Source organism: Agrobacterium sp. BT-220-3, assembly GCF_025910175.1.
Lineage (GTDB): Bacteria > Pseudomonadota > Alphaproteobacteria > Rhizobiales > Rhizobiaceae > Agrobacterium > Agrobacterium oryzihabitans.
In genome coordinates, this window is the sequence record NZ_JAPAIX010000004.1 from 170,886 (window position 1) to 228,556 (window position 57,671).

Genomic DNA, 57,671 nt, shown 5'->3' on the forward strand with positions numbered 1-57,671 from the left:
CCGGATTGCGGTGCAGGTGGTGGCGGATCGCCACCACATCGGGCATGTGATTGGCAAAGGATGCGATGTCTGCGGTCTGTCTCGTCATTTTCGAAGTCCCGGTTTTCGCCGCTTTTTTCCGGCGTCTTTCAGCAAGGACATAGCAGCATATGGCGTTGCAGGTAAGGGGTGTTGCAGCACCCGAAATGCCCTGAAATTCAGCGCTTGCATCGTGCCGCGACAGGTGGCATGGAACTATTGACGTCCTGGGGCATTAGCTCCTTTCGGATGTGGCGCGGGTCTTCTTGTCCCTGTGTTGCCCTTCAGGTTGTCAACGGGGGACTATCGGGCGTTGCGCGAACAATTTTCGCCGTCGAGGAGGGAGCGAAATCCGGTCGGAACGGCGTTGCCGTGCCGCAGGACAAAGTTTTCCTGTCGCCCAAAATCTCCCTTTCAGACCGATCCCCGGCTTTGCAGACATCTCGGAATGATTGCGCCGCGGGACATCGCGCCTGCGGATATGCGCCGTCTGACGATCCGCTCCGCAAGGCGGGCAGTCCGGTTCACCGAAGGTTCAGGATAAGTCATAAATATAGCGTGGCCCGATTTCGTGCGTGTTCCCGCCACGGACGAAAATGACGGTCAAGTCGAACAAGTATCCCTAAAGTTCAGAATACGAGCCCGATGTCATTTCATATTACCCCGACCGCCGCCGCCCGTGATTCCGAGACGAAGCAGATCGATCATAATGATTCGATCCGCGCGTCCTATATGACGGTCGAGGAACTGCATGATGCGGGCGCCGCGCTTTCCCGTGACGGTGCCGACAGCCTTCCAGGCTTCATGGAGTTCGATTTCTTCGAGCGTCATCGCGAGAACGAAAAGGAAATCCTCAGGGTCTATCGCACGACGGCGGTCGACGCAGAAAATGGCGCGACGATTACGCCCGCTGCGGAATGGCTGCTCGACAATCACTACGTCATCGAAGAGGCGATCCAGGAAGTCCGCCGCGATTTCCCGCGCAAATTCTATCGCCAGCTGCCGACCATGACGGTTGGCGGCGTGACGATCCCGCGGGTGATGGCGCTCGGCTGGCTTTATGTCGCCCATACCCACAGCACGGTTTCGCGCGAGAACATGACGGCGCTGGTGGATGGCTACCAGACCTCGAAGACGCTGCAGATCGGCGAATTGTGGGCGCTGCCGTCGATCATTCGTTTTGTCCTCATCGAAAATCTTCGCCGCATCTCCATCCGTGTGGAGCGCTCGCGCCGCATGCGCCAGAAGGCGAACGAGGTCGTTGACGAGATCATTCGTCTCAACGATGCGGAAGCCTCCGCAGCCCTTCTGAAGCAGGTCGATACGCTGGTCGACGACCCGACTTTCGCAACGCAGTTCCTCTATCGCCTGAGAAACGGCTCGCAGACATCTGGTTTTGCGGTGGCCTGGCTCGAAGAGCGCCTGCATGCCGCCGGCACCGACGCCGAAAACGTCATGATGTCGGAACATAATCGCCTGGCCTCCGGCAATGTGACGATGGGCAATATCGTCAAGAGCCTGCGCGAAATCGACGATACGGAATGGTCGGTATGGTTCGAGGAAGTCAGCCATATCGACAAGGTCCTGCGTGAGGAAACCGACTACGAGGTTCTCGATTTCGGTTCCCGCAACACCTATCGCAACACGATCGAGCTTCTGGCGCGTCGTTCCCCCAAGACCGAAGTGGAAGTTGCGCGCGCCGCCGTTGAAATGGCGCGATCCGATATGCCTGCGGAGGCGGCTGAAAACCAGCGCGTCAATGTTGGCTCCGTGCTTGTCGGCCAGCGCCGGTTTGAGCTTGAAAAGGCGCTGGGTTACCGGCCGCTGGTGTCGCAGCATATCGTCCGCTCAATGCGCAAGTTCAACTGGCTCGCGATCGCGGCACCGGTGCTTATGATCACTGCGCTGGTCATGCTGGCGGTGGGCTGGTTCCTGGCGGAAGCGGGCATGCCGTGGTATGTGGTGACCGCTTTCCTGCTGATGTTCGCACTGCCTGCCTCGGAAGGCGCGACCGGCCTCTTCAACACGCTCGTCACATTCTTCGTGAAACCGTTCCGCCTCGTCGGATACGAGTTCAAAAACGGTATTCCGCAGGATGCCCGCACATTGGTCGCCGTGCCCTGCATGCTGACCAGCCGCGACAGCGTCGACGAGATGATGCGCAATATCGAGGTGCATTATCTCGCCAATCCGCATGGCGAGATCTATTTCTCGCTGGTGAGCGACTGGCGCGATGCGCAATACGAACAGTCCGACGACGATCTCGAGATTCTCGACTATGCCAAGCGCGAGCTTGCGGCGCTGAACAGCCGTTACGCTTTTGACGGCAAGACGCGTTTTTACCTGCTGCACCGCCGCCGCATCTACAATCCGGCTGAGGGCTGCTGGATGGGTTGGGAGCGCAAGCGTGGCAAGCTGCATGAGTTGAACATGCTGCTGCGCGGGGACAAGGACACGACGTTCCTCAGCGGCGCGAACATCGTACCGGCGGACGTCAAATACGTCATGACTCTGGATGCCGATACGCGCCTGATGCGCGATGCGGTGACCAAGCTCGTCGGCAAGATGCATCACCCGATCAACCGTCCGGTTATCGATCCGCAATCCGGCCGTGTCGTCGAAGGTTACGGCCTGTTGCAGCCGCGCGTCACGCCCTCGCTCACGACCGGCAAGGATGCATCCGTCTTCCAGCGCGTCTTCTCGATCAACCGCGGTATCGATCCTTACGTCTTTACGGTTTCCGACGTTTATCAGGACCTGACGTCCGAGGGCACTTTCACCGGCAAGGGCCTTTATGACGTTGATGCCTTCGAGGCGGCCCTGAAGGGCCGTATCGAGGAAAACTCCGTTCTCAGCCACGATCTGCTCGAAGGCTCGTTTGCGCGTTGCGCGCTGGTGACCGATGTGGAGCTGGTCGAGGATTTCCCGACCCGCTACGAGGTGGAAGTCTCGCGCCAGCATCGCTGGGCCCGTGGCGACTGGCAGCTGCTGCCCTATATTCTCGACCGTGCCCGTGGCGTCACCGCCATCGGCCGCTGGAAAATGGTCGACAATCTGCGTCGTTCGCTGACGCCGATCGCCTGGTTCTTCGCTTCGATCCTCGGCTGGTATTTCATGGATCCGCTCGGCGCCTTGATCTGGCAGATCCTGCTGATCTTCTCGCTGTTCGTCGCGCCCACGCTTTCCCTGCTTTCCGGCCTTGTGCCGCGTTCCACCGACATCGTACCGCAGGCGCATTTCCACACTATCTGGTCGGAAATCCGCGCCACCAATGCGCAAGTCGCGTTGCGCATCGTCTTCATCGCCGATTCCGCCTGCATGATGACCGATGCGATTGCCCGTTCGCTTTACCGTCTGCTCGTCAGCCACAAGCTGATGCTGGAATGGCGTACCGCCGCCAGCATGCAGTCCAGCGCGCAGGGCGGCATCACCTATTATTTCCGTCAGATGTGGCATGCGCCCGTCGTTGCCATGCTTGGCCTTTTGTTTGCGGCGCTGCCCGGCGACAACGCCTTCCTGATCGGCATTCCCTTCACGCTGCTCTGGGTCCTGTCGCCTGCCGTTGCCTGGTATGTCAGCCAGTCTGCCGAAACCGAGGACCGGCTGTTTGTTTCGGAACATGTCTCCTTCGAGCTTCGCAAAATCGCACGTCGCACGTGGCGTTATTACGAGGCCTTCGTGACGCCGCAGGAAAATCACCTGCCGCCTGACAACTTCCAGGAAACGCCGGAGCCGATCGTCGCTTCGCGTACCTCGCCCACCAATATCGGCGTCTATCTCCTGTCCGTCATTTCGGCGCGCCAGTTCGGCTGGATCAGCTTTGCCGATACTCTGGAGCGGATCGAGAATACGATCCAGACCGTTGAAAAGATGGAGAAACATCGTGGCCATCTCTACAACTGGTATCATACCGACACCTTGCAGACGCTTGGACCCCGCTATGTTTCGGCGGTGGACAGCGGCAATCTCGCCGGCCACCTGATTGCGGTTTCGTCCGCCTGCCGCGATTGGGCGGAAGCACCCTCTGCCCATCTTCAGGGCAATCTGGACGGCATTGGTGATGTCGCCGGCATTCTGCGCGAAACGCTGAAGGCGCTGCCCGACGACCGCAAGAACCTGCGTCCGCTGCATCGTCGCCTTGAGGAGCGCATCATCGGCTTCTCGAACGCTCTGGCCTCGGTCAAGCGCGAGCATGAATTTGCTTCCATCCGCGTTATCAATCTCGCGGTGCTGGCACGCGACATCCAGAAGCTTGCAACCAATGTCGACCATGAGGTGAAGTCCACGCAGAGCGCGGAAGTGACCCGCTGGGCGCAGTTGCTCGTGGAATCCTGCGAGGCGCATATTTCCGACAGCGCCATCGACCTCACCAATATGGAGCCGCTGCGCCAGCGTCTCGCATCGCTGCGCGACCGCAGCCGCAACCTCGCCTTCTCGATGGATTTCACGTTCCTTTACCGCAAGGATCGCCGTCTTCTGTCAATTGGCTACCGCGTCGAAAGCAAGGAGCTGGATGAGGCCTGCTACGACCTTCTCGCCTCCGAATGCCGCCTGACCAGCCTCTTCGCCATCGCCAAGGGCGATCTGCCGACCGAGCACTGGTACCGTCTCGGCCGTCAGGTCGTGCCGATCGGCGCGCAGGGCGCGCTGGTCTCCTGGTCCGGCTCGATGTTCGAATATCTGATGCCGCCGCTCGTCATGCAGGAGCGTCAGGGTGGCATTCTCAACCAGACCAACAATCTGATCGTCAAGGAACAGATGAATCACGGTCGCCGTCTTGGCACGCCGTGGGGCATTTCCGAAGCGGCGTTCAACGCCCGCGATCACAATATGAATTACCAGTACACCAACTTCGGCGTGCCGACGCTCGGTCTGAAACGCGGCCTTGGCCAGAATGCGGTGATCGCGCCTTACGCGTCGATCCTCGCCAGCCAGTACGATCCTGACGGTGCGTTGGAAAACCTCGACAAGCTGCGCAAGCTTGGCGCACTCGGCCAGTATGGTTTCCACGATGCGGTGGATTTCACGCCGACACGCGTACCTGACGGCAAGGTCTGCGCGGTGGTCTACAATTATTATGCCCACCACCATGGCATGTCGATTGCGGCCGTCGCCAACGTCGCCTTTGACGGCGTGCTGCGCGAACTCTTCCATTCAGACCCGGTGATCGAGGCCGCCGAACTGCTGCTGCAGGAAAAGGCACCGCGCGAAGTGCCTGTCATGAGCGCCAAATACGAGCCGGAGACCCCTGGCAAGGAGCAGGCCGACCTGCTGCGCGCGGAAGTGCGCTCCATTGCCGATCCGGCCGTGCGCGACCGCGAAGTGGTGTTCCTCTCGAATGGCCATTATTCGACGATGCTCACCTCGACGGGTGCGGGTTATTCGAAGTGGAACGGCCAGGCGATTTCCCGCTGGAAAGCCGATCCGACCGAGGACCGCTGGGGCACCTTCATCTTCCTGCGCGACACCACCAACGGACAGTGGTGGAGTGCGACGGCAGAGCCGCGCGTCATCGAAGGTGAAAAGACCAAGACGATCTTCACCGACGACAAGGCCGAGTTCCACAAGACCACAGGCGATCTGCAGAGCGTGGTCGAATGCATCGTTGCCACCGAGCATGATGCCGAAGGCCGCCGCGTCACCCTGCTCAATGTCGGTTCCGAGGATCGTTACATTGAAGTAACCTCCTATATGGAGCCGGTCATTGCTTCGGAGGACGATGACAACGCCCATCCGCTGTTCTCGCGCATGTTCGTGCAGACGGAGATCGGCCGGCGCGGCGATGTCATCCGCGCCTGGCGCAACCGCCGCAGCCCGAACGAGCCCGGCACCGTCATCGCGCATCTTGCCGCCGACAATGCCGGCCCGTCGCGCCCGACGGAATTCGAGACGGATCGCGCCAAGTTCATCGGCCGTGGCCGGTCGCTTGGCGAGGCAGCGGCTTTCGATGCCGGCGCCACGCTGTCCAGCACTGATGGCTTCACGCTCGATCCCATCCTGTCGCTGCGCCGCACCGTGCGCGTGCCGGCCGGCAAGAAAGTGAGCGTGATCTTCTGGACGATTGCCGCGCCGAGCCGCGAGGAAGTCGACAAGGCGATCGACCGTTACCGCCATCCGGACGCTTTCGCACATGAACTCGTGCATGCCTGGACGCGTACGCAGGTGCAGATGCGCCATGTGGGCGTGACCTCTCAGCAGGCGGCAGCCTTCCAGCATCTCGGCCGTTATCTGACCTATCCCGACATGCATCTGCGTGCCGATTCGGAAACGCTGAAAACGGGCCTCGCTTCGCAGCGGGCGCTTTGGCCGCTTGCCATTTCGGGCGATTTCCCGATCTTCAGCCTGCGCATCAACGACGATATGGATATGGATATCGCCCGCGAAGCGCTGAGCGCGCATGAATATCTTCGTTCGCGCGGCGTGATCTTCGATCTTGTCATCGTCAACGAACGGGCTGCGTCCTACGCACAGGACATGCAGCATGCGCTCGATCACATTTCCGAGGCGCAGCGCCGTATCAATCCCGCCGATGGCGGTCGTCCGCACGTCTTCTCGGTGCGCCGTGACCTGATGGATGAAGAGACCTGGAGCGCGCTTCTGGCGGCTTCCCGCGTCGTTCTGCACGTGCGTAACGGCAAGATCGTTGACCAGATCAACCGCGCAGTATCGCTGTTTGCGGCCCACCGTGGCCCCGACGCCGCGCAAGCGCGTCTGCCTGTGCCGGCTTTCCCCATTGCGGAACCGGTCGAGGATGCGGGCGATCTCGATTTCTGGAACGGTTTCGGCGGTTTCGCCAAAAGCGGCCAGGAATATGTCGTGCGCCTGCATGGCGGGCAGTCCACACCGCACCCGTGGATCAACGTCATCTCGAACGAGAATTTCGGCTTCCATATTTCGGCCGAAGGCGCCGGTTTCAGCTGGAGCCGCAATTCGCGCGACTATCAGCTGACGCCCTGGAGCAACGATCCGGTCATCAACCGGCCGGGTGAGGCTTTCTATGTCGCCGATGTGGAAACAGGGAAGCTCTATACGCCCTGTGCCGCGCTGTCGCGCGATCCGGAAGCCATGTTCGAAACCCGCCATGGTCTCGGCTACTCCGTGCTGACAGGCGTTGCGGATACGCTTGAAGTTGAGGTGACACAGACCGTTGACCGCGAAAAACCGGTCAAGTTCTCGCAGGTCATCGTTCGCAACAAGGGCTCGAAGAGCCGCCGCCTGAAGGTCTATGCCTATGTGGAATGGGTACTCGGCAATAACGGCCAGAAGTCCGCGCCGTTCATCCTGAGCAGACATGATGCGGGCAGCAATGCGATCTTTGCTTCGAATCCCTACAGCATCGATTACAGCGCCCGCACCTCGTTCCTCACGCTCGATAGCGAGGCAAGCGGTTTCACCACCAGCCGCCGGGAATTCATCGGCCGCTTCGGTACGCCGCAGGCCCCGCAGGGCATCGTGTCCGGTGCCGCACTCAGCGGCAGCACCGAGGTGGATGGTGATCCCTGCGCCGCCTTGATGCAGGAAATCCACCTGAAGCCGGGCGAAGAACGGCACATGACCTTCATTCTCGGCGATGCCGACAATGCGGAGGAGGCCGAAGCGCTGGTGAAGGACGTTCGCCAGGCGGATTTCGAGTCGGTGCTGGATGAAAGCAAGGCGTTCTGGACGGGCTTTACCGGCCAGTTGCAGGTTTCCACGCCGGATGCCGGCTTCAACCATATGGTCAACAGCTGGCTGCCCTATCAGGCACTGGCATGCCGTATCCTGGCGCGTACCGCCTTTTACCAGTCGAGCGGTGCCTTCGGTTTCCGTGACCAGCTTCAGGATACGCTCGCCTTCCTGCTTTATCAGCCGGATCTCGCCCGCAAGCAGATTCTGCGTGCGGCAGGCCGTCAGTTTGCAGAAGGTGACGTGCAGCATTGGTGGCTGCCTTTGACCGGTGCCGGCGTGCGCACGACCATCTCGGACGACGTTGTCTGGCTCGCTTATGCGATCAACCAGTATGTTTCCGCTACGGGCGATAGTGCCATTCTCGACGAAAGCATCCCCTTCATTAAGGGGCCGGCATTGATGCCGGGTCAGCACGATGCCTTCTTCCAGCCGGAGACGAGCGACAGATCCGCAAGCCTTTACGAACATGCGGCGCTGGCTCTCGATCTTGCCATCCATCGCACCGGAGAAAATGGCCTGCCGTTGATCCTCGGCGGTGACTGGAACGACGGCATGAACCGCGTCGGCGTTGGCGGAAAGGGCACCAGTGTCTGGCTCGGCTGGTTCTTGGCCGGGGCCTTGCGCGATTTCATCGAGATCGCCGAAAAGCGCGGTGATACTGACCGCGTCGGCAGATGGGCGTCGCACCGGGAAAAGCTGCGCAAGGCGCTGGAAACGGCGGGTTGGGACGGCAGCTATTACCGTCGCGGCTACTTCGATGACGGCACGCCACTCGGTTCCGCGGAAAGCGAGGAGTGCTGGATCGATTCACTCGGCCAGAGCTGGAGCGTTCTCTCCGGCGAGGGCGAGGAAGGCCGCTCGCGGCAGGCGATGGATGCCGTCATGGAGCATCTGGTCGATGAGCAGACGGGCATCATCCGCCTGTTCACGCCGCCCTTCTCGCGTGCGCCGCATGATCCGGGTTACATCAAGGGATATCCGCCGGGTGTACGTGAAAACGGCGGACAATATACCCATGCGGCGACCTGGGTGGTGCTTGCCCTTGCACGACAGGGCCGCGCCCAGGAGGCTTGGAACTGCTTCAAGCTGCTCAACCCGGTTAATCATGCCCTTGATGCGGCATCGTCTGAAACCTATAGGGTCGAACCCTATGTGGTGACAGCGGATGTTTATGGTGAGGGTGCCTATGCGGGTCGTGGTGGCTGGAGCTGGTATACGGGTTCGGCCGGCTGGCTCTATCGGGCTGCGATCGAGGGTATTCTCGGTATCACCCGAACCAACGGCAAGCTTCATATTGCGCCTTCGCTGCCGGAGGACTGGAGCGGTTTCTCGGTGAAGATCACGCTCGACGGGAAGGCAAAGGACATTGTCGTCAGCCGCAAGGCCGGTGCGGCGGAAGTCTCCGTATCCGTCGACGGCAAGCCGCTCTCGGCAGGTGATCGGGTGATCCCGTTCGACTGAGACGACCGGTTCTCCGTTCGCTTTTAAAGCCAGGCTCCTGCGGTGACGCAGGGGCCTGAATTTTTATGGGATCTGTCCGCTGCAGACCCACCTCCGTCATTCCGGCTCAGGGCCGGAATGACGGAGGTGGGTCTGCAGCGGCACCGATAATCGGGTCAGTAATCTTCTAACGGCTTTCGCAACAGGGGTTTCATACATGTTGTGTGAGTGTGCGTGAAACCGGTCCGAAGGTTTAGGCGGTTATTCGCCCGATTTAAGATCGTACTCGTTGCGTCGCGGAACGCACGAAGCGAACAAAGAAAAAGGGCGGAACATTGTGTCCGCCCTTTCTGTATTCCTTGCGCTATGAAGCCTTAGGAAGCTATCGCCTTTGGCCGGGGCTGGCCTTCGTCTTCGGTCAGCAGGCCGCTGGTGCGCAGCAGCGAGGTGAAGCGTCCGCCGCGCTGGCTGAGTTCGTCGAAAGTGCCCTTTTCGATGATCCGGCCCTGATCGAGGAACAGCACCTGATCGGCATCACGCACCGTGGAAAGGCGGTGGGCGATGATGAAGGTCGTGCGGTTCATTCTGAGCGCATCCACGGCGGCTTTAACGCGCGCTTCCGTTTCCACGTCCAGCGCACTGGTCGCCTCGTCGAGAACCAGAATGGGGGCATTCTTCAGGATGGCGCGGGCAATGGCGATGCGCTGGCGTTCGCCGCCGGACAGGCGGTTGCCGCGCTCGCCCACCTGCGTCAGGTAGCCATTGATACGGCTGTCGATGAAATCCGTCGCCGCTGCTGCTGCCGCTGCCTCCACCACTTCCGCATCCGTGGCCGATTCGCGGCCAAGGCGGATGTTTTCGCGGATGGAGCGGTTCAAGAGGCCGGCGTCCTGGAATACGGTGGCGATGGAGTTGCGAAGCGAGTTCTTCGTCACGGTCGAAATATCGGTTCCATCGATCAGAATCTGGCCGGAATCCGGATCGTAGACACGCTGCAGCAGGTTGATGAGCGTCGTCTTGCCGGCACCCGTCGGTCCGACGATAGCGATCGTCTGTCCGGCCTTGGCCGTGAACGAGATGTCGTGAACACCCTGCTTGGTGTTGGCGAAACCGAAATTGATGTTACGGAATTCCACGGTGCCGGAGACATTCGACAATTCGCGGGCATCACCCGGCTCTTCCCGTTCCTTGACGGAATCCTCCAGCACGAAGAAATCCTCGAGCTTGGCGCGCGCCTCGAAAATCTGCGTCACGAATTGGCGCATCTGATCGAGCCTGCCGATGAGAAGATTGGCAAAACCGATGAAGGCGATGACGTCGCCGACGCGCAATTCGCCGTTTTTCACCAGCACGGTGCCGATGACGAGGATGATCATCATCGAAACCGTCGAGGCCGTGCGGTTCAGCGCACTGGCGAAAGCCCACCAGTCAAGCACTGGATATTGCGCGCTCAGCAGTTTTTCGGTGAAGGATTTCAGCGCTTTCGTTTCGGCCTCGATGCGGTTGTAGCTGTGCAGCACCGACACGTTGCTGATGGAATCGCTGACATGGGCAAAAACGCTGTGATAGTGCTCCTCGACCGAAGCCTGGCCGTCCTTGGTGCGGCCCATCACCCACTTGCCGATGAACCAGTAGACGATACCGAGGCCGATCAGGACGAAGCTGAGGCGCAGATCCATGGCCATGGCTGTCGGAATAAGCAGCACGAGCGCCACGAAGGTTGCCAGATGCGTGCGCATGAATTCGAGCCAGAGGCCGAACAGCGTTTCGCTGGCGCGCAGCAGTGTGTGCAGCGCATTGGAGGTACCGCGCTGATGGTGCCAGGACAGCGGCATCGAGATGATGCGCCCGAAGGCTTCCGTCAGCAGCGTCGCACGGCGGCCATGCGCCAGCCGGTCGGCCTCGCGGGCAACGGCGACATAGGCAACGGTGTTGAAGACGCCAAAGCCCGCCCACAGGATGAGGATGGACGTGACACCGGTGCCGGAAGAGATGGCGTCGATGATCCGTCCGAACAGCACGGGTTCGGCAATGGTTATCGCTGCAAGAATGACGTTGGCGATGACGACGACCGTGACACGCCATTTATGTACGGTCAGATAGCGCAGAGCGCGTGTGTAAACCTGAAACAAAGTCAAATTTTCAATCCAGTCCGGCGTCTTTTTCGAGCGGTTGATTGTTCGGTCTCAAGGCAATCCTTTTTTAGCAAGGTTGCATGAGACGGCGAAATTTGTGTAATTATCGCTCTTTCTGTCTGAATGGCGGCTTAACAAACTGACCGCGCGTGCGAACCGAAAAAAAACCGAACCCGATATTTCCAGAGGCGTCGTCACAAGATTTTGCATGTTCGTTTCAGGGATTGCTAACGATGACATGATCAATCTCATCCGACCGGCGCCCGAGTAACATGACGTCATCGCGGGACCATGTCCTTCGGTCATTCCTTTCAAGTCAAGCTCCGGGCCATGTGTCTTTAATGCACGATATCCTTCACTTCATCTCTGCGTGTTACCAGGCGGGAAGCGCCGAGCGCGTTCGCTCTGAATTCGCAACGCTTATTCGCGAATATGGTTTCGAATATTTCCTCGTCAGCAGGCGAATGACCGGGGAGCTTGCCTCCACCGGCCAGATTCTCGCGCAACATCTCCCCGAAGGCTGGATCGAGGTCTACAGGGCCAAGAAATACAATCTCGTCGATCCCGTCCGCAAGGTGATCGGCATGGTGCATAAGCCGTTTCAATGGAAAGAGGCTCTCGAAGGCCTGCCCCGCGCCATGCATCGGAAAAGGGCAAGCGTGTTTTTTAACGATGCCGGCCGCTATGGCCTGCAGGGCGGTTATGCCTTTCCCGTGCATGGGCGCGCCGGATTTATCGGCGCGGTGTTCATTGGTGGTCAGGACAGGCAATTGCCCTCGCTCCAGGTCGAACTGCTGGATGCGGCCACGCGTGCGGTATTCTGGCGCCTGCTCGATCTTTCCGGTCAGGCTCACGGCCTCAACAATTCCCCGGATGTTTCCGCTCTCGAGTTGACGAAACGGGAAATGGAGGTGCTGACGCTGATGGCTGATGGCATGACCTCGACCGAAATCGGACGCCAGCTATCGATCTCCAACCATACGGTCGACTGGTATATCAACGGAATCCAGCGCCGGTTCAGCGCCAAGAACCGGCAGCATACAGTCGCGCTCGCTTTTCGCCACGGCCTGCTGAGCTAGCGGCGACAGGACGGTTCTCTCCCGAATTGCCCTTTCCAAGACCGGGTTTTGCTGCTTAATTCCGCAGTGCAGCAGAAATTTTGTTTTGGCGTGTGGGGAGACCGTCTTGAAAATATCGAAAATACTTGTTGCCAACCGATCCGAAATTGCGATCCGCGTTTTCCGGGCAGCGAATGAGCTGGGGATAAAAACCGTCGCGATCTGGGCGGAAGAGGACAAGCTGTCTTTGCACCGCTTCAAGGCGGATGAAAGTTATCAGGTCGGCAGAGGCCCTCATCTTGCCAAGGATATGGGACCGATCGAAAGTTATCTTTCGATCGAGGAGGTTATCCGCGTCGCCAAGCTTTCGGGAGCCGACGCGATCCATCCCGGCTATGGCCTTCTGTCCGAAAGTCCTGAATTCGTAGAGGCCTGCAACAAGGCGGGTATCACCTTCATAGGACCGACGGCGGATACGATGCGCCAGCTCGGCAACAAGGTCGCCGCCCGCAATCTTGCCATTTCGGTTGATGTACCCGTTGTTCCCGCCACCGATCCGCTGCCGGACGATATTGCGCAAGTCGAGCGCATGGCCGAAGAAATCGGTTATCCCGTCATGCTGAAGGCCTCCTGGGGCGGCGGCGGTCGCGGCATGCGCGCCATCCGCAAGAAGGAAGACCTGGCGCGTGAGGTGACAGAGGCCAAGCGTGAGGCGAAGGCTGCATTCGGCAAGGACGAGGTCTATCTCGAAAAACTGGTCGAGCGCGCCCGCCACGTCGAGAGCCAGGTTCTCGGCGATACACACGGCAATGTCGTGCATCTGTTCGAGCGCGATTGTTCTATTCAGCGCCGCAATCAAAAAGTGGTCGAGCGTGCACCCGCACCTTACCTCAGCGAAGCGCAGCGCCAGGAACTGGCAGCCTATTCCCTCAGGATCGCAGCCGCTACCAATTATATCGGCGCAGGTACGGTCGAGTATCTGATGGATGCCGATACCGGCAAGTTCTACTTCATCGAGGTCAATCCGCGTATTCAGGTGGAACATACCGTCACCGAAGTCGTGACCGGCATCGATATCGTCAAGGCGCAGATCCATATTCTGGAAGGTGCCGCAATCGGCACGCCGGAATCGGGCGTGCCAAAGCAGGAAGATATTCGCCTCAACGGGCATGCGCTGCAGTGCCGCATCACCACGGAAGATCCTGAACACAACTTCATTCCGGATTATGGCCGTATCACCGCTTATCGCTCGGCGTCCGGCTTCGGCATTCGTCTGGATGGCGGCACGTCCTATTCGGGAGCGATCATTACCCGCTATTACGATCCGCTGCTGGTCAAGGTAACGGCCTGGGCGCCGCAGCCGGACGAAGCGATCAGCCGCATGGACCGCGCGCTGCGCGAATTCCGTATCCGCGGCGTAGCGACCAACCTGACCTTCCTCGAAGCCATCATCGGCCATCCGAGTTTCCTCAACAACACCTATACGACCCGCTTCATCGATTCGACGCCGGAACTGTTCGCGCAGGTCAAGCGTCAGGACCGCGCTACCAAGCTGCTGACCTATCTTGCGGATGTTACGGTGAACGGCCATCCGGAAACCAAGGGCCGCGTCAGGCCGCCGTCGAATGCGGCGCAGCCAGTCGTGCCCTATATCGACGCGCCGACGCCGGATGGTACGAAGCAGTTGCTCGACCGGCTGGGACCGAAGGGTTTTTCCGACTGGATGCGCAATGAAAAGCGGGTGCTGGTGACCGATACGACGATGCGCGACGGCCATCAGTCGCTGCTGGCCACGCGCATGCGCACGCACGACATTGCCGGTGTGGCGAGCGTTTACGCCAAGGCGTTGCCGCAGCTTCTGTCGCTGGAATGCTGGGGTGGTGCAACCTTCGACGTTTCCATGCGCTTCCTGACCGAAGACCCGTGGGAGCGCCTGGCGCTGATCCGCGAGGGTGCGCCGAACCTGCTTCTGCAAATGCTTCTGCGCGGTGCGAACGGCGTCGGATACAAGAACTATCCCGACAATGTCGTGAAATATTTCGTCCGCCAGGCCGCAAGGGGCGGTATCGACCTGTTCCGTGTGTTCGACTGCCTCAACTGGGTGGAGAATATGCGTGTCTCGATGGACGCAATCGCCGAGGAGAACAAGCTCTGCGAAGCAGCCATCTGCTATACCGGTGATATCCTCAATTCGGCACGCCCGAAATACGACCTGAAATATTACACCAATCTCGCCGCTGAGCTGGAACGTGCAGGCGCCAATATCATCGCCGTCAAGGATATGGCAGGGCTTCTGAAGCCTGCCGCTGCCAGGGTGCTGTTCAAGGCGCTGCGGGAGGCGACCAGCCTGCCGATCCATTTCCACACCCATGACACATCCGGCATTGCGGCTGCGACCGTGCTTGCCGCCGTCGATGCGGGCGTGGATGCGGTGGATGCCGCCATGGACGCGCTTTCTGGCAATACCTCCCAGCCCTGCCTTGGCTCCATCGTCGAGGCGCTGGCCGGGTCGGAGCGGGATACGGGTCTTGATCCCGAATGGATCCGTCGCATCTCCTTCTACTGGGAGGCGGCGCGCAACCAGTACGCGGCTTTCGAAAGCGACCTCAAAGGACCGGCCTCGGAAGTCTATCTGCATGAAATGCCGGGCGGCCAGTTCACTAACCTCAAGGAGCAGGCCCGTTCGCTTGGCCTGGAGAGCCGCTGGCACGAGGTGGCGCAGGCCTATGCCGATGCCAACCGCATGTTCGGCGATATCGTCAAGGTAACGCCGTCTTCCAAGGTCGTCGGCGATATGGCGCTGATGATGGTGAGCCAGGATCTGACGGTTGCCGATGTCGAGAACCCTGATCGTGAAGTGTCATTCCCGGACTCGGTGGTTTCGATGCTGAAGGGCGATCTCGGACAGTCGCCGGGCGGCTGGCCGGAAGCCTTGCAGAAAAAGGCGCTGAAGGGTGAAGCCCCTTACACCGTGCGTCCCGGTTCGCTGCTGCCGGATGCCGACCTCGATGCGGAAAGAAAGGCGATCGAAACCAAGCTCGAGCGCTCCGTGAACGACTTCGAATTCGCGTCCTATATGATGTACCCGAAGGTGTTCACAGATTTTGCGCTCACTGCCGAGACCTATGGTCCGGTCTCGGTCCTGCCCACTCATGCTTATTTCTACGGCATGGAGGATGGGGAGGAGCTGTTTGCCGATATCGAACGCGGCAAGACGCTGGTCATCGTCAATCAGGCCTCATCCGGCACGGATGACAAGGGCATGGTGACGGTGTTCTTCGAGATCAACGGCCAGCCGCGCCGCATCAAGGTGCCGGACCGCGCCCATGGCGCATCGGGTTCTGCGGTCCGCCGCAAGGCTGAACCCGGCAATGCGTCGCATATCGGCGCGCCGATGCCGGGCGTGATCAGCCGCGTCTTCATCAATCAGGGTCAGGAGGTCAAGGCCGGTGACGTGCTCCTGTCCATCGAGGCCATGAAGATGGAAACAGCGCTTCACGCCGAACGTGACGGCAAAATCGCCGAGGTTCTGGTGCGCCCCGGTGACCAGATCGACGCGAAGGACCTGCTGATCTCCTACGCCGAATGATGCGCTAACGCGTGACCTTTTATCTGTCGGTATAGACGCCCGCCCTTTGGCGGGCGTTTTGCTGTTGCGCCTTTGCTAAAACTCAATTATGCATGTTCGTGCACGTTTATTCCTGTTTATGCATGAGTCCCTATGAACGATCATTTTGTCAGCGAGCGGCAGGCGCTCATCCTTGCGCAGTTGCGGCAAAGCGGCCGTGTGCTGGCGCAGGATCTGGCGCAGAACTTCGGCGTTTCCGAAGACACGGTCCGCCGGGATCTGCGCGAGATGGCGGCACGTGGCGAATGCCTGCGGGTTTATGGCGGGGCTTTGCTTTCCGATAGCACGACGGTGCCGCTGAAGACGCGTATTGCCGAGGATGCCGACCGCAAGGCTTCGCTGGCGCGCGCAGCCATTCCACTTCTCGAGCCGGGCATGGTCGTTTTCATCGATGCTGGCTCCACCAATCTGGCCATCGCCAGAGCGATCCCCGCCGGTCTTAACTTGACCGTGGTGACGAATACGCCGGCCATCGCTGCCGAACTCACGGGGCGGGCCGATATCGATCTGGTGCTGATCGGCGGCAAGGTCGATCCGGCCGTTGGCGCTGCGATCGACGCCATGGCTTTGCGGCAACTTGAATTGATGCGGCCCGATCTCTGTATTCTCGGCGTTTGCGGCGTCGCGGACGAGACCGGCCTTTCGGCGGATGTTTTCGAGGATGCCGTGTTCAAGCGGCTCGCCTGCAGCGCCAGCCAGCGGATTGTCGCCGCCGTTACCACGGAAAAGCTTGGCCACAGAGCGGCTTTTCACGTGCATGATTTTTCCCCGCCCCTTTCCCTGGTGCTCGAACATGATGCCGACCCGGCACTGATCGAGGCGCTGTCGGCAAGAGGTGTACAGCTTCATTGCGGCGATGATGACGCCGTTCGATTTTCCCATGGTCAAGTCTGAAGGATATTGCCGATGAACGGCCCCACGACATTTTCGCCAACGGTGAAGCGCTCATCCTATCTGACGCGCCACAGGCTTGGTGTGTCCCTGCTGTTTTTGATGAACGGTTTCATGATGGGGTCCTGGGCCCCGAAGATTCCGGAGTTTGCGGCGCGTTTATCCCTAAGCGAAAGTGCGCTCGGCCTGATCATTCTGGTCTTTGGCATCGGTTCGCTCGTTTTCATGCCGATCGCTGGTTCCCAGATCGCCCGTTTCGGATCGCGCACGGTCAGTCTCGTGACGGCAGCGATCTTCCTGCCGACACTGCTTTTCATCTCCTGGGCAGGCACGATCTGGGCGGGAGTGATTGCGGTTTTCCTGTTTGGCGGTCTGACGGGAGCGATGGATGTGGCCATGAACGCCAATGCCGTGGCGGTCGAGCGTGACATGCGCCGCGCCATCATGTCGTCGTGTCATGCCTTCTGGAGCCTCGGCGGCCTGATCGGTGCCGGTCTTGGCGGTTACCTCATCACGGCAATCGGCGTTCAGGGTCACGCGATTGCACTGACAATTATCGCCCTTGTCCTGCTGGTCATTGCATGGCCGCGCGTTCTTGCGGATCGTCCCCATGCGGAAGAGGAGCGCCCGAAGGGCGGCCTGCCGATGACACCCCTGCCGTGGATCATCGGCCTGATGGCGTTGTTTTCGATGATCCCGGAAGGTGCGATCCTCGATTGGGGTGCTCTTTATCTGCGCAACGAACTCGGTGCTTCCGTCTCGCAGTCCGGTTTCGCCTTCGCTGCATTTTCCATGACCATGGCGATCATGCGTTTTGCCGGCGATCTGGTGCGCGACAGGTTCGGGGCCGTCCGGACCCTGCGTTTCTGCTCGGTCATGTCGATCACCGGTCTTCTGATTGCCGGTCTTGCGGGAAATTCCACTTTCGTGATTATCGGTTTCGCCATTGCCGGTATCGGTATTTCCAACATGGTTCCGATCGCCTTTTCGGCAGCGGGCAACATGCCCGGGCTGGCACCCGGCATCGGCCTGTCAGTCGTCACCACCATGGGTTATTCCGGCATTCTGGTAGCGCCCTCGGCCATCGGCTTCATTGCCGAACATACCGGCCTTGCCAGCGTCTTTCTCGCTCTGCCGTTGCTGCATGTGGTGGTTTTGCTGCTTTCGCGGCTTGCCCGGCACGCGGATGGTGCGGGCAAGGAATAGGCGTCTCGAATTTTGCCATGATTGCGGTAAAGTAGAAGCTCTTACGCGTTGGGTGTTGACAAGGAGGCCCCCTTGTTTCACCTCAATTGCCAGACCTTGCCGCAAGCTCCAGAGACCGCCATGACGTCACACGCCGATTACGACCCAAAGCCCCGCCGCGCATCCGTCGCCGTCGACGTGGGCGGCGTCATCGTCGGGGGCGGCGCGCCTGTCGTCGTGCAATCCATGACCAATACCGACACGGCGGATATTGACGCCACCGTGCAGCAGGTGGCGGCGCTTTTCCAGGCTGGTTCGGAAATGGTGCGCATCACCGTTGACCGGGACGAGAGCGCCGCAGCCGTGCCGAAAATCCGCGAGCGGCTGCTGCGTCTTGGCATGGATGTGCCGTTGATCGGTGATTTCCATTATATCGGCCATAAGCTTCTGGCGGATCATCCGGCCTGTGCGGAAGCTCTGGCGAAGTATCGCATCAATCCCGGCAATGTCGGCTTCAAGGACAAGAAGGACAAGCAGTTCGGCGAAATCGTCGAAATGGCCATCCGCTACGACAAGCCGGTTCGCATCGGTGTGAACTGGGGATCGCTTGACCAGGAATTGCTGACGACGCTGATGGACAAGAACAAGGAGGAGGGTTTTCCGCTCTCCGCCCGTCAGGTCACCCGTGAGGCCATCGTCCAGTCGGCGCTGATCTCCGCCGAGCTTGCCGAAGAGATCGGCCTGCCGCGCAATCGCATCATCCTTTCTGCGAAGGTTAGCCAGGTGCAGGACCTGATCGCGGTTTATTCGATGCTGTCGGAGCGGTCCAACCACGCCCTGCATCTCGGTCTTACCGAAGCGGGCATGGGTTCCAAGGGCATCGTCGCCTCTTCTGCCGCCATGGGTTACGTGCTGCAGCACGGCATTGGCGACACGATCCGCGTCTCGCTGACACCGGAGCCGAATGGCGACCGCACCCGCGAGGTGCAGGTGGCGCAGGAATTGCTGCAGGTCATGGGTTTTCGCCAGTTCATTCCGGTCGTTGCGGCATGTCCCGGCTGCGGGCGCACCACGTCCACCGTCTTCCAGGAACTTGCCCAGAACATTCAGAACGACATTCGCAAGAATATGCCGCTCTGGCGTGAGAAATATCCCGGCGTCGAGGCGCTCAATGTTGCCGTCATGGGCTGCATCGTGAATGGCCCCGGCGAAAGCAAACATGCCGATATCGGCATTTCGCTGCCCGGAACCGGCGAGAGCCCCGCCGCTCCAGTCTTCATTGACGGCGAAAAGGCCCTTACCCTGCGTGGGCCCAATATCGCCGCCGATTTTGAAGCGCTTGTGATCGATTACATCGAAAAGCGTTTTGGCCGGAAAGATGCGGCGGAGTAAAGAGTACCGTGAAACCGGAATTCCACTGTCATACCTCCTGAACCCTTCGGAGCATCAAACTACATGATCAAGAAAATTGCGATCGTTGCCCTTTGCGCGACCTATCTTTCCTCCTGCACCACCACCGACCCCTATACGGGCGAGCAGAAGATGTCGAACACGGCGGGCGGCGCCGGCATCGGCGCTGTCGTCGGTGCTCTCGGTGGTCTGGCTGTCGGCGGTTCGCCGACGGGTCGCCGTAACGCAGCCCTCATCGGTGCCGGTATCGGTGCGCTTGCCGGTGGCGCCATCGGTAATTACATGGATGGTCAGGAAGCCGAACTGCGCGCCCAGCTTCAGGGCACGGGCGTTTCGGTTAGCCGCCGTGGCGACAGCATCGTTCTCAACATGCCGTCGAACATCACCTTCGCGACGGATCAGGATCAGGTCATTCCGCCGTTCTATCAGACGCTTGATTCCGTTGGCATCGTGCTGAACAAGTTCAACCGCACGCTGATCGACATCAACGGCCATACCGATTCCACCGGCAGCCCCGGCTACAATCAGGGCCTCTCGGAGCGTCGTGCCGCCTCGGTTGCCAATTATCTTGGCGCGCGCGGTGTCGACCAACGCCGCATTTCGACGCTTGGCTTCGGTCCGTCGCAGCCGATCGCTTCGAATGCAACGCCGGATGGCCGCGCCCAGAACCGTCGCGTCGAAGTGCTGATTTCGCCGCTCAAGGGATAAAGCGCACTTAGCTTTCCTACCGTCACCCCGGACTAGATCCGGGGGCCAGCGCGATCAAGTCCTTGATCGCGAAAGACTCCCGTCACGACGCAGACGCGCCGTGGCTGGATGCCGAATCTAGTCCGGCATGACGGAAGACGCTACGAGAACCTTGTCAGCTTTTTCGCTCGGCGATGAATCTTGCGGCCGCGATGAGAATCGCGGCCTTTTCGCCATAGGGGGCCAGGAGTTCACCGGCTTCCGCCACCAGTTCCTGAAGTTTGCCGCGCGCCCAGTCCTCACCGCGCAGCGCCACCAGCGTTCCCTTGCCGCGTGCGGCGTCCTTGCCGGTTGCCTTGCCCATGGTGGCGGCATCGGCCGTCAGGTCGAGGAGATCGTCGGCAAGCTGGAAGGCGAGGCCGATCTTTTCACCGAAGAGGCGCAGTCTTTGCCTTTCGGAAATATCGCTGCCGGCGATGATCGCGCCGGCTTCGCAGGCGAAACGCAGCAGCGCACCGGTTTTCATAGCCTGCAATGTAACAATGCCTGCTTCGTCCGGAGCCTTCTTTTCCGCAGCGAGATCGAGCGCCTGACCGCCGGCCATCCCGCCGATACCCGCTGCGCGGGCGAGCGACAGCACGAGCGCGGCCTTGCGATCTGCCGAAAGCGGATTTTCGTCCGACGCGATGACGTCGAAGGCGAGCGTCAGCAGGCTGTCGCCGGCGAGAATGGCGGTTGCCTCGTCGAATTTGCGATGCACGGTCGGCTGGCCGCGACGCAGATCGTCATCATCCATGGCTGGAAGATCGTCATGCACCAGCGAATAACAATGGAGGCATTCGAGTGCAGCACCGACATAAAGGGCAGCATCGGCATCTCCGCCCAAAAGGGCAGCGCTTTCAATGACGAGGAAAGGCCGCAGACGTTTGCCGCCGTTCAGCACACCATGACGCATGGCGTCGAGCAGGTTTTGCGGGCGCGTAATCTCATCCGCGCGCGCCTCTGCGGACAGCAGGCGACCAAGCAGGGATTCGGTCTTTGCCGCGTTATCGCGCAGCCGTGTTTCGAAATTCGTCATCTGAGCGTCCATGTCGCGCTCTTTGGCATGCCGCGCGGGGTCAGGCAACCTTTTCGTGATTCCTGAGGTCAACTGTTTGACCGGACTCGCCTTGAAGCCGGCAATGGAATATGAAAGGCTTCGATTGGTGCGGGGCTTTGACGAATATTGAGCAGTACGCCTGAAAGCGACGCAGATTACGCCGTGCTGGCGGAAGACCGGAGCAGTCCGAAGGTGGATTTTCGCACGTTGGCAAAGCGTATCTTCTTGACCTTGCTGGCATTGCTGATCCTGCCCTATCTGCTGATCCCGGTTTATGCGCTGCCTTTCATCCGGCCGGTCTCGACGCTGATGCTTGCCGATCTGGTGACCCTGCAGGGTTATGACCGGCGCTGGGTGCCTCTTGAGGATATTTCACCGCGCCTCGTTCAATCCGTGATGATGTCCGAGGACGGGCAATTCTGTTTCCATGGCGGCGTTGACTGGAACCAGATGCAGTCCGTCGTCAGCAATGCGCTCGACGGCGCCTCCACCCGCGGTGCCAGCACCATTCCGATGCAGACAGCCAAGAACCTGTTTTTATGGAACGGCCGTTCTTTCCTGCGCAAGGGGCTGGAACTGCCGCTGGCGATTGCGGCCGATTTCGTCTGGTCGAAAAAGCGGATGATGGAAATTTATCTCAACGTTGCCGAATGGGGGCCTGGCATTTACGGCATTGAGGCGGCGGCGCAACATCATTTCAAGGTGCCGGCTGCAAAGCTTAGTTCCCGTCAGGCAGCGCTGCTCGCCGTTTCCCTGCCCAATCCCATCGACCGTGTCGCCGGCAAGCCGGGTCGTGGCCTGCAAAGACTTGCCGGCCTTATAGAACGACGCGCCCGGGCCTCCGGGGCTTATGTCGGCTGCGTGCTGGACTGACGCCAGCCCGCTGCCTCAGCCCTTCTTGAAAATATAATCGGTTTCCTGACGCAGCGTTTCGCCCGGCCGAAGGATCGCGTGCGGAAAATCGGGGTGATTAACGGCGTCCGGCCATATCTGCGTTTCCAGACAAAAACCGGCAAAGGGGCCGTAGTGGCGGCCATCGAGACCCGCAACGGGAACGTTCAGCTTGAAGGCCGAATAGAATTGCACGCCGGGTTCGGTGGTGTGAACCTCAAGGGCGATATCGGAGGCGGGCGAATAGGCGCGGGCAACCTTACGCTTGGCGCGACGCTCTGGTGAAAGGCAAAAATTGTGGTCGTAGAGAACCTGCTCGCCATTCTCCTTGCGCCGCATCGGCGTCGGGTGTCGCAGGTCGAAGACGGTGCCCTCGACGGAGCGTATTTCGCCGGTCGGTATCTGTTTGTCGTTGGTCGGCAGGTAAAAGTCGGCGGCGATGCTGATCTCGTGCCCAAGTGCGGTATCCGCACCATCGAGATTGAAATAGGAGTGCTGGCAGACATTGGCGATGGTCGGCTTGTCAGTCACCGTTTCATAGACCACCGAAAGCACGCCGCCGTCGCGGATCGTATAGGTGGCGGTAACAGTGCAATTGCCGGGATAACCGGCGCGGCCATCGGGATCGATGATCTGCAGAACCGCATGGCTTTCGCCATGTTCCATCAGCATCCAGTTGCGTTTGCCCATGCCGTCGCTGCCGCCATGCAGGTGGCTGACGCCTTTTTCGTTCAGTTCCAGCTGGTATTCGTGCCCGTCGATCGAGAATTTGCCATCACCGATACGGTTGGCATTCCGGCCGGGGGTGGCGCCGAAATAGGACGAATATTTGTAGTCCTCGAATGTATCGAAGCCGAGGACGAGCGGCGGCTGGTGGCCCTCAAGGCGCAGATCCTGAATGACCGCTCCCCAGGTGATAACCTTGGCCGTCAAGCCGCCCTTCGAGATGGTGACGCGCTCGACCTTTTCGCCGGTTGCCGTGAAACCGAAATTCTCCCGTGCCGCCGCGTCGCTCATGGCGTCCTTCTCCCGATATCTTTGAATTGCCGGCGGACGTTGCGTCATTTTCCGGCAATTCGCAATCCCGCAATTTACGCGGCGATTTCCCCGATGGATTCGAGATCGTAGGGCGTCGTCTGGTATATCTCGTTGATCCAGTTGCCGAAAAACAGATGGGCGTGGCTGCGCCAGCGGTTGAGCGGGGCTAGTTCCGGATCATTGTGCGGAAAATAATCATGCGGCAGCTTGATGGGCACGCCGGCATTCGCATCGCGGAAATATTCATCCGAAAGCGAGGTGGAATCATATTCGACGTGGTTGAACATGTAGAGGCGGTTGCCGGCTTTCTCATGCACCAGACACACGCCCATTTCCTCTGACTCCATCAGGATTTCGAGCTCGGGATGTTTTTCGATGTCAGTGCGGCGCACTTCCGTCCAGCGTGAGACCGGAACCTGGAAATCGTCGGAAAAGCCGTTCAGATAGATCGATGAAGGGCAGAGATTGCGGTGACGATAAACACCGAAAGCCTTTTCCTTCAGTTCGTATTTCGGCACACCGTGGAAATGGTAGATGGCGGCCATCGCGCCCCAGCAGACGTTCAGCGTCGAATGGACATTGGTTTGCGTCCAGTCGAAAATCTTTTGCATCTCGTTCCAGTAGGTCACATCTTCATAGTCCAGCATTTCGATGGGCGCGCCGGTGATGATGAAGCCGTCGAACTTGCGGTGGCGCACTTCCTCCCAGGTCTCGTAGAAGGACAGAAGGTGCTCTTCCGGCGTATTCTTGGCGCGATGGCCGCCGATGCGGATCAGTGAAAACTCCACCTGCAGCGGCGAAGCACCGACGAGGCGCGCCATCTGCACTTCCGTCTTGATCTTGTTCGGCATGAGATTGAGAAGCCCGATCTGGAGCGGGCGGATATCCTGCCGGATGGCCGCCGTTTCGGTCATGACCCGCACACCCTCATGAACGAGGGTTTCGTAAGCGGGAAGCGTATCGGGAATCTTGATCGGCATGTCGAACTCTCTTTTCGGATGACGTAAAGAACGTTGCGAAAACAAAAAAACCGGCAGCGAAATCGCAGCCGGTCCCAGGAAATTGCCTTTTTCCTCGACCCTTTAGCGACTTCTTTAAAGTGGCTGCAAGCCGGTCGGCAAATCACCACTGAGGCGTTTCATAATCCTGAAGCCGACGAAAATCAATATCGGCTGATTTCGTCGGGTTTCTGCCTTTCCATTTTTGCCTGAGGTGCGATAAGGCAGGGCATGGATAGAGAACGCTTCACCATTCTGCTTGGCGGCGATGTGACGGTTACCGACCGCCTGAGGCTGGCGGTTGCGAACAGCCGTGTGATCGCGGCCGATGGCGGCATGCGCCATGCTGCACCGCTTGATCTTACGCCAGAGCTCTGGGTGGGAGATTTCGATTCCGCCAGCACGGAGCTGCTCAGCTCCTGGCCAGATGTGGAGCGCCAACCTTACCCGGCCGCAAAGGCCGTGACCGATGGCGAGATCGCAGTCTCGGAGGCTCTCGCCCGCGGCGCGGGTTCGCTGGTGCTCGTTGGTGCACTCGGCGGGGCGAGAAGCGACCATGCGCTTCAGCATTTTCTTTACGCGGTGGCGCTTGCTGAGCGTGGTCTAGACGTTACGCTGACCTCCGGCGAAGAGGAGGCTCGCCCGCTTCTTGCCGGTTCCCTGGATATCGATCTGCCGCCCGCTTCGCTGTTTTCCGTTGCCGGGCTCACCGCTCTTACGGGGCTTGATATCGGCAATGTGCGTTATCCGCTCAAGGATTTCTCGCTTGCTTTCGGCTCCTCCCGCACTATTTCCAATGTCGCGAATGGCGGGCTCGTGCATTTCTCGCTGAAAAGCGGCAAAGCCATCGTGCTCGCCCGCCCTTATGATCTGACCGGAGCCTGACGCCTTGGCACCCCCAATTTTGAAACTCGATGACATCAAGCTGACTTTCGGCGTGACCCCGCTGCTCGATGGCGCCAATCTTCAGGTGGAGCCGGGCGACCGCATCTGCCTTGTCGGGCGAAACGGTTCCGGCAAGTCGACCCTGATGAAGATCGCCGCAGGTCTCGTCGAAGCGCAGTCGGGCGAGGTTTTCCGTCACCCCTCCGCCACCATCCGTTATCTGGAACAGGCACCGGATTTCGCCGGTTACGACACCGTGCAGGCCTATGCCGAGGCGGGGCTCGGGCCGGGAGACGATGCCTATCGTGTCACTTATCTTCTCGAGCATCTCGGCCTGACCGGACAGGAACATCCGGAAAGCCTTTCCGGCGGCGAAGCGCGTCGCGCGGCCCTTGCCCGCGTCATGGCGCCCGAGCCCGATATTCTGATGCTGGACGAGCCGACCAACCATCTGGACCTGCCCACCATCGAATGGCTTGAAGGCGAATTGCAGCAGACGCGCAGCGCGTTGGTGCTGATTTCGCACGATAGGCGTTTTCTGGAGAAGGTCTCCACCTCGACCGTGTGGCTCGATCGCGGCCAGTCGTGCCGTCTCAATCGCGGCTTTGCGCATTTCGAGGAATGGCGTGACAAGGTGCTGGAAGAGGAAGAACTGGAGCAGCACAAGCTCGGTAAGGCCATCGAGCGCGAAGAACACTGGATGCGTTATGGCGTGACTGCCAGACGCAAGCGCAACATGCGCCGCGTGGGCGAGCTTCAGGCCATGCGCGCGGAATATCGCGGTCACAAGGGACCGCAGGGCGCGGTGCAGGCGACGGCCGCTGACGTGCGGGAATCCGGCAAGCTGGTCATCGAGGCCGAAGCCATCACCAAGTCTTACGGCGAGCGCGTGATCATCGCGCCGTTTTCACTACGCGTCCATCGCGGCGATTGCATCGGTCTTGTCGGTCCGAACGGCGCGGGCAAGACGACACTTCTGAAGATGCTGACCGGTCAGCTTGAGCCCGATAGCGGCACGGTGAAGCTCGGCACCAATCTGGAGATTGCGACGCTCGACCAGAAGCGTGAGGACCTCAATCCAAACGATACGCTCGCGCATTACCTGACTGACGGGCGCGGCGATAATCTGCTGGTCAACGGCGAACTGAAACATGTGACGGGCTACATGAAGGACTTCCTGTTCCAGCCGGAACAGGCCCGCACGCCGATCCGCAACCTTTCCGGTGGTGAGCGCGCCCGTCTTATTCTGGCGCGCATTCTGGCAAAGCCGACCAATCTGCTCATCCTCGACGAGCCGACCAACGATCTCGATATTGAAACGCTCGATCTGTTGCAGGAAATCGTTGCGGGTTTTTCCGGCACGGTCATCCTCGTCAGCCACGATCGCGATTTCCTCGACCGCACCGTTACTTCCACCATTGCGCCCGCCAATCCGGACCAGCCGGATGGACGCTGGATCGAATATGCCGGTGGCTATTCGGACATGATGGCGCAGCGAAAGGGTGCGGCGGAAGAAAAACGCAAGGCGGAGAAGCAGGAAAGGGCGAAGGCCGCACCTTCCGCTTCCGCGTCGCAGGACCCTTCAAAGGCCAAGGCCAAGCTTTCCTTCAAGCAGAAATTCGCGCTCGAAAATCTTCCCAAGGAGATGGAAAAGGCGCAGGGCGAAATCGCAAAACGCGAGCAGCGCATGGCCGATCCCAATCTCTTTGCCAAGGATCCGGCTGCCTTCAACACGCTGGCGCAGGAAATGACGAAGCTGCGCGAAAAGCTCGAAGCCATGGAAGAGGAATGGCTGGAGCTGGAGATGCTGCGCGAGGAAATTGAGGGGTGACTGCGGTCGCGATTTCTTGACTAAGGTCTCATCCGCCTTTGACAGGGAGGCGGAATTGCCGTTTCCTGTGCGGGTTCGGAGGAGTTCAGAAAATGCGCATGATCTTCGTCAATCTGCCGGTCAAGAATATCGAGACATCCAGAAGCTTCTTCACGGCTCTCGGTTTCAGCTTCAATCCGGAATATTCGGATGACCGCACGCTCTGCATGATCGTTGAGGAGAACATCTTCGTGATGCTTCTCCAGGAAGAGCGTTTTCGTGATTTCATCAATGGCGATATCGCCGATGCGACGCGCAGCACCGAGGTGCTGACCTGTCTGACGGCGGGAAGCCGCGAGGAAATCGACCGGATGATCGCAACGGCGCTTGCCTCCGGTGGCAGCGACTGGAAACCCGTGCAGGATCACGGCTTCATGTATGCCGGCAGCTTTCAGGATCCGGACGGTCACGTCTGGGAACTGGTCCATATGACGGCGCAGGGCTGACGGCAGCCATCTTGCCAATCAGAGACGGCGGGACTACATCATCATCATGATCTAACGGGGTGTCTTTTGTGCTTGCGTGCAAAAGGCTGAGAGGCTTGCCAACCCGAAGAACCTGATCCGGTTCATACCGGCGGAGGGATTAGACGGCTTCAAGGCAAGCGGCTATTTCCCTTTTTGTTATGAGGAGATACCCGTGCGCCGTCGTCTTTTCCCGAGTTTTCTCGTTGCCGCTTCGCTGTTTCTGCCCGGTCCTGCCGCTGCGCAGGATAAACAGGAACTGACCGTCTACACCTATGAAAGCTTCGTTTCCGAATGGGGTCCCGGCCCCAAGGTGAAGGAAGCCTTCGAGAAGGTCTGCGGATGCACGCTCAATTTCGTTGGCGTGGCGGATGGTGTTGCGCTTCTCAACCGTCTGAAGCTTGAAGGCGCAGGGTCCAAGGCGGACGTCGTCGTTGGTCTCGACACCAATCTGGTCGCGGAAGCGAAACAGACCGGTCTCTTTGATGTCAGCGGCATCGATGCATCGGCGGCCAAGGTGCCGGGCGGTTACAAGGACGATGTTTTCGTGCCCTACGACTACGGGCATTTCGCCGTCATCTATGACACGCAGACGGTGAAGAACCCGCCGACGAGTCTCAAGGACCTCGTGGAAGGCGACCCCTCGCAGAAGATCGCTATTCAGGACCCGCGCACTTCCACGCCGGGGCTTGGCCTGCTGCTCTGGGTAAAGTCGGTTTATGGCGACAAGGCCCCGGAAGCCTGGGCGAAGCTCAGAAAGCGCATCCTCACCGTCACGCCGGGCTGGTCGGAATCCTATGGCCTCTTCACCAAGGGTGAGGTTCCGATGGTGCTCTCCTACACCACGTCGCCTGCCTATCACATGGTCTCGGAAAAGACGGATCGCTATCAGGCCGCGGATTTTTCCGAGGGGCACTACATCCAGATCGAGGTTTCCGGCCTTCTCAAAAACGCGCCGCATAAGGAACTGGCGAAACAGTTCCTCGCTTTCACGCTGACATCAGGATTTCAGGATGCCATTCCGGAAAACAACTGGATGATGCCGGTCGCTGAAACGTCCAAGCCCCTGCCCGAGGCGTTCTCCAAACTCGTCGTGCCGCAGAAGACATTCCTGATGGACCCGGAAGAGGTGGCGAAGAACCGCAAGGCCTGGATCGACGAATGGCTTGCAGCCATGAGCATGAATTGAGGAAGAGGCAAGCCCGCGCATGATGCTGCGTCGCGACTACAGGTGGTCGATCATTGCCGGAACGGCGGCCTTTGCCGCCGTTTTCCTGTTCATGGCGTTCGCCGTCGCGGCCCTTCTGTCTTTCGATGCCGGTGCTTCCGCTGCCGGCATCATGGATGCCTATACGCTGCGCATCCTGCGTTTCACGCTTTATCAGGCAACGCTGTCCACCGTTCTATCGATCCTTCTAGGCCTGCCGGTGGCGCTGGCGCTCTCCCGCCGACAAGATTTTCCGGGGCGGATATGGATCATCCGGCTGATGGCGGTGCCGATGGGGCTGCCGGTCATTGTCGGCGCCTTCGGCATCATCGCCATCTGGGGCAGGCAGGGTGTTTTGAATACGGCCCTTGTTTTTGCAGGTGCGGATGAGCCCTTCAGTATTTATGGCCTTTCCGGCATCCTCATCGCGCATGTGTTTTTCAATCTGCCGCTCGCGGTGCGGCTGATGCTGGCCGGGCTGGAGCGCATTCCGGGCGAATATTGGCGCATGGCCGCGAGCCTTGGCATGGGGCCGGTTGCGGTTTTCCGTTTCATCGAATGGCCGACGGTCTCGCGGCTTGTTCCCGGCATTGCCGGGCTTGTCTTCATGCTGTGCGCCACCAGCTTCACGCTCGTGCTTCTGCTGGGCGGCGGGCCAGCGGCAACGACACTGGAAGTGGCGATCTATCAGGCGCTGCGGTTCGATTTCGATCCGCAGCGGGCGATTGCACTTTCGGCTCTGCAGATTGCCCTCACGGCGATTCTGCTCGGACTCCTCGCCTTTCTACCGTCGCCGGAAGCGGAAATCGCTTCGCTTGGCCGTCCGCTTCGCCGTTTCGACGGCAAGGGCGCTGGTGCCCGTCTTTGGGACGGGATGGCCATCGCTTTTGCTGTTCTGCTCATTGGCCTGCCGCTTGTCGCAATAACAGTCTCAGGTCTGAATGCCGACCTGCTGCGCCTGCTGTCGGCGCCGATCTTCCTACGCGCTGCTGCGACCAGCCTTGCCATCGCCCTGCTATCCGCAGCCCTTGTCGTGCTCTGCTGCTTCGCGATCATCCGTGCGCGCCAGGCTGTGGCTTCCGGACGGCATGCAGCCCGACCGCTGCGATTTCTGTCCAACACGCTCGGGGCGGGGTCTTCGCTTGTGTTGCTGGTGCCGCCCGTCGTGCTGGGAAGCGGGTGGTTCCTGCTGTTGCGGGTGTTCGGCGATGTCAGCTTTTATGCTCCCGTTCTGGTGGCGCTGATCAACATGCTGATGGCGCTGCCGCTGGCCATGCGGGTGCTGGAGCCAGCCTTCACCAGTCATTTCTTACGCACGTCTAGGCTCTCCGCCAGCCTTGGGCTTCAGGGACTGACGCGGCTGCGGTTTGCCGATCTGCCGGTTCTGCGGCGGCCTTTACTCATGGCGTTTTCCTTTGCCATGGCCCTCTCGCTCGGCGATCTCGGGGCGGTTGCCCTGTTCGGTTCGGAAAGTTTCGTGACCTTGCCATGGCTGGTCTATAGCAATATGGGCAGCTACCGCACCAATGATGCCGCCGGATACGCATTCATTCTTGGCATCGTCTGCCTGCTGCTTGCCGCCGGCGGTGTTTCACGGCAATCCCAATCAGCAAGGGCGAGCATATGACGGGCGATGAATTTGCCGTGGGGCTGGACAAGGTCACGCTGAGGCTTGGAACGCAGGATTTCGATCTTGATTGCACCTTCCCGCAAGGCCAGACGACGGCCGTGGTCGGCGCCTCCGGTTCGGGAAAGTCGACGCTCCTCAATCTCATCGCGGGTTTCGAGGCTCCCGATTCCGGGCGCGTCCTGATCGGCGGGCAGGACATGAAGGCGCTCGATCCTTCCGAAAGGCCGGTTTCATCGATCTTCCAGGACAATAATCTTTTCGCCCATCTCGATATCTTCACCAATGTCGCGCTCGGCATCAGCCCCGGGCTGAAACTGCGGGCGGAAGACCGGCAGAGGATCGACGTGGCGCTCACACGCGTGGGACTTGCCGGTTTTGACAAACGTTTGCCCGGAACGCTTTCCGGCGGGGAAAGGCAGAGGGCGGCGCTGGCGCGTGCGCTGGTCCGGAAAAAACCGGTCATGCTGCTCGACGAACCTTTTGCGGCCCTCGATCCGGGGTTGCGGGCGGGCATGGCCTCCCTGCTTCTGGACTTGCACGGCGAAACAAAAAACACGGTGATTATTGTAACACACCATCCCGAAGACATAAAAAAGCTGGCGCAGCGGGTGGTTTTTCTTGATCGTGGCCGGGTCGTCTACACTGGCGCGACCGCAGATTTCTTCGCCACACAAAATGTGAAGGCGGTGGAGAGTTTTCTGAACGGCTGATCGCCTTATTTTCGACGCGCCTCGCTGGCAATCGCTTTAGATGACTTCAATGGCGCTAATTTGCACTTGCCAGTTTCAAGTTGTTGCCCGAGAAAAGACGAGAATTATTGCGTTCTTCAGGAATATTCCGGACTTGATGGATCGTTTTTACCGTTTCGGCATTCATGGCTCGTTGGGGCGAATCTGTTATTCTGGTCTGCAATTAACGGATGATCAGGAACGTTAGGGGCAGGCATAGAGAATGAGAAATAGCATGACTGCACAGGGGAGGCTCTTCTCCCGTTCAGGCCTTCGCCGTTCGGGCAGGATGGCTGCCGCGTGGTCTTTGCTGACGGCGTCCGCTGTGCTCCTGTCGTCGTGCCAGTCTCTCTTCAGCCCGGCCTACCAGTCCACCCTGCGCCCCTCGGACAATCCGCAGACCGTGGAAGAGGTGCAGAAGAACGATCCCCGTGCCCAGATGGGCGCGCGCGAGCATCCGCGTATCGTGGCGAGTTATGGCGGCGAATATCGTGACGCGAAGACGGAGCGGCTCGTCGCGCGCATCGCGGGTGCTTTGACAGCCGTTTCGGAAAACCCGCAGCAGTCCTACCGCATCACCATCCTCAATTCGCCTGCCATCAACGCCTTTGCGCTGCCGGGCGGTTATCTCTACGTGACGCGCGGGCTTCTCGCGCTCGCCAACGATGCCTCGGAAGTCGCAGCCGTGCTGTCGCATGAGATGGGCCATGTCACCGCAAACCACGGTATCGAGCGCCAGCGCCGGGAAGAGGCGGAGGTGATTGCGAGCCGCGTGGTTGCCGAGGTTCTGTCGAGCGATCTTGCCGGCAAGCAGGCGCTTGCACGTGGCAAGCTGCGGCTCGCGGCCTTTTCGCGCCAGCAGGAATTGCAGGCGGATGTGATTGGCGTGCGTATGTTGGGTGAGGCCGGTTATGACCCCTTTGCATCGCCGCGTTTTCTGGATTCCATGGCCGCCTATGCGCGTTTTTCCTCGGCCGATCCGGAAAACGACCAGAGCCTCGACTTCCTTTCGAGCCACCCCAACACGCCGCAGCGCATCGAGCTTGCGCGCCGGCACGCCCGTGCCTTTGGCCAGGAGGGGCAGGTCGGGGACCGTGGGCGCGACTGGTTTCTGGATGGCATAGACGGCCTGCTTTATGGCGACAGCCCGCAGGAAGGTTACGTCAGGGGCCAGACGTTCCTCCACGGAACGCTCGGAATCCGCTTCGACGTGCCGGAAGGTTTCGTCATCGACAACAAGGTGGAGGCGGTGCTTGCAACGGGGCCGGGCGATATGGCGATCCGTTTCGACGGCGTGGCTGACCCGAAGCAGACCACCCTTGCCAATTATCTGACCAGCGGCTGGGTTGCCGGCCTGATACCGGAAACCGTGAAGGAAACGCAGATAAACGGCCTGGAAGCCGCCACAGCCCGGGCGACCGCCGACAAATGGGATTTCGACGTGACCGTCATCCGTGTCGGGCAACAGATATTCCGTTTCCTGACGGCGGTGCCGAAGGGCAATGCGCAGCTTGATTCCATCGCCAATGTGCTGCGCACAAGCTTCCGCAAGATGACTCCGTCGGAGATCGCTTCGCTGAAGCCGCTGCGGGTGCGGGTGGTGACGGTGAAGTCCGGTGAAACCGTGGCGACGATCGCCGCGCGGATGATGGGGACCGACCGGAAGCTCGACATGTTCCGCATGATCAATGCGATGAGCGCCACCGCCACGCTTCAGCCCGGCCAGCGGGTGAAGATCATTTCGGAATAAAGCTCAAAGAAAAACCCCGGATCGCTCCGGGGTTTGCTGTTCAAGCCGCCGTCCGGCAATTATTGCCACTCACGCACATCGACAAAATGACCTGCGATGGCCGCTGCCGCCGCCATGGCGGGAGAGACGAGGTGAGTGCGGCTCTTGTAACCCTGACGGCCTTCGAAGTTGCGGTTCGAGGTGGAGGCACAGCGTTCGCCGGGCTTCAAGCGGTCGTCATTCATGGCAAGGCACATGGAGCATCCCGGTTCGCGCCATTCAAAACCGGCTTCGAGGAAGATCTTGTCCAGACCTTCCTTCTCCGCCTGTTCCTTCACGAGACCGGAGCCGGGCACAATCATGGCTGAAACGGTGGGAGCCACCTTGCGGCCATCGACGATCTTCGCGGCTGCACGCAAATCCTCGATACGACCATTGGTGCAGGAACCGATGAAGACGCGATCGATGGCAATATCGGTGATGCGTGTGCCGGGTTTCAGGCCCATATAATCCAGCGCACGCCACTTGGACGTGCGCTTGTTTTCTTCCTCGATATCATCCGGATTGGGAACGATGCCCTCTACGGAAGTCACGTCCTCAGGCGAAGAACCCCAGGAGACGATCGGCGGCAGGTTGGCCGCGTCGAGCACTACGACCTTGTCATAGTGGGCACCTTCGTCGGATTTCAGCGTTTTCCAATAGGCGATGGCCTGTTCCAGCGTCTCACCCTGCGGTGCGCGCGGCTTGCCCTTGATGTAATCGAAGGTGGTCTCATCCGGTGCGATCAGACCGGCGCGGGCTCCGCCCTCGATGGTCATGTTGCAAACCGTCATACGGCCTTCCATGGAGAGTGACCGGATCGCCTCGCCTGCAAATTCGATCACATGGCCGGTTCCACCCGCCGTGCCGATCTCACCGATGATAGCGAGGATGATGTCCTTGGCGGTAACGCCATCCGGAACCTTGCCATCGACACGCACCAGCATGTTCTTGGCCTTCTTCTGGATCAGTGTCTGGGTCGCCAGAACATGCTCCACTTCAGACGTGCCGATACCATGCGCCAGCGCGCCGAAAGCGCCGTGGGTGGAGGTGTGGCTATCGCCGCAGACGATCGTCATGCCCGGCAGGGTAAAGCCCTGTTCAGGGCCGACGATGTGGACGATGCCCTGGCGCTTGTCACGCTCGGAATAATATTCGACACCGAAATCCCTGGCGTTCTGCGCAAGCGCTTCCACCTGGATGCGGCTTTCTTCATTCTTGATGCCTTCCAGCCGGTCGGCTGTGGTGGGCACGTTATGATCAACGACAGCGAGTGTGCGGGTGGGCGAATGGACCGGTCGACCGGCGATGCGCAGGCCTTCGAAGGCCTGCGGGCTCGTCACCTCATGGACCAGGTGACGGTCGATATAGAGAAGACAGGTCCCGTCCGGATCACGATTGACGACGTGGTCGTCCCAGATCTTGTCATAGAGGGTGCGGGGCAGGGTGCTGGATGCGCTCATGGCTCAATTGCCTTGTCATGGAAAAGGTAAATCAGGGTTCAGTACGGCGGTGGACAGCGTGGTGCTGTCAGGCGAGCCTAAGTCGGCTGTTGAGCGCCCCGGAAATGCGCGCGAAAAATCGTGCCGGCAGACGCTTGTGGTCCTGCAGCACATATACATTCTGCGCGAGACATCCGAATTTAGATCCCATGGCGGTCTTCATAGCAGATTGCCGGTTTCGCGGCAATATGAATGCACGCCGACCGTAAAACGCTGACGCGGCGACTTAAATGTGCGCCGCACCATCTGCTTGCGACCTTGAAGTGCCTGTTTTGCAGCCCTTTCACCATTGGTTATGATGCAATGCAACTTGCGTATTTTGCGACGCACATATAGATGGGTCCCCTTATCATTTGCATTTCGACGAGCAATCGAAGGGAGGGAAAAGCATATGGTATCGGAAAAATCCCTTATCTCGAAGATCACCTGGCGGCTGATGCCGTTTCTTGGCCTTCTCTATCTCATCGCCTATATCGACCGGCAAAACGTCAGCTATGCCAAGCTGCAGATGGTCGATGCGCTGAGCCTCAGCGAATATGCCTATGGACTTGGCGCTTCGCTGTTCTTCATCGGGTATTTCATTTTCGAAGTGCCCAGCAATCTGTTCCTCAACCGTTTTGGCGCCAGCAAATGGTTCGCCCGCATTCTGGTTTCCTGGGGTGCCGTCACCATCGCGCTTGCCTATACGCAGAATGCCACGATGTTCTACATCCTGCGCTTCCTGCTGGGGCTTTGCGAGGCCGGTTTCTTCCCGGGCGTGCTGTTCCTGATGACGCTGTGGTTCCCGCGCGATTATCGCGGCCGCATGATCGGCCTGTTCATGATCTTCAGTGCGCTTGCCAATGCGATCGGCGCACCGCTCGGCGGCATGCTGCTCGATCTCGATGGTTTCCTTGGTTATGCCGGCTGGGAGTGGGTGTTCCTGGCAACGGGTATTCCCGCCGTCATCGCCGGTATAGCCACCTTCTTCTATCTGGATGATACACCGGAAAAGGCGAAGTTCCTGACCCAGGCTGAGAAGGACTGGTTGAAGAACCGCTTGGCCGAAGAAAACAAGGGCATGGAAGAGCATGCGGAGGATGGCTTCAAGGCCCTGATCAATCCGCGTGTGCTGTTCATGGCGCTTTGCTATGTCGGCTTTCCGCTGGCGGCCTATGGTCTCAGCTACTGGCTGCCGACAATCGTGAAGAGCTTCGGCGTTTCCAACACCGCCAACGGCTTCATCAACATCATCCCCTGGGTGATCGTGGCTGTCGCCCTCTTCGTCGTGCCTCTGGCAGCCGACAAGGCGAAGAACAAGACGCCTTATATCGTCGGCCCTGCCTTCGTCGGCGCGTTTTGCCTGCTGATGTCTGCGCTGCTCAGCGACCCGGTCCTGCAGTTTGCCTTCCTCTGCATCGCCGCTGCGGGCATTTTCGCCGGCCAGCCGGTGTTCTGGAGCCTGCCCGGCCGCTTCCTGAGGGGAGCAGGTGCCGCTGCCGGCATCGCCGCCATCAACTCCGTCGGCAATCTGGGTGGTTTCGTGGCGCAGAACGTGGTGCCATGGATCAAGGATCAAACCGGCAGCACGATTGCGCCAATGTTCTTCCTTGCCTTCTGCCTTGCGCTAGCAGGTGTGCTCGTCATCATCGCGGCGCGCAAAATGGGCAATCAGGCGGAGGCGGCCTGATTTCGGAAGGCGACAATGGGGGCACCTCGCCAGCTGTTGGGACTTCTCGATCAAAGCCGTCCCCTGCCACATCAACATAAAAAATTGTGGCCCGTACATGTGTCCGGGCCACTACTATTTAAGGGGTATTGTGCAGAAATTCTCTTGTAGAGAATTATGCAGTGAACCAGTCGCTGCCCGTCAGGTGAACACCCTCAAGAACGATTTTCTCGCCCTTGTGCGCGCCATCAACGTTGTAGCTTACAATGGTGTCTGCCTCATAGGTCGACACTGTCCAGTTGCTGATTGTCGTGCCGACCAGCTTCAGCTTGTCCATCGACGCATTGAAGCCGGTGATGGTGTCGGTAACAATGCTCTTGGCCATGTCGCCCAGATTGAAGACGAAGGTATCGGCGCCAGCGCTTGCAATGATGTGGTCGATACCCGTGCCGCCCGTTACCAGCGAAGAAGCAAGCTTTACGCCGCTGAGATCGATCGTATCGTTACCGGCGCCAGCGTTGATTGTGACGGAGGTGAAGCTGCCGTCGGTGACGCCAGCGCCACCGTTCACAACATTAGTGCCGGCAGCAATACCGCCCGTGCCCGCAGCAGAGGCGCTGTTGAACGCCGTGCCAGCCTTGACGGTGATGGTGTCGTTGCCTGCACCGGTGTCGATGTTGAAGGCATTTACCCAACCACTGTCATTCGAAACGACGGAGACGGTGACCGTGTCGTTGCCAGCGCCTGTGGTGATATTGCCGCGTTTGGCGTTCAGAACTTCGACATTGGAAGAACCTGTGCCGCCAAGGTAAACGTCAACGTGAACGAAATCTTTGAACGAAAGATTTTCAGAGGTCTCGGACTTGGCGAGAACGTTTTTCACCGAGTTCCATGCCGACGTTACGTCAAAGGTGAAGCCGTTCGAAGCGGCGTTGTATCCAACATCGACATTTCCGCCTGCACCACTGCCGGGAACCGAGACGGCCGCGACGTTGACTACGCCGGAATCGAGCGAGGAGCCGTTCTTGGTCTGCGTCGTGGATTCCGTGAGGAGCTTATAAGCTTCCTGATCGACCAGATTGGTGAGCGATGAAACCGTGGAGGCACCGCCATTACCGAAAGTTACTGTTAATGCCATGTTACTCTCCCATAAATTTTTGAGAATGAAATGATGTGAAATTTACTTTTGGATAAATATGCCTGTGATATCTAATCCATAAAAATTGACAGTACAATATATATTAAATTGTTTTTTTAGAAAAATTGATTTTTGATTCGATAGCGTCCTTTCGTGAAAATTTTACTATGAAACGGAATTTCTAAAGTAGTTTATTCCTGTATGAACGTTTCTCTCAGTCTATCCTGGAATGGTTTTACAAAATAAGAAAGAACGCTTCTTTCGCTTGTCTGTATGAATACTTCTGCGGGCATGCCGGGATATAGTTTTCCGCCGGGAAGATGTTCCATTCCAGCTTTGCTTGGTTTGATGCGCAGCGAATAATAGGATGTTCCAGTTCGGGAATCCGTTTGCAGATCGGGAGCAACGACGGCGACCTCCGCGCTGACATCCGGCGTAGTACTTTGATTGAATGCCGTGAACCGAATGGTCACCGGCTGTCCCACGTAAATCTGGTCGATGTCTCGCGGAACTATGTTGGCCTCGATTGCAAGCTCTTCCTTTTCCGGCACCACGAGCATCAGCACTTCACCCGGCTGGATGACACCGTTTATGTTGTGCACCGAGAGCTGATAGATGCGTCCTGCAATGGGCGAGCGAATATCGAGGCGATCCAGCTGGTCGCGTGTTGCCGCAAGCCGTTCTTCATATTCCGCCACCGTCGCTTCGATCGACGTCAGATCTTTGGTCACCTCGGACTTGCGGTCTTCGTCAAGCTGCAGCAACTGCAGGTCCAGTTCGCTCAGTTTGCCCACCGTCTGGGCCCTGGCCGCCATGTACTGGCCCTGCTGGCCTTCGAGATTGGAAAGCTGGCGCTTCAGGAGATTAAGGCGCTGAAGCGTCACGAGCCCCTTGCTGTAGAGCTCCTGCGTCTTGGAAACATCTTCCTTGACGATGACAAGCTCGTTGTCGGTCGCTCCCACCTGAACACCGAGGCCCCGGGCCTCATCGGCAAGCTGGTCCTTACGCGTCGCCAACTGCTTTTTCATGCCGCTCAGCGCGTTGCGGCGGCTGCTGAAAAGGCTCTGTTCGCTATCGATAAACGTCTTTGCAGCCTTGGAATTCGTCAGGGCCTCCAGATCTTCTGGAACGGAAAAGGAAGATGCCTCGGCAAGCTCAGCCCCCAGACGCGCCCGGCGCGAATAGAGTTGTGCCAGCGTGTTCTCGACAATGGACAGGTTGGCCTGGACGATCGTATCGCTCAGGCGCAGCAAAACCTGGCCGGCGTCGACCCTGTCACCTTCGGCAACATCGATTTCGCTGACGATACCGCCGGAGAGATGCTGGATCTTCTTGGAATTGCCTTCCACAACAACCCGACCGGTGGCGACGACCGCGCCGGCAAGTTTTGCCAGAGCCGCCCAGCCTCCCAATCCAACCAGAAGACCGATAGCCAGAACGATCACCGCAGCCGAGTGTTTGGCGATAGACGCATGCGTCAAACCGGCTTTCTTTGTCTCAGCCATTTTCGCTCACCCGGTTTTCGATCTTGCGTGTTTCTTCCTCTGCTGCCGGTACCTGATGGATGTTCTGCCGCAGGATCTGCGCAAGCACCTCTTCCTTGGTGCCGAAGCGGAACATCCGGCCATTGCTCATTACCATCACGAGATTGATGCTTTCGATGGCGCTGGGGCGATGGGCAATGACGACGACGATGCCGCCCCGCGCCCGGATGTCCGCGATGGCATTGCGCAGGGCTGCCTCGCCTTCGCTGTCCAGATTGGAGTTCGGTTCGTCGAGAAGCACGAAGAAGGGCTCGCCGAAAAGTGCGCGTGCAAGGCCGATGCGCTGTTTCTGCCCGCCTGACAATGCCTCTCCGCGGTCGCCAATATAGGTATCGTAACCATTGGGCAGGTTGAGGATGAGCTCGTGCACCTGTGCGGCCTTGGCGGCGGATACAATGGATTCCGCCGTCGCATCACGATCGAAGCGGGCGATGTTCTGCGCCACAGTCCCCGGCATCAGTTCCACCTGCTGGGGCATATAACCGATGGATTTGCCGAGAACTTCGAAATCCCACTGGTTCAATGCCGCCCCGTCGAAGCGCACGGAGCCGCGCTCATAAGGCCAGATCCCGGTTATGAGACGCGCCAGCGTGGATTTGCCGGAGGCACTGGGGCCAATGATCCCAAGACCATCGCCCGCATTCAATGTGAACGAAATATCGGCAACGGTGTCCCGCGCGCCATTGGGTGGGCCACCGGTTACGCGATCAACGGCCACGGTAAATTGCGGACGCGGCAGGGAAAGCGGCGGAGCGGGTTCCGGCACCAGTTCAAGAAATTCGTTGACGCGCTTCCAGCCCTGCCGCGCGGTCATGAAGCCGCGCCAGTTCGCAATCGCATGTTCAACAGGGCCAAGCGCCTTTGCCGAAAGGATCGAGCCTGCGATGATGCTGCCCGCTGAGGCATTCCCGTCGATAACCAGCACGGCGCCGATGGCCATGACGCCGGACTGCAGCAGCAGGCGGAATGTTCTGGAAATTGCACCGAGCATGCCTGCCGTATCTGACGTCGACAGGGTGACGGCGCGGTACTGGTTATGCAGACCGTCCCACATCGATGTCACCGCCCCCATCATGCCCATGGTTTTGATGGATTCGATGTTGCGCTGGGTGCTGCCGACGAGGGCGTTTCTCTGCCCACGCACGGCGTAAGCCTGCTTGGTTGCCCTTTCCGTCAGCCAGTTGGTCAGAAGCGTCAGTATAACCAGGACGACCGCGCCGCCAAGCACGGCAAAACCGATCCAGGGATGCAGGGCAAAACAGATCAGCAGATAGATCGGCAGCCACGGAATATCGAAAAACGCGCCGGGGCCGGGGCCGGAAAGAAACTGACGCATCTGATCCAGATCGCCAACGATCTGCAGCCCGTCGACTTTAGCGGAGGCAACCAGCGGCGCACTGATCGATGCCCTGAAAAGCTTCTGATTGAGCGCGTCATCCATATTGTCCGAGATGCGTGCCAATATCCGGCCTCGCAAAACATCAAAGCCCATCAGAAACGCATAGAGGACCACAAGGAGAACGACCAGCGCCACAAGAGATGGAATACTCTTGCTTGGCAGAATGCGGTCGTAGACCTCCAGCATGAAGAGAGAGCCTGAAAGATGAAGTATATTCATCAATGCGCTGGCAAGGCCAACAGCAAAAAAAGCGCTCTTATTTTTTGTTAAAAAAGAATTAAAAAAAAGCATATCAACACCTAAAACTGCATGAAAATTGCACAATAAGTGAAATTAGGCAATGCTGTTCGAGTAAGACCTAAAGCAATATGCTTTTTGAACTCGGCCGGTCGATGTATTTTGAAGGGCGTGGACGCGAAAAAGGCCGGTCCCGCTGCGCCGCGTTTCGAATCTCCCTGATATTTTTGCGCAACAAAAAAGGCGGCCCGAAGACCGCCTTTTCGTCAATCCATCTAAATGGAAATCTTATTCCGCTGCAGTTTCCGCAGCCTTCGCTGCTTCTTCCGCTGCCTTGGCTTCTGCTGCTTCGGCTGCTGCCTTCTCGGCGGCGAGAGCCTGTGCTGCTGCTACCTTTTCAGCTTCCAGACGTGCCTTTTCTTCGGCAACGGCCTGACGCTCGGACTCGTTCAGCTTGCGGGCGCGGGTACCGGTGTTTTCAACGATACGGGCAGCCTTGCCGCGACGGTCGCGCAGGTAGTAGAGCTTCGCGCGGCGAACCTTACCGCGGCGAACGATCTCAACGCCTTCGACCAGCGGGGAGTAGATCGGGAATACGCGCTCGACGCCTTCGCCGTAGGAGATCTTGCGAACGGTGAAGCTTTCGGAAAGGCCACCGCCGGAACGGGCAATGCAAACGCCTTCGTAGGCCTGAACGCGGGTACGGTTACCTTCCGTCACGCGAACGTTGACGCGCAGCGTGTCGCCCGGAGAAAACTCAGGCAGGGTACGCTTTGCTTCGATCTTGGCAGCCTGTTCGGCTTCCAGCTGCTGAATGATGTTGGTCATGTTAACCTCTGATTTCTTCTGAAACAGCCAGAGCGCTCAACGTTCGTCCGTTGGTCAATGCCTTCGGACCATGCCTTGCGGCAGGAGCGGGTTCGCCATTCTTTGATTACGGTTAAAGGGGAAAACCCCAATTCCACGCGGGCATATACACGAGGCAGCGCCATTTGTCATCCCTTTCATGACAATATTTTATCAATTCTGCGTCGCGCTCGGGTGGTTGCGAAGGCGCATTCCTCCGGCTATGGCATGAATACCTTGGGAGGGGCCATGTCAGTTTTCATCGTTCTCATGCTGTTTGCGACCGGTTTCCTGTCGGGCGTCGTCAATGCGATTGCCGGTGGCGGCACCTTCCTGACCTTCGGAGCGATGACGCTTGCCGGCCTGCCGCCCATCGTCGCCAACGCCACGTCGGCGATCGTGCAGTTTCCGGGCTACATCACGTCGGTGATCGCCTACGGTCCGGAAATCCGTGCGCATTGGCGGGAGGCTATCCTCCTGTCTGTCGTTTCCGTTGTCGGCGGGCTGGCCGGATCGCTTCTGCTGCTGTCGCTCGACAATCCTTCCTTCCGCCAGCTGGTTCCGTGGCTGCTTCTGGCCGCGACCGTCGTTTTCGCTGCCGGCCCATGGCTGCGGCCCAAGGCCAGTGCGGAACGGTCACCTGGTAATCTGCCGAGCCTCGTCTTTCAGGGGCTCGCCTCCATCTATGGCGGTTTTTTCGGGGCGGGAATGGGCATCATGATGCTGGCCATCCTCGGAATGACCTCGGGCGGCAGCTACCATCATCTGAACGCGCTGAAGAACCTCCTGTCGGTGGTGATCGCCGTCATCGCGATTACGATCTTCGTCAGTGGCGGCGTCGTTTCCTGGTGGGCGGCTCTCATCATGTTCCCGGCGGCTGCACTTGGCGGATATGCGGGCGTGCACACGGCAAGGCGGGTGCCGCAATGGATCATCCGCTGGCTGGTGATCGCGGTCGGGCTGATATTGACGGCCTATTACTTCGTTTCGACCTGAGCTTTTTTGAGAAGATCTGGCCGTCTTTCCTTCGTCAGCGCCAGCGCCTGCTCGTGCCGCCACTTGTCGATGACGGCATGGTTGCCGGAGGTGAGAACGGCAGGAATGTCACGGCCTTCCCAGACCTGTGGCCGGGTATAATGCGGGTGCTCCAGAAGCCCGCCTTCGAAGCTTTCATGAACGCCGGACAGATCGTTGCCCATCACGCCCGGCAGAATGCGGACGACGGCGTCCAGAAGCGTCAACGCCGCAGGTTCACCGCCGGAGAGGATGTAGTCGCCGATCGACACTTCCTCCAGCCCGCGTGCCTCTATGACCCGCTGGTCGACACCTTCGAAGCGTCCGCACACGATGATCGCGCCGTCGCCCGCCGCCAGTTCGCGCACACGGTCCTGCGACAGTGGCTTGCCGCGCGGGCTCATCAGCAGGCGCGGTCGGGTATCGCCATTGGAAACATGGTCGATGGCGGCTGCCAGAATGTCGGGTTTCAGCACCATGCCGGCGCCACCGCCTGCCGGGGTGTCGTCGACGCTTCTGTGCCTGTCGGTGGCGAATTCGCGGATCTGCACGGCCTCAAGCGACCATTGCTCGCGCTCCAGCGCCTTGCCCGCCAGCGAATATCCCAGGTGCCCCGGAAACATTTCCGGGTAGAGCGTGAGAACGGTAGCCTTGAACGTCATGGTTTTATTTCTTGCCGAACGGCGATCCGCCGGTTTCGTCTTTGTCGTCCGGATTGTCGATCAGGCCGGCAGCCATGGGATCGATGAGAATACGGCCGCCTTCCAGATCGATTTCAAGCACGGCAGATTCGGAAAACGGAATGAGCGCGGGTCGGCGGCCAGCGCCTTTGAGTTCCAGCAGGTCACCCGCGCCGAAATCGTAAACGGCGCTGACGGCACCATAACTTTTGCCTTCGGCATCGACGGCTTCCAGCCCTTCGAGATCGGCATAATAAAACTCGTCGTCATCAAGTTCGTCGTCGGGAAGGTTGTCGCGGTCGATGAACAGTTCCAGACCGTTCAGGCTTTCCGCCGCATTGCGATCGTTGACGCCCCTGAAACGGACGACGACCACATTCTTGCCCTCGCGAACCTCCAGAATTTCGAAGATACGGCCATCGGCGGTGACCAGATTGCCATAATCGCCGAGCGCCATCGGATCGGCCGTATAGGTGCTGACACGGACTTCGCCGCGCAGACCCTGCGCGCCGCCGATCTTTGCCATGAGTACCGGGTTTTCCAGCTTTGCCATCGGGCCGTCCGTCTTCTGGTGTTGGTTGCGTCAGCTTTAAGGTTTGTTGACGCCAAAATAAACAAAAAACGGGCAGCATGGAAAACCACGCCACCCGTTCTTCAAAAGATTCCGCGCAGATTATTCTGCGGCAGAGGCTTCCGCAGCAGCAGCGGCTGCATCTTCAGCCTTCTGCTTCTTTTCTGCGACGCGTTCCAGGGCGCGCTTGCCCGGCAGTGCCTTTTCCGGGTTGCTGCGAGCGGCGCGCTCGGCAAGGCCGGCCTCTGCGAGGAAGCGCAGAACGCGGTCGGTCGGCTGTGCGCCCTTGGCGATCCATTCCTTGATAAGGTCAGCCTTCAGCTCAACGCGCTGCGGGTTGTCCTTGGCGAGCATCGGGTTCCAGGAACCGACCTTCTCGAGGAAGCGGCCGTCGCGGGGCGAACGGGCGTCAGCAACGACGATCTGGTAATACGGGCGCTTCTTGGAACCACCGCGTGCGAGACGAATTTTAAGTGCCATTTTATTTACTCCTTAGGATGGCTTGTCCGCCGTTCAGGCGGTCTTTTCGGTGCCGCCATGTTCGGCGGCGATTGCTTCATGATGCCGGATGACTTCCTTGATGATGAAGTTCAAGAACTTCTCGGCGAAATCCGGGTCCAGATTGGCATCCTTCGCCAGACGGCGGAGGCGTTCGATCTGGTATTCCTCGCGCGCCGGGTCGGCCGGCGGCAAATTGTACTTTGCCTTCAGCACGCCCACCGCCTTGGTACAGCGGAAACGTTCGGCAAGAATGTGAATCAGTGCGGCATCGATATTGTCGATCGACTGGCGGTATTCGGAAAGCTGGGCTTTCACCTCTGCATTGTTCACTGGTGTCCCCCTCACTTCTTTTTCGGAAAGCCGGGCAGGCCCGGCATGCCGCCAAGACCGGGCAGCTTGGCACCACCCAGACCCGGCAATCCGCCCGGCAGACCACCAAGACCGGGCATTGCGCCCGGCTTGCCGAGACCGGCGGCTTCCGCCTGTTTCTGAAGCGCTTCAAGCTGCTTCGGATCGATATTCGACAGATCAGGCATGCCGCCGCCAAGGCCACCGAGGCCCATCTTGCCGGCAAGGCCGCCCATCATCTGCTTCATGATGCCGCCTTTGCCCTTGCCGCCCATGGCCTTCATCATGTCGGCCATGCCGCGATGCATCTTCAGAAGCTTGTTGATTTCAGCGGCATCCGTGCCGGAACCGGCGGCGATGCGCTTCTTGCGGCTGTGCTTCAGAATATCGGGATTGGCGCGTTCCGCCTTGGTCATGGAGGAGATGATGGCGATCTGGCGGTCGAACATCTTGTCGTTCATGCCGGCCGAAGCCATCTTGTCCTTCATGCCGGCCATGCCGGGCATCAGCCCCATGATGCCGCCCATGCCGCCCATCTTCTTCATCTGGCCAAGCTGGTCGGCCAGATCGTTGAGGTCGAACTTGCCCTTGGCCATTTTCTCGGCCATGGAGCGGGCTTTTTCCGCATCGATGTTTTCGGCGGCCTTCTCGACCAGCGAGACGATGTCGCCCATGCCGAGAATACGGTCGGCGATACGGCGCGGATGGAACTCGTCGAGTTCGTTCATGCGCTCGCCGATACCGATCAGCTTGATCGGCTTGCCGGTGACGGCGCGCATGGAAAGGGCCGCACCGCCGCGTCCATCGCCATCCATACGGGTGAGTACGAGGCCGGTGATGCCGACGCGCTCATCGAAATTACGCGCCAGATTGACGGCGTCCTGACCGGTCAGCGAATCCGCGACCAGCAGGATTTCATGCGGGTTGGACTTCTTCTTGATGTCGGCCATTTCCAGCATCAAGGGTTCGTCGATATGGGTGCGGCCGGCGGTGTCGAGAATGACGACGTCATGGCCGCCGAGTTTTGCTGCCTGTACGGCGCGCGCGGCGATATCGGTCGGTGACTGGCCGGCGATGATCGGCAGCGTGTCCACACCAGTCTGCACGCCGAGCTGGCGAAGCTGTTCCTGTGCGGCCGGACGACGCGTGTCGAGAGATGCCATCAGCACCTTCTTCTTCTCGCGGTCCGTCAGGCGCTTGGCGATCTTGCCTGTCGTGGTTGTTTTACCAGAACCCTGCAGACCGACCATCATGATGACGACCGGGGCGGCCGCATGCAGGTCGATCGAGACGCCTTCGGTGCCGAGCATCTCGACAAGCTCGTCATGAACGATCTTGACGACCATCTGGCCAGGCTTGATGGACTTCAGGACGGCGGCACCAACAGCCTTTTCACGCACCCTGTCGGTGAAGGAACGCACGACTTCCAGCGCAACGTCCGCTTCCAGAAGCGCACGGCGAACCTCGCGCAGGGCGGCGGCAACATCGGCTTCCGTCAGCGCGCCACGGCCGGTCAGTCCATTCAGAATGGAACCAAGGCGGTCCTGGAGGTTTTCAAACATCGTTTCTTCCTTCTTCGTTCCGGGGTCTCCGAAACGTCGGTGCTTTCGCTGGCAAAAACAAGACGCAAAGCCAAAAAGCACCCGAGGGCGCATCGCGCTGTCGGGTGTTGACCTCCGGGATCTCTTTATACCTTTGCGGGTCCCGGTCGGCGGCTTGGAGTCGTGAAACTGCCAGCTGATTGGCGGGGATAAACAGGAAAGTGCGGGAAAAGTCAAGGCGGTGCCGGTTTTCAGCCGCGCGGCCACGCATTTCATCTTTGCGTGATCGGCTGCAAGCCGCGAATGGCGCCGCTTGAACGGCACCATTCCGCTCCCTATACCTTTAGCATGAACCGTCGAAACTTCTTTCGTTTTTCAACTCTTGGATTGCTCGCTGTGGCGGGCGGTGCGCTGTTTGCCCGCCGTTCGAACGCCAGCGCCTATTATAGCGGCCCGATCTCCGATCATTTCGACGGGGTGCGCTTCTTCAACCCCGGCGGTTCGCCGCCCGGCAATTTCATGGGCCTGCTCAAATGGCGCTTCAACGGCGAGCGCGCCACATGGCCGGAAGATTATCCGAGCCCCTTTCCTTTCGCGAAGCCAGAACCGCGGATCGACGGAAAAGATATCCGCGTCACCTTCGTCGGTCACGCCTCCTTTCTCATCCAGACGGCGGGGCTGAATATCCTCATCGATCCGGTATGGTCGCAGCGTACCAGCCCGTTCAGTTTTGTCGGTCCCAAACGCGTCAATGCGCCCGGTATCCGTTTCGAGGATTTGCCGCCCATCGATCTGGTGCTGGTGACGCATAATCACTACGACCATCTGGATATGCAAACGCTGAAGCGGCTGCATGTGGCGCACAAACCGCTTTTCGTCACGCCGCTCGGCAATGACGCAATCATCCGCACGGGCGTCGAGGCGGCGCGTATCAAGGTGGGGGACTGGGGCGATGTCGTGGAGACCGGTTCGGTCAAAATTCATTTCGAACCTTCCCACCATTGGTCCGCGCGGGGTCTCAACGACCGGCGCATGGCGCTCTGGGCGGCCTTCGTCATCGAAACGCCTGGCGGCAAGATCTACCATATCGGCGATACGGGTTTTCACGAGGGCCTCAATTATCACGCCGCGCGCAAGAAGCACGGCGGTTTCCGTCTCGCCAACCTGCCTTTCGGCGCCTATGAGCCGCGCTGGTTCATGAAAGGCCAGCACCAGAACCCGGCGGAAGCCGTGGAAGGCATGAGGATTTGCGGTGCTGCACATGTCTGCGGCCACCATTGGGGCACGGTGCAGCTTACCGATGAAGCGGTGGATGCACCGCTTGCGGCGCTCAAGACAGCACTTGTCGGGCAGGAGGTAGAGGAGAGCCGTTTCCGGCCGATGCGCCCCGGCGAGGTTTTCGACGTGCCTGCCGCCTGAGCGGCTCACCGGTTTGCGCCGCAACAGTCTGGTAATTTGCCGTCCTTTCCGCCATATAGGGCGAAAGCGCGAGGCAAAGCCCGTGTATAATCCGGTTTTCAGATAATTCAGGTTCAAGGCGATGGCGGATACGGTCGAATTTGCGAAGATGAACGGGCTTGGCAACAAGATCCTCGTTGTCGACATGCGCGGCCGCAAGGACATGGTGACGCCCGCCGCAGCCATCGCGCTCAACGCCGATCCCACCACCCAGTTCGACCAGATCATGGCAATCCATGATCCCCGTATCGGCGGCACCGATGCCTTTATCGATATTCTCAATTGCGACGGCACGAAGGCGCAGGCCTGCGGCAACGGCACGCGCTGCGTGGTGCAGGCGCTTTCCTCGGAAACCGGCAAGACCAGCTTTACCTTCCAGACGGTGGCGGGCATCCTCAACGCCGTTGAGCATGAGGACGGCATGATTTCCGTCGACATGGGCCTGCCGCGTTTCCGCTGGAGCGATATTCCGCTTTCGGAAGAGTTCCATGATACGAGCCGCATCGAATTGCAGATCGGGCCGATCGATGCGCCGATCCTGCATTCACCGGCCGTCATGTCGATGGGCAACCCGCATGCGATTTTCTGGGTGGATCGCGACCCGATGAGTTTTGATCTGGAACGGTTCGGACCGCTTCTCGAAAACCACCCGATGTTCCCGGAAAAGGCCAATATCACGCTGGCGCAGGTGATTTCCGACAGCGCGCTTCGCACGCGCACCTGGGAGCGCGGCGCGGGGCTGACACTTGCCTGCGGTTCCGCCGCCTGCGCTGCCGCCGTTTCCGCCGCGCGCACCGGTCGCACAGCTAAGAAGGTCACCATCGATGTCGCCTCCAGCCCCGTACGTGTGCCGCTGACCATCGACTGGCGCGAGGACAACCACGTCATCATGACCGGCCCGGCCGAATGGGAATGGTCCGGCGTTGTCGATCCCGTCACGGGCGTCTGGTCGCGGGATGTCGCGGCCGAACAGGGGGCCATATGAGCGGCGTCGAGGTCATAACCTTCGGCTGCCGTCTCAACACCTATGAATCGGAAGTGATGCGGGCGGAGGCCGAAAAGGCCGGGCTCAACAATGCCGTGCTGGTCAATACCTGTGCGGTGACGGGTGAGGCGGTGCGACAGGCCCGCCAGGCCATTCGCCGAGCAAGGCGCGATAATCCGCATGCGCGTATCATCGTTACCGGCTGTGCCGCCCAGACGGAAAAACAGACATTTGCCGAAATGCCCGAGGTGGATGTGGTGCTGGGCAATGAGGAAAAGCTGAAAAGCGCCTCCTATCGCGCGCTGCCGGATTTCGGCGTTTCGGCGGAAGAAAAGCTGCGCGTCAACGACATCATGAGCATCAAGGCGACCGCGCCGCAGATGGTCAAGCACATAGACGGGCATGTGCGCGCCTTCATTCAGGTGCAGAATGGCTGTGACCATCGCTGCACCTTCTGCATCATTCCCTATGGGCGCGGCAATTCCCGCTCCGTGCCGATGGGGGCCGTGGTGGATCAGGCGCGCAGGCTGACGGAAAGTGGCTATTGCGAGATTGTGCTGACGGGGGTGGATGCCACCAGCTACGGCGCCGATCTGCCGGGCGAACCGTCTCTTGGATATCTTGCCAAGACATTGCTGAAGCAGGTGCCGGAAATCTCGAGACTTCGGCTTTCCTCCATCGACAGCATCGAGGCGGACAGCCATCTGATGGATCTGATTGCCGGTGAGCCGCGTTTCATGCCGCATCTGCACCTGTCCCTCCAGCATGGCGACGACATGATCCTGAAACGCATGAAACGCCGTCATTCCAGGGCTGATGCCATTCGCTTCTGTCACGAGGTGCGGTCGCTCCGTCCGGATATCGCCTTCGGTGCTGATATGATCGCCGGTTTTCCGACCGAGACGGAAGAGATGTTCGACAACGCTGCGACGCTTGCGGAAGAATGCGGCATTTCCAGCCTGCATGTGTTTCCCTATAGCCCGCGCGCCGGCACGCCTGCTGCACGCATGCCGCAGCTTGACCGCGCCTTGGTCAAGGAGCGGGCGGCGAGGCTTCGCGAACGCGGCGAGACGCTGAGGCTCGCGCATCTGCAAAACATGGTCGGCTCGGTGCAGACGATCCTCGTTGAAAACAACGGTTTTGCGCATACCGACAATTTCACGCTGGTGGAGGCACCGCATCTTGCCCCGCGCACTCTTGCGCAGGTTGCGATTACCGGCCACAACGGCAAACATCTGAACATGAAGCTTCTGGCGGCTGACGCGGCCTGAAGCGGCACGAGATAAAGACACGGGAACAACCATGGCCCTCGGCTTCATCAAAAAAGTCTTCTCGTTCGGCAAGGATAAGGCCGACGACAGGCCGCACGAGGATTCCGCGCCCGAACACGGCAAGGAAAACGCCTCTTTCGAAGAAGCGTTGAGCGAGGCCGAAGCGCATAACCCTGTCGATGTGGATCCGGTTTCCGAACTGGAGATGGAGACGGCCGGCGGACCGGCTCCGGACGAGACGGCGGATGTTGTCCTTTCCGAAGAGGATGAGGATGCGCCGCTGCTGCCCGGCGCCGAGCTTTCCGGTGATATGGGTATCGTGCCGTTGTCGCTGTTGCAGGCGGAAGCCGCGGCCGAAGAACAGGTAGAACCTTCGCCGGACGCTGCCGATGCCGTGCTTGATGCGGATGCGATGGATGCGCTTTTGGATGAGGCCGAGTCCATAGATGCCGTCGAAACATCTGCCGTGCCACAGGCTTTACCGAAGGGCTTTTCATCGGCAAGTGAGCGTGAAGAGCCTGTTGTCGCTGCACCGGAGCCGAAACTCAGCTGGTTTCAGCGTCTGAGGGCCGGGCTTGCCCGCACATCATCGCAACTGACCACGCAGATTTCGGCGCTGTTCACCAAGCGCAAGCTGGACGAGGATACGCTTGATGAACTGGAAGACCTTCTGATCCAGTCGGATCTGGGTGTCGAGACCGCCATGCGCATCACCGGCGCCCTGTCGTCCGAACGTTATGGCAAGGATGTGAGCGGCGAGGATGTGGCGCGCATCATGGCCGGCGAGATCACCAAGGTCCTGAAGCCCGTCGCCAAACCGCTGGAACTGGATCTTTCGCACAAGCCGCATGTCATTCTTGTCGTCGGCGTGAACGGTACGGGCAAGACGACGACGATCGGCAAGCTTGCCGCCAAGCTTTCGGGCTCCGGCCTAAAGGTCATGCTCGCGGCTGGCGACACGTTTCGAGCTGCTGCAATCGAGCAGCTCAAGATCTGGGCCGACCGAACCGGCTCGCAGTTCATCGGCACCAAGCTGGGTGCGGATGCCTCGGGTCTGGCTTACGACGCCTATGAGCAGGCGCGGGCGCAGAAAAGCGACGTTCTCATCATCGATACGGCCGGTCGCCTGCAGAACAAGACGGAACTGATGGCGGAGCTGGAAAAGATCGTGCGGGTGCTCGGCAAGCTCGATCCGGATGCGCCGCACACCGTGCTGCAGACGCTGGATGCGACGACCGGGCAGAACGCCCTGAACCAGGTGGAAATATTCCGCAATGTTGCGGGTGTTTCGGGCCTGATTATGACAAAATTGGATGGCACGGCGCGGGGCGGTATCCTCGTTGCCATTGCCGCCAAACACAAGCTGCCGGTTTATTTCATCGGTGTGGGTGAAGGTGTGGACGATCTGGAGCCCTTCGAGGCGGAAGATTTCGCCAAGGCCATTGCGGGAGTTTGAGTATGGATATTGAAAGCAATTCCAAGGAAAGCGAAAAGATGGTGGCGGAAATCAGCCCGCTCCTGAAATTCGTGCTCGAGCTTGGCCCGCTTATGGTGTTCTTTTTCGCCAACTCCCGCGGCGATTGGCTGGCTTCCACTTTCCCCGTGCTGACGGAGTTCGGTGGGCCGATCTTCATCGCCACCGGCCTGTTCATGATCGCAACGGCGCTCGCGCTTTCGGTTTCATGGGTGCTGACGCGGAAACTGCCGATCATGCCGCTGATATCAGGCATCGTGGTTTTCGTGTTCGGTGCGCTAACGCTGTGGTTGCAGAACGATACTTTCATCAAGATGAAGCCGACCATCGTCAACGCCCTGTTCGGTGTCATCCTGCTTGGCGGCCTGTTCTTCGGCCAGTCGCTGCTGGGTTATGTCTTCAATTCGGCCTTCAAGCTGAACGATGAGGGCTGGCGCAAGCTGACCCTGCGCTGGGGTGTATTTTTCCTCTTCCTCGCGGTGTTGAACGAGGTGGTCTGGCGCATGTTCTCCACCGACACCTGGGTCGCCTTCAAGGTGTGGGGCACGATGCCGATCACCATCATCTTCACCATGGCGCAGATGCCGCTCGTCATGCGCCATTCTGTCGAGCCTCTCGGCAAGGACGAAAAATGACAGTTGCGGAGATGCCGGCTTCCCGTTCGCGTTCGCTCAAATGGTTCGGCGTGGCCGCCGGGCTACTTCTCCTGCAGATCATCATCCTTTATTTCATGGGCCGCATTCCCATTTGCGAATGCGGTTACGTGAAGCTGTTCGAACCGGGCGTGAACACGCCGGGCAATTCCCAGCATCTGGCTGACTGGTATACGCCGTCGCATATCATCCATGGCTTCCTATTCTACTGGTTCGCCTGGCTGCTGTTCCGCAACAAGCCGCTTTCCATGCGGCTTTCGCTTGCTGTTCTGGTGGAAGCGGCATGGGAAATCCTCGAAAACTCGCCTATCATCATTGATCGTTACCGTACGGCGACCATGGCGCTGGGTTACACCGGCGACAGCATATTGAACTCGGCGATGGACACGGTTTTCATGGCGCTGGGTTTCCTTTTCGCAGCCCGCATGCCGGTGTGGCTGACGGTGGTGATCGCCATCTTCTTCGAAATCTTCACCGGATGGCTGATCCGCGATAATCTGACGCTGAACGTGGTCATGCTCGTCTGGCCCGTCGAGGCGATCAAGGAATGGCAGAACGCGCTCCCGCAAATGTGAACATATCTGCCGGGGCATGCGGCGGAAAGGCACGAAAACCCCGCGCCATATGCAAGTTTTCTTAAGGGCATTGAGGTAATGTCCGGGCTCAAAGGTTCGTCTTTCCGTCCGGCAGAACACTGTGCAAGATAATTTCGCCTATCTTCTCCCCTTCATCATGCTGACATTCGGTGTGGTGTTCCTGTTCCTGCAAAGGATCGGCCACGCTTCGGCGCGATATTGGGGTTTGGGATATCTTTCGGCAGCCTTTGGTTTTGCCGCACCCCTGGTGCTTGGCGGTTTGCCCTTCGAAGTTCAGGCGATCGTCTCGAACCTGTTGTTCTTTTCTGCGTTTTTTCTCTACGGCCACGCGCTGCTCACCCATTTCGGACGGCCGCTTTATACGACGGCGCGACTGTCCATCGTAGCTGCGGCCGTTCTGTTGGTCTCGTTCCATGTCTTCGTCACGCCGGATCTGAAACGTGAGCTGGTCATCGGCGATCTTGTCTGCGCCCTGCTGCTCGCCATCCCGGTCTGGATCGTGCGGAGGCGGCCTCTGGCGCTTGCCGACAGGCTGATGGTGGCGATCGCGTCGCTCGTGGTGCTGGAAACGCTGGTGCGCATCGGCATGTTGCTGGTGATGACGCCGAACGGCTCGATGATCGAACTCAGCGAATTCTTCGAATCCGATTATGCTTTCTACATGCAGCTTGCCGCGAGCATATTCGGCTTCCTTCTTGCGCTTTCCGTGCTTGCGAGCCAGATTTCCGTTACCGTTGACCGGCACCTGCATGCGGCGGAGCACGATCCGCTGACGGATGTGCTGAACCGCCGCGGCTTCGACCGGCGTGTGCCCGATTTTCGCAATGATACGCCAGATGGTGCGGTCATTGCCTGTGACATAGACCATTTCAAGCGCATCAACGATGTCTACGGTCATGCTGCGGGAGATATCGTTCTCATCGGCCTTGCCGATCTTCTCAGGCGAAATGCGCCTGAAGATGCGCTGGTGGCCCGTTTCGGCGGTGAGGAATTCGTGGTCTTCCTGCCCGGCCAGACCGCTGCCTTGGCCGGACAGCTCGCCAATGGCATGCGACTTGGCCTCTCGTCGCTCGATTGGCGCAACCGCGGCGTGGCGACACAGATCACCGCAAGCTTCGGCGTCTCGGCCGTCGCGAGAGGAGATCATTCCATTCACGATGCCATCAAGCGTGCCGATGACAGTCTCTATGCCGCAAAACGTGGCGGTCGCGATCAGGTCGTGCTGGAGGGCATACGTCTTCCCGCTACCGCTGAGGTCCCGTCGCTCAGGGTAGTTTCCAAAGTGTGAGGTTTTTCGACCCGGGTGTTATTTTCCGGCGGCGGCAGCAATGGCCGGCAGCAGGTCGCGTTCGACGCTGCGGGCATCGAATGGGCCGACCTTTTTGTAAAGGATCGTGCCGTCCGCGCCGACCAGATAGCTTTCGGGAATGCCATAGACACCCCAGTCGATCGCGGCCTTGCCGTTCGGATCGACGCCTATCGCAGCAAAGGGATTGCCGAGTTCGCCGAGGAAGCGCAGCGCGTTGTCCTGCCCGTCCTTGTAATTGATGCCGACAACGGTGATGCGGCTGTCTTTGGCCAGCTCCTGAAGCAGCGGGTGCTCCTGACGGCAGGGAATGCACCAGGAGGCAAAGACGTTGACCAGAGTCAGCTTGCCCTTGATGGCGGCATCGGTGAGCGCCGGCAGGTTGGAGCCCTCCAGCGGCGGCAGCGACAAACTCGGCGCTTTGGTGCCGATGAGAGCCGAGGGAATGGCGCTGATATCCAGCCCGTTCACGTCCTGATCATAGAGCATCTTGCCGGCGACGAGGGCAAAGCCGCCGAAAAGCAGAAGCGGCAGCAGCGCCAGCGCATATCGTGCGCGGCCGGTGGCTTTGGCCTTTGTATTCTGGTCCTGGCCGGCCTGCGTCATGGCGCGTCACCCGCAGAACCGGCTTTCGTCCTGCGGCGAACGCCGGATGCTTCCAATGCTTTCAGTTCCCGTTTACGCGCCTGACCGTCTAAAACGACCCAGGCGATGAGACAGAGGACGACAAGGCCGGTCGCCGCATAGGACATGCCGATATAAAAGGCGTGCGTCATCACCTCAGCCCTCCCGGTTTGCCATGCGGGCGGCAAGGCGCCGTTGCGCAGCCACGCGCCGGCGCCAGATTTCATTGCGCATGGCGGCGATGTGGAGGGTGAAGAACAGCAGCGTGAAGCCGATCGCCATGGTCAGAAGCGGCCAGAGGAATTCCGCATCAATGGCGGAGCCACCCATGCGGATGACGCTTGCCGGCTGGTGCAGCGTGTTCCACCACTCGACCGAAAACTTGATGATGGGAATATTTACGAAACCGACAAGGATCAGCACGGCGCTGACGCGGGCGGCTCTGGACGGATCGTCCATGGCGCGATTGAGCGCGATCAGCCCCAGATACATCAGGAAGAGGACGAAAACGGAGGTCAGCCGCGCATCCCACACCCACCAGGTTCCCCACATGGGTTTGCCCCAGAGCGAGCCGGTGATGAGAGCGATGAGCGTGAAGGCGGCGCCGATGGGGGCGGCGGCCTTGTGGCTGACATCCGCCAGCGGATGACGCCAGACGAGGGTGCCGATGGCCGAAACCGCCATCACTGTGTAGCACATCATGGCAAGCCAGGCGGAGGGCACGTGCACATACATGATGCGCACGGTGTAACCCTGCTGATAATCGCCTTCCGTTGTGAAGGACAGATAGAGGCCGGCGGCCAGCACCAGCGCTGTCAGAACAGCGAGCCAGGGCAGAATGCGTGCCGCAAGCGCCAGAAACCGCGTGGGATTGGCGAGATCGCTGAATTTGGTGATGGCGAAAGTCTGCTCGTTCATGCCGTTTGTGTAACCCGAGAATGGCCATCCCGCAATTGATCCCTGTCAATCCGGGATCGTCTGGCCGGTTTCATCAATCCATAACATTGCGCAACGCCAAAGCGGCAAAGAAAGGACCGGTTACGGCTGAAAATAACGTGATCGCGCAGAGAATGAGGAATGGCGGCACAAAGGGCGCCGGGTCCTGCACCGCCGCATAGGAGGCGCTGACGCCGAAGATCAGGACAGGAATGGCAAGCGGCAGGACGAGGATGGATACCAAAAGTCCTCCGCGTGGCAGTGCCACGGCGACGGCGGCGCCCACAGCCCCGATGAAGGTAATGGCGGGCGAGCCGACGAGAAGGGTCAGCATCACCGCGCCGATCGCCACTTCATCCATATTCATGAAAAGGCCGAGCAACGGCGAAGCAAGCACCAGCGGCAGGCCGGTTGCGACCCAATGCGCCAGGCATTTGACGAGCACGGTCAGGACCAGCGGGTTTTCCTGCATGAGAATGAGGTCGAGGGAGCCGTCATCCCGTTCCGCCTGAAACAGCCGGTCGAGGCCGAGAAGGGCGGACAGAAGTGCGCCGATCCAGACGATGGCAGGGCCGATGCGGGCAAGCAGATTGAGATCGGGTCCGACGCCGAAGGGGATGACGGCAACCACGGTCATGAAGAACAATACGCCGATCAGCGCGCCACCGCCGGCACGGATGGAGAGTTTGATGTCACGGAGGAAAAGGGCGGTCATCGGGGTGCCCTCGTGTTCGCGGCGTTACCCCCCTCTGCCCTGCCGGGCATTTCCCCCTCAAGGGGGGAGATCGGCAGGAGGCACTTTCGCCACTCCATCCGCAAACTTCGAGATGGGCGAAACCTCGCCGCAGATCGATCTCCCCCCTTGAGGGGGAGATGCCCGGCAGGGCAGAGGGGGGTATGTCCCGCGCGCCTGCCCATCATGCCCAAGCCTCCACACCCGCAAACCCCGTCATCTGCAATTCACGAGCATTCTCCAGTCCCAAAGGCTGATGGGTAGCAGCCAGGACGATGCCGCCTCTCCCCAAGTGGCTCTGGACCAGACCGGTAAACATCCCGTCAGCCGCCTTGTCGAGCGCCGCGGTCGGCTCGTCGAGAATCCACACCGGCCGCCATGCAATCAAAAGCTTCGCCATGGCAAAACGCCGTTGCTGGCCCGCAGAAAGATAACCGAAAGGCAGATGGGTGATGCCGGCAAGGCCGACGATCTCCGCCGCCTCATCAATCTCCATACCCGTGCCGCCAGAAAAATCGCCAAGGAAGTCTTTCCAGAATTCGAGATTTTCCGAAACGGTCAGTTCCGTTTTCATCGCATTGCGGTGGCCGAGATAATGGCAGGCCTCCGAGGGCCGCATGCCCTCCTCTATCTCTTTGCCGGCTATCGTTATCCGCCCCTGTTCGGGCCGCAGCAGGCCGGCCACCGTGCGCAGAAGCGTCGATTTTCCCGAGCCGTTTCGGCCCGTCAGGACCAGTGCGTCGCCATCGCTTAACTTGAAGGAAACATTCATGAATATGAAATCTTCACCGCGCCGCACGCCAAGATTTTCCGCCGTCAAATCCATGCCGCGTTTCCGTATAAGATTTTCATCGTGTCGCACAAAAAAATCGATTTGATTTCCTGAATGGTCTGGCACGTTTCTCCGAAATTATCTATATGGGTGTCAACCACGCCAGCGGCCGGCGTGAACATCATCTTGCGCCGGACCTGAATGTTACGAGGAGTAACTTTCACGTGCGGACAGCGGAAATGGTCGTACCCGCATCCTGATGTGCATGAGTGCATAGGTGTCCGCACGCACGTGTTGGCTATCAGAGTAAGCGGGGTTTTATCCATGCCCAAATCACTCGACAGTTTCAATTGTCGTTCCGTCCTTACCGTGGATGGTAAGGAATACGTCTATTTCAGCCTTCCCAAGGCTGAGGCAAACGGCCTCAAGGGCGTATCCAGGCTGCCCTATTCCATGAAGGTGCTGCTCGAAAATCTGCTTCGTTTCGAGGACGGCCAGTCCGTCACCAAGCAGCATATTCTGGCCGTTGCCGAATGGCTCAACAACAAGGGCCTGACCGAAACCGAAATCGCTTATCGCCCCGCCCGCGTTCTGATGCAGGACTTCACCGGCGTTCCAGCCGTAGTCGATCTTGCAGCCATGCGCGACGCCATGGTGTCGCTTGGCGGCGACCCGGAAAAAATCAATCCGCTCGTCCCCGTCGATCTGGTCATCGACCACTCGGTCATCGTTGACGAATTCGGCACACCGACTGCGTTTGCCCGCAACGTAGAGCTTGAATATGAGCGCAATGGTGAGCGTTACCGCTTCCTGAAGTGGGGCCAGCAGGCATTCAAGAATTTTCGCGTAGTACCGCCCGGCACCGGCATCTGTCACCAGGTCAACCTCGAATACCTCGGCCAGACCGTCTGGACGAAGGAAGAGGATGGCGAAACGATTGCTTACCCGGATACCTGCGTTGGCACGGATTCGCATACCACGATGATCAATGGTCTCGGCGTTCTCGGCTGGGGCGTTGGCGGTATCGAGGCTGAAGCTGCGATGCTCGGTCAGCCGGTCTCCATGCTTCTGCCTGAGGTTATCGGCTTCAAGCTGACCGGCAAGGTGAAGGAAGGCGTGACCGCGACCGACCTCGTGCTGACCGTCGTGCAGATGCTGCGCAAGAAGGGCGTGGTTTCCAAATTCGTCGAATTCTT

Annotated in this window: 45 protein-coding genes and 2 riboswitches (2 of these 47 cut by a window edge); of the genes, 25 read left to right on the forward strand and 20 right to left on the reverse strand. The window is 59.4% G+C overall.

From position 1 onward, the window contains the following. A protein-coding gene (locus tag OK142_RS14045) for a M20 aminoacylase family protein (protein ID WP_498683402.1) crosses the window boundary here: on the reverse strand, positions 1-88 show its 5' portion. The gene continues 1,094 nt to the left of window position 1, outside the view; the window shows 88 of its 1,182 coding nt (coding positions 1-88); the start codon lies at positions 86-88; its stop codon lies off the left edge, out of view. 575 nt (positions 89-663) lie between these two features. Here OK142_RS14045 and OK142_RS14050 point away from each other — a divergent pair. Continuing rightward, the gene (locus tag OK142_RS14050) at positions 664-9,147 is read left to right on the forward strand and encodes a glycoside hydrolase family 94 protein (protein WP_498683404.1); all 8,484 of its coding nucleotides are present in this window, start codon (positions 664-666) and stop codon (positions 9,145-9,147) included. 353 nt (positions 9,148-9,500) lie between these two features. On the opposite strand, the gene OK142_RS14055 is transcribed toward OK142_RS14050, so the two are convergent. Continuing rightward, positions 9,501-11,264: a glucan ABC transporter ATP-binding protein/ permease gene (locus OK142_RS14055; RefSeq protein ID WP_080600123.1), complete on the reverse strand. Its 1,764-nt coding sequence runs from the start codon at positions 11,262-11,264 to the stop codon at positions 9,501-9,503. A gap of 338 nt (positions 11,265-11,602) precedes the next feature. Between OK142_RS14055 and OK142_RS14060 the strand changes: the two genes are divergently transcribed. The 6 genes from OK142_RS14060 to OK142_RS14085 all read left to right on the forward strand — a co-directional run bounded on the left by OK142_RS14060 (position 11,603) and on the right by OK142_RS14085 (position 20,141). Beyond that, positions 11,603-12,340, forward strand: a complete 738-nt coding sequence (locus OK142_RS14060) for a helix-turn-helix transcriptional regulator (protein WP_082183172.1) — start codon at positions 11,603-11,605, stop codon at positions 12,338-12,340. A gap of 106 nt (positions 12,341-12,446) precedes the next feature. Continuing rightward, entirely contained in the window at positions 12,447-15,908 is a 3,462-nt protein-coding gene (gene pyc / locus OK142_RS14065; RefSeq protein ID WP_498683406.1) for a pyruvate carboxylase, read from the forward strand. A 132-nt stretch (positions 15,909-16,040) separates the two neighbouring features. Beyond that, complete coding sequence (locus OK142_RS14070; protein WP_082183170.1) at positions 16,041-16,841, forward strand: DeoR/GlpR family DNA-binding transcription regulator; 801 nt, start codon at positions 16,041-16,043, stop codon at positions 16,839-16,841. A gap of 12 nt (positions 16,842-16,853) precedes the next feature. Then, on the forward strand, positions 16,854-18,044 hold the full coding sequence (locus OK142_RS14075) for an MFS transporter (RefSeq protein WP_003492552.1): 1,191 nt from the start codon (positions 16,854-16,856) through the stop codon (positions 18,042-18,044). Between the two features lie 120 nt (positions 18,045-18,164). Then, positions 18,165-19,415, forward strand: a complete 1,251-nt coding sequence (gene ispG, locus OK142_RS14080) for a flavodoxin-dependent (E)-4-hydroxy-3-methylbut-2-enyl-diphosphate synthase (RefSeq protein WP_035241238.1) — start codon at positions 18,165-18,167, stop codon at positions 19,413-19,415. 63 nt (positions 19,416-19,478) lie between these two features. Continuing rightward, positions 19,479-20,141, forward strand: coding sequence for a YiaD family glycine zipper/OmpA-like lipoprotein (locus tag OK142_RS14085; protein ID WP_003492547.1), 663 nt, complete (start codon positions 19,479-19,481; stop codon positions 20,139-20,141). Between the two features lie 154 nt (positions 20,142-20,295). On the opposite strand, the gene OK142_RS14090 is transcribed toward OK142_RS14085, so the two are convergent. Then, positions 20,296-21,210, reverse strand: coding sequence for a polyprenyl synthetase family protein (locus OK142_RS14090; protein WP_498683409.1), 915 nt, complete (start codon positions 21,208-21,210; stop codon positions 20,296-20,298). A gap of 171 nt (positions 21,211-21,381) precedes the next feature. Here OK142_RS14090 and mtgA point away from each other — a divergent pair, with 171 nt between their 5' ends. After that, entirely contained in the window at positions 21,382-22,092 is a 711-nt protein-coding gene (gene mtgA / locus OK142_RS14095) for a monofunctional biosynthetic peptidoglycan transglycosylase (protein WP_003492542.1), read from the forward strand. Between the two features lie 15 nt (positions 22,093-22,107). Here the strand turns inward: mtgA and OK142_RS14100 are convergent, their stop codons facing one another. Together OK142_RS14100 and metA are read right to left on the reverse strand one after the other, a co-directional pair. Further along, complete coding sequence (locus tag OK142_RS14100; RefSeq protein WP_082183163.1) at positions 22,108-23,127, reverse strand: aldose epimerase family protein; 1,020 nt, start codon at positions 23,125-23,127, stop codon at positions 22,108-22,110. A gap of 74 nt (positions 23,128-23,201) precedes the next feature. Beyond that, positions 23,202-24,128, reverse strand: a complete 927-nt coding sequence (gene metA / locus OK142_RS14105; protein WP_498683411.1) for a homoserine O-acetyltransferase MetA — start codon at positions 24,126-24,128, stop codon at positions 23,202-23,204. An 82-nt stretch (positions 24,129-24,210) separates the two neighbouring features. After that, positions 24,211-24,287: riboswitch (SAM riboswitch) on the reverse strand. A 90-nt stretch (positions 24,288-24,377) separates the two neighbouring features. Here metA and OK142_RS14110 point away from each other — a divergent pair. From OK142_RS14110 to OK142_RS14140, 7 genes are all read left to right on the forward strand, one after another. Then, complete coding sequence (locus tag OK142_RS14110) at positions 24,378-25,031, forward strand: thiamine diphosphokinase (RefSeq protein ID WP_498683412.1); 654 nt, start codon at positions 24,378-24,380, stop codon at positions 25,029-25,031. A 4-nt stretch (positions 25,032-25,035) separates the two neighbouring features. Continuing rightward, positions 25,036-26,862, forward strand: coding sequence for an ABC-F family ATP-binding cassette domain-containing protein (locus tag OK142_RS14115; protein WP_498683413.1), 1,827 nt, complete (start codon positions 25,036-25,038; stop codon positions 26,860-26,862). A gap of 92 nt (positions 26,863-26,954) precedes the next feature. Continuing rightward, positions 26,955-27,347 (forward strand): VOC family protein, encoded by a 393-nt coding sequence (locus OK142_RS14120; protein WP_003492532.1) that lies wholly within the window; start codon positions 26,955-26,957, stop codon positions 27,345-27,347. A 45-nt stretch (positions 27,348-27,392) separates the two neighbouring features. Beyond that, a riboswitch (TPP riboswitch) is annotated at positions 27,393-27,503 on the forward strand. A gap of 37 nt (positions 27,504-27,540) precedes the next feature. Beyond that, on the forward strand, positions 27,541-28,554 hold the full coding sequence (gene thiB, locus OK142_RS14125; RefSeq protein ID WP_498683414.1) for a thiamine ABC transporter substrate binding subunit: 1,014 nt from the start codon (positions 27,541-27,543) through the stop codon (positions 28,552-28,554). A gap of 19 nt (positions 28,555-28,573) precedes the next feature. Next, the gene (gene thiP, locus OK142_RS14130; protein ID WP_498683415.1) at positions 28,574-30,199 is read left to right on the forward strand and encodes a thiamine/thiamine pyrophosphate ABC transporter permease ThiP; all 1,626 of its coding nucleotides are present in this window, start codon (positions 28,574-28,576) and stop codon (positions 30,197-30,199) included. Continuing rightward, positions 30,196-30,912, forward strand: coding sequence for a thiamine ABC transporter ATP-binding protein (locus tag OK142_RS14135; RefSeq protein ID WP_498683417.1), 717 nt, complete (start codon positions 30,196-30,198; stop codon positions 30,910-30,912). Before thiP ends, OK142_RS14135 begins: the two co-directional genes overlap by 4 nt. Before the next feature lie 307 nt (positions 30,913-31,219). Continuing rightward, complete coding sequence (locus OK142_RS14140) at positions 31,220-32,680, forward strand: M48 family metalloprotease (RefSeq protein WP_003492523.1); 1,461 nt, start codon at positions 31,220-31,222, stop codon at positions 32,678-32,680. 59 nt (positions 32,681-32,739) lie between these two features. Here the strand turns inward: OK142_RS14140 and leuC are convergent, their stop codons facing one another. Beyond that, complete coding sequence (gene leuC / locus OK142_RS14145) at positions 32,740-34,161, reverse strand: 3-isopropylmalate dehydratase large subunit (protein ID WP_003492521.1); 1,422 nt, start codon at positions 34,159-34,161, stop codon at positions 32,740-32,742. Between the two features lie 430 nt (positions 34,162-34,591). On the opposite strand from leuC, the gene OK142_RS14150 reads away from it, so the two are divergent. Then, positions 34,592-35,869, forward strand: coding sequence for an MFS transporter (locus tag OK142_RS14150; protein WP_082183147.1), 1,278 nt, complete (start codon positions 34,592-34,594; stop codon positions 35,867-35,869). Positions 35,870-36,023: 154 nt separating this feature from the next. Here the strand turns inward: OK142_RS14150 and OK142_RS14155 are convergent, their stop codons facing one another. The 4 genes from OK142_RS14155 to rplS form a co-directional block, all read right to left on the reverse strand. Continuing rightward, on the reverse strand, positions 36,024-36,986 hold the full coding sequence (locus OK142_RS14155; protein ID WP_313610327.1) for a rhizobiocin: 963 nt from the start codon (positions 36,984-36,986) through the stop codon (positions 36,024-36,026). A gap of 191 nt (positions 36,987-37,177) precedes the next feature. Beyond that, positions 37,178-38,491, reverse strand: coding sequence for an HlyD family type I secretion periplasmic adaptor subunit (locus tag OK142_RS14160; RefSeq protein WP_216330363.1), 1,314 nt, complete (start codon positions 38,489-38,491; stop codon positions 37,178-37,180). Further along, on the reverse strand, positions 38,484-40,220 hold the full coding sequence (locus OK142_RS14165) for a type I secretion system permease/ATPase (RefSeq protein WP_498683418.1): 1,737 nt from the start codon (positions 40,218-40,220) through the stop codon (positions 38,484-38,486). The genes OK142_RS14160 and OK142_RS14165 overlap by 8 nt, the downstream gene beginning before the upstream one ends. A gap of 234 nt (positions 40,221-40,454) precedes the next feature. After that, on the reverse strand, positions 40,455-40,994 hold the full coding sequence (gene rplS / locus OK142_RS14170; RefSeq protein ID WP_003492508.1) for a 50S ribosomal protein L19: 540 nt from the start codon (positions 40,992-40,994) through the stop codon (positions 40,455-40,457). A gap of 267 nt (positions 40,995-41,261) precedes the next feature. Here rplS and OK142_RS14175 point away from each other — a divergent pair, with 267 nt between their 5' ends. Beyond that, positions 41,262-42,008, forward strand: coding sequence for a sulfite exporter TauE/SafE family protein (locus OK142_RS14175; protein WP_498683420.1), 747 nt, complete (start codon positions 41,262-41,264; stop codon positions 42,006-42,008). Here the strand turns inward: OK142_RS14175 and trmD are convergent. The 5 genes from trmD to ffh all read right to left on the reverse strand — a co-directional run bounded on the left by trmD (position 41,990) and on the right by ffh (position 45,688). Continuing rightward, complete coding sequence (gene trmD, locus OK142_RS14180) at positions 41,990-42,688, reverse strand: tRNA (guanosine(37)-N1)-methyltransferase TrmD (RefSeq protein ID WP_498683422.1); 699 nt, start codon at positions 42,686-42,688, stop codon at positions 41,990-41,992. The two genes, OK142_RS14175 and trmD, sit on opposite strands and share 19 nt — an antisense overlap. A 4-nt stretch (positions 42,689-42,692) precedes the next feature. Further along, positions 42,693-43,259: a ribosome maturation factor RimM gene (gene rimM, locus OK142_RS14185; protein ID WP_003492500.1), complete on the reverse strand. Its 567-nt coding sequence runs from the start codon at positions 43,257-43,259 to the stop codon at positions 42,693-42,695. 120 nt (positions 43,260-43,379) lie between these two features. Then, a complete protein-coding gene (rpsP, locus tag OK142_RS14190) occupies positions 43,380-43,757 on the reverse strand; it encodes a 30S ribosomal protein S16 (protein ID WP_003492498.1) in 378 nt (125 codons plus the stop codon). A 33-nt stretch (positions 43,758-43,790) separates the two neighbouring features. Further along, the gene (locus OK142_RS14195) at positions 43,791-44,108 is read right to left on the reverse strand and encodes a chorismate mutase (protein WP_498683423.1); all 318 of its coding nucleotides are present in this window, start codon (positions 44,106-44,108) and stop codon (positions 43,791-43,793) included. A gap of 11 nt (positions 44,109-44,119) precedes the next feature. Next, positions 44,120-45,688: a signal recognition particle protein gene (ffh, locus tag OK142_RS14200; RefSeq protein WP_003492495.1), complete on the reverse strand. Its 1,569-nt coding sequence runs from the start codon at positions 45,686-45,688 to the stop codon at positions 44,120-44,122. A 282-nt stretch (positions 45,689-45,970) separates the two neighbouring features. Between ffh and OK142_RS14205 the strand changes: the two genes are divergently transcribed. From OK142_RS14205 to OK142_RS14235, 7 genes are all read left to right on the forward strand, one after another. Beyond that, positions 45,971-47,086 (forward strand): MBL fold metallo-hydrolase, encoded by a 1,116-nt coding sequence (locus OK142_RS14205; protein WP_498683424.1) that lies wholly within the window; start codon positions 45,971-45,973, stop codon positions 47,084-47,086. A 121-nt stretch (positions 47,087-47,207) separates the two neighbouring features. Then, a complete protein-coding gene (dapF, locus tag OK142_RS14210; protein WP_216330359.1) occupies positions 47,208-48,110 on the forward strand; it encodes a diaminopimelate epimerase in 903 nt (300 codons plus the stop codon). Continuing rightward, entirely contained in the window at positions 48,107-49,381 is a 1,275-nt protein-coding gene (gene mtaB, locus OK142_RS14215) for a tRNA (N(6)-L-threonylcarbamoyladenosine(37)-C(2))-methylthiotransferase MtaB (protein ID WP_498683426.1), read from the forward strand. The genes dapF and mtaB overlap by 4 nt, the downstream gene beginning before the upstream one ends. 31 nt (positions 49,382-49,412) lie before the next feature. Beyond that, positions 49,413-50,837 carry a signal recognition particle-docking protein FtsY gene (ftsY, locus tag OK142_RS14220; RefSeq protein ID WP_498683427.1) on the forward strand — a complete coding sequence of 475 codons (1,425 nt, stop codon included), beginning with the start codon at positions 49,413-49,415 and terminating at the stop codon, positions 50,835-50,837. Between the two features lie 2 nt (positions 50,838-50,839). Further along, entirely contained in the window at positions 50,840-51,490 is a 651-nt protein-coding gene (locus tag OK142_RS14225; RefSeq protein WP_498683428.1) for a septation protein A, read from the forward strand. Continuing rightward, positions 51,487-52,083, forward strand: coding sequence for a DUF2585 domain-containing protein (locus tag OK142_RS14230; protein WP_035241216.1), 597 nt, complete (start codon positions 51,487-51,489; stop codon positions 52,081-52,083). Before OK142_RS14225 ends, OK142_RS14230 begins: the two co-directional genes overlap by 4 nt. Positions 52,084-52,204: 121 nt before the next feature. After that, complete coding sequence (locus tag OK142_RS14235) at positions 52,205-53,392, forward strand: GGDEF domain-containing protein (protein ID WP_003492481.1); 1,188 nt, start codon at positions 52,205-52,207, stop codon at positions 53,390-53,392. Between the two features lie 18 nt (positions 53,393-53,410). Here OK142_RS14235 and OK142_RS14240 read toward each other — a convergent pair whose 3' ends face one another. The 5 genes from OK142_RS14240 to ccmA all read right to left on the reverse strand — a co-directional run bounded on the left by OK142_RS14240 (position 53,411) and on the right by ccmA (position 56,529). After that, the gene (locus tag OK142_RS14240) at positions 53,411-54,016 is read right to left on the reverse strand and encodes a DsbE family thiol:disulfide interchange protein (protein ID WP_498683431.1); all 606 of its coding nucleotides are present in this window, start codon (positions 54,014-54,016) and stop codon (positions 53,411-53,413) included. Then, a complete protein-coding gene (gene ccmD, locus OK142_RS14245; RefSeq protein WP_035241213.1) occupies positions 54,013-54,186 on the reverse strand; it encodes a heme exporter protein CcmD in 174 nt (57 codons plus the stop codon). Before ccmD ends, OK142_RS14240 begins: the two co-directional genes overlap by 4 nt. A gap of 4 nt (positions 54,187-54,190) precedes the next feature. Then, on the reverse strand, positions 54,191-54,952 hold the full coding sequence (locus OK142_RS14250; RefSeq protein ID WP_498683433.1) for a heme ABC transporter permease: 762 nt from the start codon (positions 54,950-54,952) through the stop codon (positions 54,191-54,193). A gap of 73 nt (positions 54,953-55,025) precedes the next feature. Continuing rightward, positions 55,026-55,685 (reverse strand): heme exporter protein CcmB, encoded by a 660-nt coding sequence (gene ccmB / locus OK142_RS14255; RefSeq protein ID WP_498683436.1) that lies wholly within the window; start codon positions 55,683-55,685, stop codon positions 55,026-55,028. 202 nt (positions 55,686-55,887) lie between these two features. Next, positions 55,888-56,529 carry a heme ABC exporter ATP-binding protein CcmA gene (ccmA, locus tag OK142_RS14260; protein WP_498683439.1) on the reverse strand — a complete coding sequence of 214 codons (642 nt, stop codon included), beginning with the start codon at positions 56,527-56,529 and terminating at the stop codon, positions 55,888-55,890. A 270-nt stretch (positions 56,530-56,799) separates the two neighbouring features. Between ccmA and acnA the strand changes: the two genes are divergently transcribed. Further along, positions 56,800-57,671, forward strand: the beginning of a protein-coding gene (acnA, locus tag OK142_RS14265; protein ID WP_498683441.1) for an aconitate hydratase AcnA. 1,822 nt of this gene lie beyond the right edge of the window; 872 of the gene's 2,694 nt are visible here — the first part of the coding sequence; it begins with the start codon at positions 56,800-56,802; its stop codon lies beyond the right edge, outside the window.

Bases quoted from the DNA above. Each gene is read 5' to 3' on its own strand.
- OK142_RS14050 (WP_498683404.1), top strand. From the start codon at position 664: ATGTCATTTCATATTACCCCGACCGCCGCCGCCCGTGATTCCGAGACG.
- OK142_RS14060 (WP_082183172.1), top strand. From the start codon at position 11,603: ATGCACGATATCCTTCACTTCATCTCTGCGTGTTACCAGGCGGGAAGC.
- OK142_RS14070 (WP_082183170.1), top strand. From the start codon at position 16,041: ATGAACGATCATTTTGTCAGCGAGCGGCAGGCGCTCATCCTTGCGCAG.
- OK142_RS14075 (WP_003492552.1), top strand. From the start codon at position 16,854: ATGAACGGCCCCACGACATTTTCGCCAACGGTGAAGCGCTCATCCTAT.
- ispG (WP_035241238.1), top strand. From the start codon at position 18,165: ATGACGTCACACGCCGATTACGACCCAAAGCCCCGCCGCGCATCCGTC.
- OK142_RS14085 (WP_003492547.1), top strand. From the start codon at position 19,479: ATGATCAAGAAAATTGCGATCGTTGCCCTTTGCGCGACCTATCTTTCC.
- OK142_RS14090 (WP_498683409.1), bottom strand. From the start codon at position 21,210: ATGGACGCTCAGATGACGAATTTCGAAACACGGCTGCGCGATAACGCG.
- OK142_RS14100 (WP_082183163.1), bottom strand. From the start codon at position 23,127: ATGAGCGACGCGGCGGCACGGGAGAATTTCGGTTTCACGGCAACCGGC.
- metA (WP_498683411.1), bottom strand. From the start codon at position 24,128: ATGCCGATCAAGATTCCCGATACGCTTCCCGCTTACGAAACCCTCGTT.
- OK142_RS14110 (WP_498683412.1), top strand. From the start codon at position 24,378: ATGGATAGAGAACGCTTCACCATTCTGCTTGGCGGCGATGTGACGGTT.
- OK142_RS14120 (WP_003492532.1), top strand. From the start codon at position 26,955: ATGCGCATGATCTTCGTCAATCTGCCGGTCAAGAATATCGAGACATCC.
- thiP (WP_498683415.1), top strand. From the start codon at position 28,574: ATGATGCTGCGTCGCGACTACAGGTGGTCGATCATTGCCGGAACGGCG.
- OK142_RS14135 (WP_498683417.1), top strand. From the start codon at position 30,196: ATGACGGGCGATGAATTTGCCGTGGGGCTGGACAAGGTCACGCTGAGG.
- OK142_RS14140 (WP_003492523.1), top strand. From the start codon at position 31,220: ATGGCTGCCGCGTGGTCTTTGCTGACGGCGTCCGCTGTGCTCCTGTCG.
- leuC (WP_003492521.1), bottom strand. From the start codon at position 34,161: ATGAGCGCATCCAGCACCCTGCCCCGCACCCTCTATGACAAGATCTGG.
- OK142_RS14150 (WP_082183147.1), top strand. From the start codon at position 34,592: ATGGTATCGGAAAAATCCCTTATCTCGAAGATCACCTGGCGGCTGATG.
- OK142_RS14155 (WP_313610327.1), bottom strand. From the start codon at position 36,986: ATGGCATTAACAGTAACTTTCGGTAATGGCGGTGCCTCCACGGTTTCA.
- OK142_RS14160 (WP_216330363.1), bottom strand. From the start codon at position 38,491: ATGGCTGAGACAAAGAAAGCCGGTTTGACGCATGCGTCTATCGCCAAA.
- OK142_RS14165 (WP_498683418.1), bottom strand. From the start codon at position 40,220: ATGCTTTTTTTTAATTCTTTTTTAACAAAAAATAAGAGCGCTTTTTTT.
- rplS (WP_003492508.1), bottom strand. From the start codon at position 40,994: ATGACCAACATCATTCAGCAGCTGGAAGCCGAACAGGCTGCCAAGATC.
- OK142_RS14175 (WP_498683420.1), top strand. From the start codon at position 41,262: ATGTCAGTTTTCATCGTTCTCATGCTGTTTGCGACCGGTTTCCTGTCG.
- trmD (WP_498683422.1), bottom strand. From the start codon at position 42,688: ATGACGTTCAAGGCTACCGTTCTCACGCTCTACCCGGAAATGTTTCCG.
- rimM (WP_003492500.1), bottom strand. From the start codon at position 43,259: ATGGCAAAGCTGGAAAACCCGGTACTCATGGCAAAGATCGGCGGCGCG.
- rpsP (WP_003492498.1), bottom strand. From the start codon at position 43,757: ATGGCACTTAAAATTCGTCTCGCACGCGGTGGTTCCAAGAAGCGCCCG.
- ffh (WP_003492495.1), bottom strand. From the start codon at position 45,688: ATGTTTGAAAACCTCCAGGACCGCCTTGGTTCCATTCTGAATGGACTG.
- OK142_RS14205 (WP_498683424.1), top strand. From the start codon at position 45,971: ATGGCGCCGCTTGAACGGCACCATTCCGCTCCCTATACCTTTAGCATG.
- dapF (WP_216330359.1), top strand. From the start codon at position 47,208: ATGGCGGATACGGTCGAATTTGCGAAGATGAACGGGCTTGGCAACAAG.
- mtaB (WP_498683426.1), top strand. From the start codon at position 48,107: ATGAGCGGCGTCGAGGTCATAACCTTCGGCTGCCGTCTCAACACCTAT.
- ftsY (WP_498683427.1), top strand. From the start codon at position 49,413: ATGGCCCTCGGCTTCATCAAAAAAGTCTTCTCGTTCGGCAAGGATAAG.
- OK142_RS14225 (WP_498683428.1), top strand. From the start codon at position 50,840: ATGGATATTGAAAGCAATTCCAAGGAAAGCGAAAAGATGGTGGCGGAA.
- OK142_RS14230 (WP_035241216.1), top strand. From the start codon at position 51,487: ATGACAGTTGCGGAGATGCCGGCTTCCCGTTCGCGTTCGCTCAAATGG.
- OK142_RS14240 (WP_498683431.1), bottom strand. From the start codon at position 54,016: ATGACGCAGGCCGGCCAGGACCAGAATACAAAGGCCAAAGCCACCGGC.
- ccmD (WP_035241213.1), bottom strand. From the start codon at position 54,186: ATGACGCACGCCTTTTATATCGGCATGTCCTATGCGGCGACCGGCCTT.
- OK142_RS14250 (WP_498683433.1), bottom strand. From the start codon at position 54,952: ATGAACGAGCAGACTTTCGCCATCACCAAATTCAGCGATCTCGCCAAT.
- ccmB (WP_498683436.1), bottom strand. From the start codon at position 55,685: ATGACCGCCCTTTTCCTCCGTGACATCAAACTCTCCATCCGTGCCGGC.
- ccmA (WP_498683439.1), bottom strand. From the start codon at position 56,529: ATGGATTTGACGGCGGAAAATCTTGGCGTGCGGCGCGGTGAAGATTTC.